General features: G+C 66.5%; 53 protein-coding genes (2 of these 53 only partly in view). 31 read left to right on the top strand and 22 right to left on the bottom strand.

The window, feature by feature from the left end:
• Both AC07PA_RS01770 and aptA read right to left on the bottom strand, forming a co-directional pair.
• Positions 1-588, bottom strand: partial view of a CoA-acylating methylmalonate-semialdehyde dehydrogenase gene (locus AC07PA_RS01770; RefSeq protein WP_007854764.1) — the beginning only. It extends 930 nt beyond the left edge of the window; 588 of the gene's 1518 nt are visible here — the first part of the coding sequence; its start codon is at positions 586-588; its stop codon lies off the left edge, out of view.
• 27 nt (positions 589-615) lie between these two features.
• Positions 616-1977, bottom strand: coding sequence for an omega-aminotransferase AptA (gene aptA / locus AC07PA_RS01775; RefSeq protein WP_007854765.1), 1362 nt, complete (start codon positions 1975-1977; stop codon positions 616-618).
• Between the two features lie 139 nt (positions 1978-2116).
• On the opposite strand from aptA, the gene AC07PA_RS01780 reads away from it, so the two are divergent.
• Entirely contained in the window at positions 2117-3046 is a 930-nt protein-coding gene (locus AC07PA_RS01780; protein ID WP_007854766.1) for a LysR family transcriptional regulator, read from the top strand.
• Positions 3047-3052: 6 nt separating this feature from the next.
• Here the strand turns inward: AC07PA_RS01780 and AC07PA_RS01785 are convergent, their stop codons facing one another.
• Genes AC07PA_RS01785 through araD form a run of 3 tightly spaced genes read right to left on the bottom strand, consistent with a single transcriptional unit; the run spans position 3053 to position 6554 of the window.
• Positions 3053-4027, bottom strand: a complete 975-nt coding sequence (locus AC07PA_RS01785) for a Bug family tripartite tricarboxylate transporter substrate binding protein (RefSeq protein ID WP_494603643.1) — start codon at positions 4025-4027, stop codon at positions 3053-3055.
• 51 nt (positions 4028-4078) lie between these two features.
• Positions 4079-4789 (bottom strand): ribonuclease activity regulator RraA, encoded by a 711-nt coding sequence (locus AC07PA_RS01790; RefSeq protein WP_494604126.1) that lies wholly within the window; start codon positions 4787-4789, stop codon positions 4079-4081.
• Positions 4790-4814: 25 nt separating this feature from the next.
• Positions 4815-6554, bottom strand: coding sequence for an L-arabinonate dehydratase (gene araD / locus AC07PA_RS01795; RefSeq protein ID WP_494603641.1), 1740 nt, complete (start codon positions 6552-6554; stop codon positions 4815-4817).
• A gap of 78 nt (positions 6555-6632) precedes the next feature.
• On the opposite strand from araD, the gene AC07PA_RS01800 reads away from it, so the two are divergent.
• Positions 6633-7322, top strand: coding sequence for a GntR family transcriptional regulator (locus tag AC07PA_RS01800; RefSeq protein WP_494603639.1), 690 nt, complete (start codon positions 6633-6635; stop codon positions 7320-7322).
• A 4-nt stretch (positions 7323-7326) separates the two neighbouring features.
• Here AC07PA_RS01800 and AC07PA_RS01805 read toward each other — a convergent pair whose 3' ends face one another.
• Positions 7327-8268, bottom strand: coding sequence for an AraC family transcriptional regulator (locus AC07PA_RS01805; RefSeq protein WP_494603637.1), 942 nt, complete (start codon positions 8266-8268; stop codon positions 7327-7329).
• Between the two features lie 128 nt (positions 8269-8396).
• Here AC07PA_RS01805 and AC07PA_RS01810 point away from each other — a divergent pair, with 128 nt between their 5' ends.
• Together AC07PA_RS01810 and AC07PA_RS01815 are read left to right on the top strand one after the other, a co-directional pair.
• On the top strand, positions 8397-8786 hold the full coding sequence (locus AC07PA_RS01810; RefSeq protein WP_494603635.1) for a nuclear transport factor 2 family protein: 390 nt from the start codon (positions 8397-8399) through the stop codon (positions 8784-8786).
• A gap of 85 nt (positions 8787-8871) precedes the next feature.
• On the top strand, positions 8872-9174 hold the full coding sequence (locus AC07PA_RS01815) for a flagellar basal body protein (protein ID WP_007854776.1): 303 nt from the start codon (positions 8872-8874) through the stop codon (positions 9172-9174).
• Positions 9175-9243: 69 nt separating this feature from the next.
• Here AC07PA_RS01815 and AC07PA_RS01820 read toward each other — a convergent pair whose 3' ends face one another.
• The 7 genes from AC07PA_RS01820 to rpmH all read right to left on the bottom strand — a co-directional run bounded on the left by AC07PA_RS01820 (position 9244) and on the right by rpmH (position 15206).
• A complete protein-coding gene (locus tag AC07PA_RS01820) occupies positions 9244-10188 on the bottom strand; it encodes a hypothetical protein (RefSeq protein WP_007854778.1) in 945 nt (314 codons plus the stop codon).
• 114 nt (positions 10189-10302) lie between these two features.
• Entirely contained in the window at positions 10303-10794 is a 492-nt protein-coding gene (locus AC07PA_RS01825) for a Crp/Fnr family transcriptional regulator (RefSeq protein ID WP_007854779.1), read from the bottom strand.
• 93 nt (positions 10795-10887) lie between these two features.
• Positions 10888-12315 (bottom strand): tRNA uridine-5-carboxymethylaminomethyl(34) synthesis GTPase MnmE, encoded by a 1428-nt coding sequence (mnmE, locus tag AC07PA_RS01830; RefSeq protein ID WP_494603633.1) that lies wholly within the window; start codon positions 12313-12315, stop codon positions 10888-10890.
• An 84-nt stretch (positions 12316-12399) separates the two neighbouring features.
• On the bottom strand, positions 12400-14118 hold the full coding sequence (gene yidC, locus AC07PA_RS01835; protein ID WP_494603631.1) for a membrane protein insertase YidC: 1719 nt from the start codon (positions 14116-14118) through the stop codon (positions 12400-12402).
• Positions 14115-14411, bottom strand: a complete 297-nt coding sequence (gene yidD / locus AC07PA_RS01840; RefSeq protein ID WP_007854782.1) for a membrane protein insertion efficiency factor YidD — start codon at positions 14409-14411, stop codon at positions 14115-14117. Before yidD ends, yidC begins: the two co-directional genes overlap by 4 nt.
• A complete protein-coding gene (locus AC07PA_RS01845; RefSeq protein WP_494603629.1) occupies positions 14408-15007 on the bottom strand; it encodes a ribonuclease P protein component in 600 nt (199 codons plus the stop codon). The genes yidD and AC07PA_RS01845 overlap by 4 nt, the downstream gene beginning before the upstream one ends.
• Before the next feature lie 64 nt (positions 15008-15071).
• Positions 15072-15206: a 50S ribosomal protein L34 gene (gene rpmH, locus AC07PA_RS01850; RefSeq protein WP_005798102.1), complete on the bottom strand. Its 135-nt coding sequence runs from the start codon at positions 15204-15206 to the stop codon at positions 15072-15074.
• A gap of 311 nt (positions 15207-15517) precedes the next feature.
• On the opposite strand from rpmH, the gene dnaA reads away from it, so the two are divergent.
• From dnaA to AC07PA_RS01910, 12 genes are all read left to right on the top strand, one after another.
• Complete coding sequence (dnaA, locus tag AC07PA_RS01855; RefSeq protein WP_145694080.1) at positions 15518-16996, top strand: chromosomal replication initiator protein DnaA; 1479 nt, start codon at positions 15518-15520, stop codon at positions 16994-16996.
• Between the two features lie 173 nt (positions 16997-17169).
• On the top strand, positions 17170-18288 hold the full coding sequence (dnaN, locus tag AC07PA_RS01860; protein ID WP_007854794.1) for a DNA polymerase III subunit beta: 1119 nt from the start codon (positions 17170-17172) through the stop codon (positions 18286-18288).
• Between the two features lie 161 nt (positions 18289-18449).
• Complete coding sequence (gyrB, locus tag AC07PA_RS01865; protein ID WP_494603626.1) at positions 18450-21056, top strand: DNA topoisomerase (ATP-hydrolyzing) subunit B; 2607 nt, start codon at positions 18450-18452, stop codon at positions 21054-21056.
• 142 nt (positions 21057-21198) lie between these two features.
• The gene (locus AC07PA_RS01870) at positions 21199-21696 is read left to right on the top strand and encodes a DUF4124 domain-containing protein (protein WP_494603624.1); all 498 of its coding nucleotides are present in this window, start codon (positions 21199-21201) and stop codon (positions 21694-21696) included.
• A 24-nt stretch (positions 21697-21720) separates the two neighbouring features.
• Positions 21721-22086 carry a nucleotide pyrophosphohydrolase gene (locus AC07PA_RS01875; protein ID WP_494603622.1) on the top strand — a complete coding sequence of 122 codons (366 nt, stop codon included), beginning with the start codon at positions 21721-21723 and terminating at the stop codon, positions 22084-22086.
• 233 nt (positions 22087-22319) lie between these two features.
• Positions 22320-24806, top strand: a complete 2487-nt coding sequence (locus AC07PA_RS01880) for a type I restriction-modification system subunit M (protein ID WP_494603620.1) — start codon at positions 22320-22322, stop codon at positions 24804-24806.
• Complete coding sequence (locus AC07PA_RS01885; protein ID WP_494603618.1) at positions 24799-26067, top strand: restriction endonuclease subunit S; 1269 nt, start codon at positions 24799-24801, stop codon at positions 26065-26067. Before AC07PA_RS01880 ends, AC07PA_RS01885 begins: the two co-directional genes overlap by 8 nt.
• 14 nt (positions 26068-26081) lie before the next feature.
• Positions 26082-29420 (top strand): type I restriction endonuclease subunit R, encoded by a 3339-nt coding sequence (locus AC07PA_RS01890; protein ID WP_494603616.1) that lies wholly within the window; start codon positions 26082-26084, stop codon positions 29418-29420.
• Positions 29417-30112, top strand: a complete 696-nt coding sequence (locus AC07PA_RS01895) for a M48 family metallopeptidase (protein WP_494603614.1) — start codon at positions 29417-29419, stop codon at positions 30110-30112. The genes AC07PA_RS01890 and AC07PA_RS01895 overlap by 4 nt, the downstream gene beginning before the upstream one ends.
• A 4-nt stretch (positions 30113-30116) precedes the next feature.
• Complete coding sequence (locus AC07PA_RS01900; RefSeq protein ID WP_494603612.1) at positions 30117-32111, top strand: AAA family ATPase; 1995 nt, start codon at positions 30117-30119, stop codon at positions 32109-32111.
• A complete protein-coding gene (locus AC07PA_RS01905) occupies positions 32108-33421 on the top strand; it encodes an McrC family protein (RefSeq protein WP_494603610.1) in 1314 nt (437 codons plus the stop codon). The genes AC07PA_RS01900 and AC07PA_RS01905 overlap by 4 nt, the downstream gene beginning before the upstream one ends.
• Before the next feature lie 3 nt (positions 33422-33424).
• Positions 33425-34528, top strand: a complete 1104-nt coding sequence (locus tag AC07PA_RS01910; RefSeq protein WP_494603608.1) for a suppressor of fused domain protein — start codon at positions 33425-33427, stop codon at positions 34526-34528.
• A 187-nt stretch (positions 34529-34715) separates the two neighbouring features.
• Here the strand turns inward: AC07PA_RS01910 and AC07PA_RS01915 are convergent, their stop codons facing one another.
• On the bottom strand, positions 34716-35213 hold the full coding sequence (locus tag AC07PA_RS01915; RefSeq protein ID WP_494603606.1) for a glycine zipper domain-containing protein: 498 nt from the start codon (positions 35211-35213) through the stop codon (positions 34716-34718).
• Positions 35214-35317: 104 nt separating this feature from the next.
• The gene (locus AC07PA_RS01920) at positions 35318-35704 is read right to left on the bottom strand and encodes a cupin domain-containing protein (protein WP_494603605.1); all 387 of its coding nucleotides are present in this window, start codon (positions 35702-35704) and stop codon (positions 35318-35320) included.
• A 92-nt stretch (positions 35705-35796) separates the two neighbouring features.
• On the opposite strand from AC07PA_RS01920, the gene AC07PA_RS01925 reads away from it, so the two are divergent.
• The 4 genes from AC07PA_RS01925 to AC07PA_RS01940 all read left to right on the top strand — a co-directional run bounded on the left by AC07PA_RS01925 (position 35797) and on the right by AC07PA_RS01940 (position 39617).
• A complete protein-coding gene (locus AC07PA_RS01925; protein ID WP_494603603.1) occupies positions 35797-36717 on the top strand; it encodes an AraC family transcriptional regulator in 921 nt (306 codons plus the stop codon).
• Positions 36718-36885: 168 nt separating this feature from the next.
• Complete coding sequence (locus AC07PA_RS01930) at positions 36886-37743, top strand: DUF2846 domain-containing protein (RefSeq protein ID WP_494655360.1); 858 nt, start codon at positions 36886-36888, stop codon at positions 37741-37743.
• A 134-nt stretch (positions 37744-37877) separates the two neighbouring features.
• Positions 37878-39005 (top strand): hypothetical protein, encoded by a 1128-nt coding sequence (locus AC07PA_RS01935; protein ID WP_494603599.1) that lies wholly within the window; start codon positions 37878-37880, stop codon positions 39003-39005.
• 174 nt (positions 39006-39179) lie between these two features.
• Positions 39180-39617 carry an OsmC family protein gene (locus tag AC07PA_RS01940; RefSeq protein WP_494603597.1) on the top strand — a complete coding sequence of 146 codons (438 nt, stop codon included), beginning with the start codon at positions 39180-39182 and terminating at the stop codon, positions 39615-39617.
• Positions 39618-39648: 31 nt separating this feature from the next.
• Here the strand turns inward: AC07PA_RS01940 and AC07PA_RS01945 are convergent, their stop codons facing one another.
• The 3 genes from AC07PA_RS01945 to AC07PA_RS01955 form a co-directional block, all read right to left on the bottom strand.
• Positions 39649-41286 carry an AMP-binding protein gene (locus tag AC07PA_RS01945; protein ID WP_494603595.1) on the bottom strand — a complete coding sequence of 546 codons (1638 nt, stop codon included), beginning with the start codon at positions 41284-41286 and terminating at the stop codon, positions 39649-39651.
• 79 nt (positions 41287-41365) lie between these two features.
• Positions 41366-42664 carry a serine hydrolase domain-containing protein gene (locus AC07PA_RS01950; protein WP_494603593.1) on the bottom strand — a complete coding sequence of 433 codons (1299 nt, stop codon included), beginning with the start codon at positions 42662-42664 and terminating at the stop codon, positions 41366-41368.
• A 76-nt stretch (positions 42665-42740) separates the two neighbouring features.
• Positions 42741-43223 carry a DUF2147 domain-containing protein gene (locus tag AC07PA_RS01955; protein ID WP_494603591.1) on the bottom strand — a complete coding sequence of 161 codons (483 nt, stop codon included), beginning with the start codon at positions 43221-43223 and terminating at the stop codon, positions 42741-42743.
• A 168-nt stretch (positions 43224-43391) separates the two neighbouring features.
• Here AC07PA_RS01955 and AC07PA_RS01960 point away from each other — a divergent pair, with 168 nt between their 5' ends.
• The 3 genes from AC07PA_RS01960 (at position 43392) to AC07PA_RS01970 (ending at position 46325) form a co-directional block, all read left to right on the top strand.
• Positions 43392-44159 carry a response regulator gene (locus AC07PA_RS01960; RefSeq protein WP_494603589.1) on the top strand — a complete coding sequence of 256 codons (768 nt, stop codon included), beginning with the start codon at positions 43392-43394 and terminating at the stop codon, positions 44157-44159.
• Positions 44156-45478: an ATP-binding protein gene (locus AC07PA_RS01965; RefSeq protein ID WP_494603587.1), complete on the top strand. Its 1323-nt coding sequence runs from the start codon at positions 44156-44158 to the stop codon at positions 45476-45478. The genes AC07PA_RS01960 and AC07PA_RS01965 overlap by 4 nt, the downstream gene beginning before the upstream one ends.
• Positions 45479-45539: 61 nt before the next feature.
• Positions 45540-46325, top strand: coding sequence for a DUF72 domain-containing protein (locus AC07PA_RS01970; protein WP_494603585.1), 786 nt, complete (start codon positions 45540-45542; stop codon positions 46323-46325).
• A 3-nt stretch (positions 46326-46328) separates the two neighbouring features.
• On the opposite strand, the gene AC07PA_RS01975 is transcribed toward AC07PA_RS01970, so the two are convergent.
• Positions 46329-46622, bottom strand: a complete 294-nt coding sequence (locus AC07PA_RS01975) for an acylphosphatase (protein ID WP_494603583.1) — start codon at positions 46620-46622, stop codon at positions 46329-46331.
• A gap of 57 nt (positions 46623-46679) precedes the next feature.
• Between AC07PA_RS01975 and AC07PA_RS01980 the strand changes: the two genes are divergently transcribed.
• From AC07PA_RS01980 to AC07PA_RS01990, 3 genes are all read left to right on the top strand, one after another.
• Positions 46680-46931 (top strand): ATP-binding protein, encoded by a 252-nt coding sequence (locus AC07PA_RS01980; protein WP_494603581.1) that lies wholly within the window; start codon positions 46680-46682, stop codon positions 46929-46931.
• Positions 46932-47061: 130 nt separating this feature from the next.
• Positions 47062-48159 (top strand): Fic family protein, encoded by a 1098-nt coding sequence (locus AC07PA_RS01985; protein ID WP_494603579.1) that lies wholly within the window; start codon positions 47062-47064, stop codon positions 48157-48159.
• Between the two features lie 362 nt (positions 48160-48521).
• Entirely contained in the window at positions 48522-49922 is a 1401-nt protein-coding gene (locus AC07PA_RS01990; RefSeq protein ID WP_494603575.1) for a homoserine dehydrogenase, read from the top strand.
• A 3-nt stretch (positions 49923-49925) separates the two neighbouring features.
• Here the strand turns inward: AC07PA_RS01990 and AC07PA_RS01995 are convergent, their stop codons facing one another.
• Positions 49926-50573 carry an FMN-binding negative transcriptional regulator gene (locus AC07PA_RS01995; protein ID WP_494603573.1) on the bottom strand — a complete coding sequence of 216 codons (648 nt, stop codon included), beginning with the start codon at positions 50571-50573 and terminating at the stop codon, positions 49926-49928.
• Positions 50574-50576: 3 nt separating this feature from the next.
• Positions 50577-51059, bottom strand: coding sequence for an OsmC family protein (locus AC07PA_RS02000; protein ID WP_145694104.1), 483 nt, complete (start codon positions 51057-51059; stop codon positions 50577-50579).
• Positions 51060-51136: 77 nt separating this feature from the next.
• Between AC07PA_RS02000 and pdxR the strand changes: the two genes are divergently transcribed.
• Positions 51137-52585 carry a MocR-like pyridoxine biosynthesis transcription factor PdxR gene (pdxR, locus tag AC07PA_RS02005; protein WP_494603571.1) on the top strand — a complete coding sequence of 483 codons (1449 nt, stop codon included), beginning with the start codon at positions 51137-51139 and terminating at the stop codon, positions 52583-52585.
• A 9-nt stretch (positions 52586-52594) separates the two neighbouring features.
• Here pdxR and AC07PA_RS02010 read toward each other — a convergent pair whose 3' ends face one another.
• Positions 52595-53629, bottom strand: a complete 1035-nt coding sequence (locus tag AC07PA_RS02010; protein ID WP_494603569.1) for an MBL fold metallo-hydrolase — start codon at positions 53627-53629, stop codon at positions 52595-52597.
• Positions 53630-53763: 134 nt separating this feature from the next.
• On the opposite strand from AC07PA_RS02010, the gene AC07PA_RS02015 reads away from it, so the two are divergent.
• From AC07PA_RS02015 to AC07PA_RS02030, 4 genes are all read left to right on the top strand, one after another.
• Positions 53764-54405, top strand: a complete 642-nt coding sequence (locus tag AC07PA_RS02015) for a TetR/AcrR family transcriptional regulator (RefSeq protein WP_494603568.1) — start codon at positions 53764-53766, stop codon at positions 54403-54405.
• Between the two features lie 25 nt (positions 54406-54430).
• Entirely contained in the window at positions 54431-55060 is a 630-nt protein-coding gene (locus AC07PA_RS02020) for an alpha/beta fold hydrolase (RefSeq protein WP_494603567.1), read from the top strand.
• A gap of 47 nt (positions 55061-55107) precedes the next feature.
• On the top strand, positions 55108-55677 hold the full coding sequence (locus tag AC07PA_RS02025) for a gamma carbonic anhydrase family protein (RefSeq protein ID WP_494603565.1): 570 nt from the start codon (positions 55108-55110) through the stop codon (positions 55675-55677).
• Positions 55678-55773: 96 nt separating this feature from the next.
• Positions 55774-56145 carry the 5' portion of a B12-binding domain-containing radical SAM protein gene (locus AC07PA_RS02030; RefSeq protein ID WP_494603564.1) on the top strand. The gene runs 1542 nt beyond the window's last position, so the window shows 372 of its 1914 coding nt (coding positions 1-372); the start codon lies at positions 55774-55776; the stop codon falls past the right edge of the window.

The raw sequence follows: 56145 nt of genomic DNA on the forward strand, positions 1-56145 counted from the left end.
CAGCGCCAGCTGGGCGATGAACAGGGTGCTCGTGGGATCGCGCTCGGAGGGCTTGAGCACGAAGGTGTTGCCGCAGGCGACGGCCATGGGCCACATCCACAGCGGCACCATGGCCGGGAAGTTGAAGGGCGTGATGCCCGCCGCCACGCCCAGTGCCTGGAACTCGCTCCACGAGTCGATGCCGGGGCCGACGTTGCGGCTGTGCTCGCCCTTGAGCAGCTCGGGCGCGTAGCTTGCGTACTCCACGTTCTCGATGCCGCGCTGCAGTTCGCCGTGCGCGTCGCTGAGCACCTTGCCGTGCTCGGCCGTGATCATCGCGGCGATCTTGTCGGCGTTCTCTTCGAGCAGCACCTTGAGCTTGCCCATGACGCGGGCGCGCTTGAGCGGCGGCGTGTTGCGCCAGGCCGGGAAGGCAGCCTCGGCCGAGGCGATGGCGCGCTCCACCGTGGCCTTGCTGGCCAGGGCGACGTTGGTGGTGGACTGACCCGTGGCCGGGTTGAAGACCGGCTGCGTGCGCTCGGTATCGGCAACGATCTGGCCGTCGATCAGGTGGCCGACGGTGGTGGTGACGCTCTTGTCGTGGTTCATGGCAAAGGAATGGCTAAAAAATGGAACTCAGGCGGTTTCCGCCAGGGCGTCGCCCAGCGCGTTCACGAGGCGGTCGATCTCGGCCTTCTCGCTGATGAAGGGCGGTGCCAGCTGGATGGTGTCGCCACCGTAGCGCACGTAGAAGCCCTTCTTCCAGCAGTTCATCGCGATCTCGTAGGGGCGGCGTGCCGGCTCGCCGGGCAGCGCGGCGATGGTGATGCCCGCGGCCAGGCCGTAGTTGCGGATATCGAGCACATGCTTGCTGCCCTGGAGGCTGTGCACGGCCTGCTCGAAGTGCGGGGTCAGCGCGTTCACGCGGCCGATGGCGTCTTCGCTCTGCAGCAGGTCCAGCGCGGCGATGCCGGCGGCGCAGGCCACGGGGTGGGCCGAGTAGGTGTAGCCGTGCGGGAACTCGAGCATGTACTCAGGGCCGCCCGCGGCCATGAAGGTGTCGTAGATGTCCTTGCTGGCCACCACGCCACCCAGGGGCTGCGCGCCGTTGGTGACCTGCTTGGCGAAGTTCAGGATGTCGGGCGTCACGCCGAAGGCCTCGGCACCGGTCCAGGCGCCGGCCCGGCCGAAGGCGGTGATCACCTCGTCGAAGATCAGCAAAATGTTGTTCTGCGTGCAGATCTCGCGCAGGCGCTGCAGGTAGCCCACGGGCGGGATCACCACGCCGGCAGAACCCGAGAAGGGCTCGACGATCACGGCCGCGATGTTCGAGGCATCGTGCAGTGCGATCACGTCCAGCAGGCGGTCGGCCAGTTCCTTGCCCGTGGGCGGCATGCCCTTGTGGAAGGAGCCGGCGGCCGGCTGGGTGTGGGGCAGGTGGTCGGCTTCGACGCCCTGGCCGAAGAGCTTGCGGTTGGCCGCGATGCCGCCCACCGAGATGCCGCCGAAGTTCACGCCGTGGTAGCCCTTTTCGCGACCGATCAGGCGCGTCTTGCTGGCCTGGCCCTTGGCGCGCCAGTAGGCGCGCGCCATCTTCAGCGAGGTGTCGGCCGCTTCCGAGCCCGAACCCGTGAAGAACACGTAGTCCAGGCCGTCCGGGGTGATGGCCTTGATGCGGTTGGCCAGCTCGAACGAGAGCGGGTGGCCGAACTGGAAGGCCGGCGCATAGTCGAGCTTGAGCGCCTGCTTGCCCACGGCCTCGGCGATCTCGCGGCGGCCATGGCCCAGGCCCGTGCACCACAGGCCCGACAGGCCGTCGAAGATCTTGCGGCCATCGGAGTCGGTGTAGTAGGCACCGCTGCCTTCCACAATCATGCGCGGAGCCGCCTTGAACTGACGGTTGGCGGTGTAGGGCATCCAGTGGGCGTCGAGCCAGGCGGCGTCCAGGCGGTCACCGCCAGCGTCGGAAGCGGGTTTTTCGATGTTGACGAAACTCATGGGAATCTCCAGTGCAAGGCAGCCGCGCAGGGCCGGGGAAAAGCAGGTTTCAGCGGATTGTTGTCCCCGGTGTTAATCTCTCAAATAGTGCAATATCAATGTTTACTTGCGCGTTTATGCAAGTAACAACCGGACCGCCATGAACACCAAGAACCGCGCCGTGCTCGGCCAGCTCAGCGACATGGACCTGCGCCTCTTGCAGGTGTTCAAGGCCGTGGCCGAGTGCGGCGGCATGTCGGCCGCGGAGCTGGAACTCAACATCGGCACCAGCACCGTGAGCCGCCACGTCAAGGACCTGGAGACTCGCCTGGGCCTGACGCTGTGCCGGCGCGGCCGGGCCGGCTTCGCCCTCACGCCCGAGGGCCAGCGCGTCTACGACGAGACGCTGCGCCTGCTGGCGTCGGTGGAGGGCTTTCGCAATGCGGTGGACGACATCCATGCGCGCATGGGCGGGCAGCTCGCGGTGGCCGTGTTCGACAAGACCGCCACCAACCCGGCCGCGCGCATCGGCCAAGCCATTGCCGCGTTTGCGCAGCAGGCGCCCGACGTGCACCTGCAGATGCATGTGGGCACCATCAACGCCATCGAGCGCGGGGTCATCGACGGCACCTTCCAGGTCGGCATCATCCCGGCGCACCGCGCCTCGCAAAGCCTGCTGTACACCGACCTGTTCACCGAGACCATGCTGCTGTACTGCGGCGCTGGCCACCCGCTGTTCGGCGTCGACGACACCTCGCTCGACTGGGAAGCGCTGCGCCACCAGCCCTTCGCGGGCCTCGGTTACCACTCGCCCAACATGGAGCTGAGCCACCAGGCACGCCTGTCGCGCACGGCCACGGGCTTCGACCAGGAGTCGATCGCCACGCTGATCCTCTCGGGCCGCTACCTGGGCTTTCTGCCCGACCACTATGCCGAGGTCTACGAGCGCCGTGGCCTGATGCAGGCCGTGCAGCCCGCGCTGCTGCGCTACAGCTGCCAGTTCGTGGGCCTGCTGCGGCGCTCGCCCGAACCCTCGCGCGCGGCCCAGGCCTTTCAGCAGTGCCTGGCACAGGCCCACGGCGTGGGTTGAGCCCCCTCAGTCCGGCTGGGCACCGGATTTCTTGACCAGCTCCGCCCAGCGCGGAATCTCGCGCGCCATGTGGGCGGCCAGCTCCTCGGGCGTGCTGGCCACGATGTCCATGCCCAGCTGGTCGTGCAGCTTGGCCTGCACGTCGGGCAGCCTGAGGGCCTTGGTGATCTCGGCGTTCAGGCGCTGCACCACGGCCCGGGGCGTGCCCTTGGGCGCATAGACCGCCTGCCAGGACGACATCTCGAAGCCCGGCACGCCTGCCTCGGCCATAGTGGGCAGCTCGGGCGCCAGGGTGATGCGCTTGGCCGTGGTCACCGCCAGCAGCTTCACGCGGCCGGCCTTGGCCAGGGGCAGGGCCGCCGTCATCTGGTCGAACATGAAGGCCACCTGGCCGGCCGCCACGTCGGTCAGCGCCGGGGGCGTGCCCTTGTAGGGGATATGCGTGAGCTTCACGCCGATCAGGTCGCCGAACAGCTCGCCCGCCAGGTGGGTGGAGGTGCCCGAACCTGAGGAGGCGAACATGCGCTTGCTCGGGTCTTTCTTGAGCAGCTCGACCAGCTCGGCCACCGAGTTCACGCCCAGCGCGGGGTTGATGATGAGCACATTGGGCAGGGTGGCCACCAGCGCCACGGGCTCGAAGTCGCGCACCGGCTGGTAGGCGAGGTTCTTGTACAGGCTGGCGTTGATGGCGTGGGTGCTGATGGTGCCGCCGAACAGGGTGTAGCCGTCGGGCGCGGCCTTGGCCACATAGGCCGCGCCGATGCCACCGGCCTGGCCCGGCTTGTTCTCCACCACCACGGACTGCTTGAGGGCCTCCTGCAGCTTGCTGGCCAGCACCCGGCCGATGGTGTCGGTCGAGCCCCCAGGCGTGAAGGGCACCACGTAGGTGATGGGCTTGGCGGCCGGCCAGTCCTGCGCGGCAGCCATCGGGGGCAAGGCAGCCAGCGCCAGCACGGTCGCGCAGTGGATGAGGAATCGCATGGTGTTTTGTCTCCGGGTGTCGTTATGGTGGAAGCAATGCGGTGAGGGGTGTCAACGCCCGTGGGCCTGCCGCCAGGCGGCAAACTCGCCGGGCGTGGCCGGGTCGGTGGGCGGGTACAGGCCCAGGATGGAACGGCCCTGCAGCACCTGCGCGGTCACGAAGTCCTCGAAGGCCGTCATCTCCGTGGCCTCGGCGGCGATCTCGTCGGCCAGGTGGGCGGGGATCACCACCACGCCTTCGCCATCGCCCACCAGCACGTCGCTCGGGAACACGGCCACGTCGGCGCAGCCGATGGGCACGTTGATGTCCAGCGCCTGGTGCAGGGTGAGGTTGGTGGGTGCCGAGGGCCGCTGGTGGTAGGCCGGCATGGACAGCGCCGCAATCTCGGGCGTGTCGCGAAAGCCGCCGTCCGTCACCAGGCCGGCCACGCCGCGCTGCATGAGGCGCGTGGCCAGGATGGAGCCGGCCGAGGCGGCGCGCGCGTCCTTGCGGCTGTCGATCACCAGCACAGCGCCCGGCGGGCATTCCTCCACGGCCTTGCGCTGGGGGTGGTCGCGGTCCTGGAACACGCTGATCGGGTTCAGGTCCTCGCGCGCCGGGATGTAGCGCAGCGTGAAAGCCTCGCCCACCATGTTGGCGCGGCCGCCGCGCAGGGGGTGCACGTCCTGCAGGAACTGGTTGCGCAGTCCGCGCTTGAACAGCGCAGTGCACAGGGTGGCAGTGCTGACGTGGGCCAGCAGTTCGCGGGTGGAGGGGTTCAGTGGCATGTCGGCGGCAGGTTGGTGGTCAGAAGATGTCGGGCTCGGGCACGGGCGCGCCGAAGCCGGTTTCGAGGAAGTCGAAGTCGCAGCCCTGGTCGGCCTGCAGGATGTGGCGGCTGAACATCCAGCCGTAGCCGCGCTGAAAGCGCGCGGGCGGCGGCGTCCACGCGGCACGGCGGCGCGCCAGCTCGGCGTCGTCCACCTCCATGTGGATGCGGCGCGCGGGCACGTCCACGGTGATCAGGTCGCCGGTGCGCACCAGCGCCAGGGGCCCGCCGATGTAGGCCTCGGGCGCGGCGTGCAGGATGCAGGCGCCGTAGCTGGTGCCGCTCATGCGCGCGTCGGACAGGCGCAGCATGTCGCGCACGCCCTGCTTCACGAGCTTGGCCGGTATGGGCAGCATGCCCCACTCGGGCATACCCGGCCCGCCCTGGGGGCCGGCGTTGCGCAGCACCAGGATGTGGCCGGGCGTCACGTCCAGGTCCGGATCGTCCACGGCGGCCTTCATGCTCGGGTAGTCGTCGAACACCAGCGCCGGGCCGGTGTGCTGCTGCAGGTGGGGCGCGCAGGCGCTGGGCTTGATCACCGCGCCATCGGGCGCCAGGTTGCCGCGCAGCACGGCCAGCGCGCCCTCGGCGTAGATGGGGTTGGACAGCGGACGGATCACGTCGTCGTTGAACACGGCCGCGCCCTCGATGTTCTCGCCCAGCGTGCGGCCGGTGACGGTCTGCGCGCCCAGGTGCAGCAGCCCGGGCATGCGCGACATCAGGCCCGGCAGGCCGCCGGCGTAGTAGAAGTCCTCCATCAGGTAGGTGTCGCCGCTGGGCCGCACATTGGCCAGCACCGGCACCACGCGGCTGGCGGCGTCGAAGTCGTCCAGCGTCACGGCGCAGTGCGCACCCGCACGGCGCGACATGGCCACCAGGTGCACGATGGCGTTGGTCGAGCAGCCCACCGCCATGGCGATGCGGATGCCGTTGAGGAAGGACTCGCGGCTGAGCAGCCGTGCGGGCGTGAGGTCGTTCCAGACCATGTCGACGATGCGCCGGCCGCTCTCGGCGCTCATGCGCACATGGTTGGCGTCGGGTGCGGGGATGGACGAGGCGCCGGGCAGGCTCATGCCGATGGCCTCGGCAATCGCCGTCATGGTGCTGGCCGTGCCCATGGTCATGCAGGTGCCGTGGCTGCGCGCGATGCCGGCCTCCACGCCCTGCCACTGCTCCTGGCTCAGGTTGCCGGCGCGCCGCTCGTCCCAGAGCTTCCAGGCATCCGAGCCCGAGCCCAGCACCTGGCCGTTGTAGTTGCCGCGCAGCATGGGGCCGGCGGGCACGAAGATGGCCGGCAGGCCCGCGCTCATGGCGCCCATCAGCAGGCCGGGCCCGGTCTTGTCGCAGCCGCCCATGAGCACTGCGCCGTCGACCGGGTGGCTGCGCAGCAACTCCTCGGTCTCCATGGCCAGCATGTTGCGGTAGAGCATGGTGGTGGGCTTGACGAAGGCCTCGGCCAGCGAGATGGCCGGCAACTCGATGGGAAAGCCCCCCGCCTGCAGCACGCCGCGCTTGACATCCTCCACCCGCTGGCGAAAGTGGCCATGGCAGGGGTTGATGTCCGACCAGGTGTTGACGATGGCGATGATGGGCTTGCCCACCCAGTCCTCGGGCGCATAGCCCATCTGCAGGATGCGCGAGCGGTGGCCGAAGGAGCGCAGGTCGTCGGGTGCGAACCAGCGCGCACTGCGCAGGGAATCAGGGGTGCGTCGTGTCATGTGGCGCATTAAAGCACTAGTATATTAGTGCGTCAACACAACACGGTGCGACAATCCGGGCGCCATGAACCCGACCCTATGAACGTGAGAGAAAAAGTCCGCCTCGACCGCTCGCGCCATGCGGCGCCCCAGGTCTTCGACCGGCTGCGCGAGGCCATCGTCTCGCTCGACCTGGCGCCCGGCACCGTGCTGGCGCGGGCCGAGCTGGCCGAGCAGTTCGGCATCAGCCAGACGCCCGTGCGCGACGCCCTGCTGCGCCTGGGCGAAGAGGGGCTGGTGGACATCTTTCCGCAGCACGCCACGGTGGTCAGCCGCATCGACATCGAGGCCGCGCGCCAGGCGCACTACCTGCGCCGCTCCCTCGAACTGGAGGTGGTGCGCACCCTGGCCCTGGCACCCGACGACACCGTGCTGGCCCGCCTGCGTGCCCAGATGGCGGCCATGGCCGCCGTGGTGGGCCCGGCCCACTACCGCGAGTTCGTCGAGGCCGACCAGGGCTTTCACCAGCGCATGTACGAGGCCGCCGGCGTGGCCGGCCTGTGGGACCTGGTGCGCCGCCGCTCCGGCCATGTGGACCGCCTGCGCCGCCTGCACCTGCCCACCGCCGGCAAGACCGAGGCCGTGCTGGCCGACCACCGGCGCATTGTGGACGCCATCGCGGCCGGCGACGCCCCGGCCGCGCAGGACGCGCTGCGCCAGCACCTGTCGGGCACGCTGAGCCAGGTCGACGAGATCTGCGCGCGCCACCCGGACTACGTGCAGGTCTGAATCCTCACCCTGCGTTGACCTCCGGGAGCGCCGCCACCTGCTGGCGGCGGAACTCGGCCGGGGTGCAGCCCGCCTCCCGCCGGAAGAACTTGCTGAAATGGGTCGCCTCGTCGAAGCCCAGGCGCTCGGCAATGCGTGCCACGGGCACGCCGGTGTGCAGCAGCAGGCGCTTGGCCTCCAGACAGAGGCGCGTGGCAATGAAGGCCTTGGCGCTCATGCCGACCGCGGCGCTGGTGGCACGCACCAGGCTCTTTTGCGTGCAGCTCAGCGGGCCGGCGTAATCCGCCACCTGGTGCCACTGGGCAAATCGCTGCTCCAGCAGTTGCCGAAATCGCTCGAAGCGCTGCAGCGCGCTGTGGTTCGCGGGCTCCCGCTGGCCGCGCTGGCCGTGGGCAATGGCCAGCCGCGCGAGCAGGGCATAGAGCTGGTAGCGCAGCAGCGCGTGCAGGTCCTGCGCCGGCGCAGTGGCCGCCGCGTCCGTGCGCATCAGCACCATCGCATCCGCCACCGTGCGGGCCTCGCCGTCGCCCAGCGCCAGGTGCACGGGAAACCGCTCCAGCCCGACCACCAGGCGCAGATCGCTGGCTGCCGCAGCGCCGGCCGCCAGCAGGAACTCCGGGCGCAGCAGCATGACCCAGCCTTCCCAGTCCTGCCCCGTCCCGAAGTGGTGGGCCTGGCCGGGCCGGATGGCCAGCAGCGACCCGGGCGCGCAGGGCACGGGCTCGAAGTCGATCACCTGCGTGCAGCTTCCGCGGGTGACCAGCACCAGCATGTGGAAGGCGTAGCGGTGGGTGCGCAGGACCTCGCCCTCCGGCCCGCGCTGGCGCAGGTCGGACATCGGGAAGACCTCCAGGTCCAGCCCGTAGGTCCCGGGCGGCCGGTAGTCGAAGCGTTCGATATCGGTGTTGGCGTCGGTGCCGGTGCGGCCGGTCTTCTGCGGGGCCATCGCTTTCCTTGGCAGGGGTAGTTGGCCCATTTTGTCCGATAAGTGTCTTTCTCTGGCTGCTGGCTGCCGTGCTTTGCTGCACCCCAAGTCCAATAATTGCCTGATCTTCAACACTTCCAGAGAGCCCCATGACCGCCATCGACATCGCCAGGAACTACATCCGTGCCGCCCAGACCGGCGACCAGGCCCTGCTGGCCGCCACCGTGTCGCCGTCCGTGGTCTGGCACCAGCCCGGCGCCAACCGCTTCTCGGGCACGCACCGGGGCCTGGCCGCCGTGGGGGCGATGATCGGGGGCATGATGGAGGTGTCCCAGGGCAGCTTTGCCATCACCGAGGCCAGCCACTACATGGAGAACGGCGACTGGGTCGCCGTCAGCATCCGCTTTGGCGGCGAGCGCGAGGGTGCCCGCCTGGACCAGGCGGGCGTGGACCTGCTGCGCATCGCGGACGGCCAGGTCGCCGAGGTGTTTCTCTTCTCCAGCGACCCGGCACAGGAAGACCGCTTCTGGGGCCAGTGACCCTGCCGGCAGGATGGGCGGTCTCGCCCAAAACCCGGCAGCGCCGGATAATCCAGCCATCCCCCTCCACCGCGAGCACTCCACCATGGCCTCCATTTCCTCGATCGGCGCCTCTGGCATGCAGGCAGCCCAGCTGCGCCTGGATGCCTCGGCCAACAACGTGGCCAACATGAACACGCCGCGCTACAAGAGCGAGGTGGTGGAGCAGCAGGCCGCACCGGGTGGAGCCGGCGTGACCGGCACCGTGCGCCGCAGCCAGGAAGAGGGCGTGGCACTGGAGAAGGAGGCCGTGGAGCAGATGTCGGCCACCTACGCCTTCAAGGCCAGCCTGCAGGTGGTGAAGACCCAGGACCAGATGATGGGCTCTTTGCTCGACGTCAAAGCCTGAGCACCCCAGCGGTGTGCCATGAAAAAGGCGGCCCCAGGGGCCGCCTTTGTTTTTAGCGCCCTGCGCGCTCTAGCGCAGCTCGCCGTACTGGGTGCTGCTCAGGTCCGGGCCGCGCTCTTCGGCGCCGGGCATTTCCGTGTCCTCGAAGCCCGTTGCATTGGCCGGTCGGGGGCGGATGGGGCCCGAGCGCACCGGGGCACCGCCCGGGCGTGCCGGGGTGACGGGTACGGGGTTGGTGCCTGCGGCATCGGCCAGGGCGCGCTTGAAGGCCGCCACTTCGTCGGCCTCGATGGGCTCGAAACGCGGCACCGGGCGGGTGGCTTCGTAGTCCACCGGCGTGGGCGAGCGCGGCGCAGCCGTTCCCGTCAGCGGAGCCGGGGCGGTGGCCACGGGCGCGGCGGCGCGCAGCGGTGCCGGGCGCGAGATCGGGGCGGACGGCGTGGCCGTGAGCGGGGCCGGGGCCGACACCGGAGGCAACGGGCGCCGCACGGCGGCGGCAGCGGCCGGGGCCTGCGTGCCCACGGGCAGGGCGGCACCCAGCGGGGCAATGCCCTTTTGCGGAATGCCCACCGCCACATGGTCATTGATGCGCCAGTAGACGGCGGTCACCAGGATGTCGTAGCGCGTCTTGGCGGTCTGGGCGATCAGCGCCTCGATCTCCGACAGGCGCACCGTCTCGCCGCCGTACTCGCGCGCCAGATCCATCATCACCAGGAACTGGCGGCCGCGCTGGTCCAGCGACAGCACCTTGAACTTGTAGCTGGCCGAGAGCACGCCAGCGCGCACCATGGCGTCGCGCACCACGGTGTACAGCAGCTCGCGGCGCTCCATGCGCTCGTTCTTGCGGTTGGCGGCGTGCTCGGGCGGCAGCGCGTCGACCAGGGGTTTGCCCTGGCGGCCGGCAGCCAGGGGCACCGTGGCATCGGCGTTGAGCAGGCCCGAAGGCTCCGATGCCGCATTGGGCCGGGGCTTGGGCGGTACCGGTTTGCGGCTGAACCAGCTGAACAGTGACATGGCTTGCTTTCCTCGGAGTACACCTGCAGTGGGTTGTCCGATTCGAGTGTACCGCGAGCCCTGCACCCCCAACGATGCCGCCGGTACCGAAAGCGGTGCCGGCCGACAGCGGTGTCAGGTCGCCGCAACGCGCCGGCGGCGATTGCCCAGGCGCTTGGCCAGCACCGAGCCAGCCGCCATGGCCAGGCCCAGGGCAATGGCGGGCTGCCGGTTGGTCAACTCGGTGAAACGGATGGCCGTCAGGCTCCACAGCTTGCAAGGCCCGGTGGCCTGCACCGTGGCGCTGCGCGACCGGTGCGAAAAGAACGCCCCTTCGCCGAGCACGGAGCCCGGGCCCACGATGGCCAGGCGCAAGCGCTCCTTCTCGTCCTGGAAGTGCACGCTCAGGCTGCCGCTTTCCACGAAGTACAGGGTGCGGTCGCTGGTACCCTGGGTGAACAGCACATGCCCCGTGGGCAGGATGCAGGGCAGCAGGTAGGAAGCGACGGTGTCCCACTGCGCAGGGGTCAGCGGGTTGGTCATGCTGTCGTCGGCGCTGGCCTGGGCGATGGCATCGATCAGGCCCTGCAGATCGGCTTTGGTGGCAGCGGGGGATAGAACGTTCATGGTTGTTCTTAAAGTAACCCTGTTACAGGTTGCGCACAAGCGCTGTTTACGTCCGTTTACAACAAAAGCGCCCAGCCAGGTGGCTCCCGCGGGCTACTTGCCGATGCAAAAGCTCGAAAAAATCACGCCCAGCAGGTCATCGGACGTGAACTCCCCCGTAATGGCCCCCAGCGCGTTCTGCGCCAGGCGCAATTCTTCGGCCAGGATGTCAAGGGCCGGGGCCCGCGCCTGTAACTGCATGTGCGCTTCATCGAGGTGCGCGGCCACTGCCTGCAGCGCCTGCACATGGCGGGCGCGGGCGATGTACACGCCCTCGGGCGCCGACTGCCAGCCGGCAACCTCCAGCAGCGTGCGGCGCAGGTCTTCCAGGCCCGTTCCCATGCGCGCCGACAGCTGCACCGAGCGGCCCGGGCCCTGCAGCCGGGCGGCCGCGGCCTGGTCCACGCAGTCGATCTTGTTCCAGACATCGATCACCGGCACCGACGCCGGCAGGCGCTGCGCCATGTCGGCAGCGATGGCCGCATCGCTCTCGGCATAGGCAGCCGTGTGCGCACGCGACAGGTCGTGCAAGAACAGCACCGCATCGGCCCCGGCGATCTCGTCCCAGGCGCGGGCAATGCCGATGCGCTCCACCTCGTCCTCGCTGTCGCGCAGGCCGGCGGTGTCGATCACGTGCAGCGGCACGCCCTCGATCTGGATGGTCTGCTGCACCTTGTCGCGCGTGGTGCCGGCAATCGGGGTCACGATGGCCAGCTCCGCCCCCGCCAGCGCGTTGAGCAGCGAGCTCTTGCCCGCGTTGGGCTGGCCGGCGATCACTACCTTGATGCCCTCGCGCAGCAGCGCGCCCTGCTGCGCGCGCTGGCGCACGCGCGCCAGGGTCTGCTGCAGCCGGTCGAGCTGGCCCTGGGCATCGGCCTGCTTCAAGAAGTCGATGTCCTCCTCGGGGAAGTCCAGCGTCGCCTCCACCAGCATGCGCAGGTGGATCAGCGCGTCGCGCAGCGCATGGATCTCGCTGGAGAAGGCGCCCGTGAGCGAGCGGCTCGCGCTGCGCGCCGCCGCCGAGGTGGAGGCGTCGATCAGGTCGGCGATCGCCTCGGCCTGCGCCAGGTCGATCTTGTCGTTGAGGAAGGCGCGCTCGGTGAACTCCCCGGGCTCGGCCACGCGCAGCCCGGCCAGCACGGCGGGGCCGCCCTCGGCCTGCGCAGCAGCTGCCGCCGCCTCCAGGCAGCGCGCCACCAAGAGCTGCAGCACCACCGGTCCGCCATGGGCCTGCAGCTCGAGCACGTCCTCGCCCGTATAGGAATGCGGCGCCGGAAAGTACAGCGCCAGCCCCTGGTCGATGGCCTGGCCGTCGGCATCGCGAAACGGCAGGTAGTGCGCCTCGCGCGGGCGCAGGTCGCGCCCGCACAGGGCCTGCACCAGCGGCGCGATGCCCTTGCCGGATACGCGCACGATGCCCACGGCGCCGCGCCCCGGGGCAGTGGCAATGGCAACGATGGGGTCGGCGTGGCGGGCGAGCATAGGGGGTGACTTTACAGGGCAGGGCGTTCAATGAAAAAAGGCCGCTTGCGCGGCCTTTCGGGGAATTCAGCGATCAGGCAATGATCACTTGAACTTGGGCAGGTTGAACTGCGGGGGCACGCCCATGCGGGTGTTGATGAGCCACTGCTGCGCGATCGACAGGATGTTGTTTGTCAGCCAGTACAGCACCAGGCCGGCCGGGAAGAAGAAGAACATCACGCTGAAGATCAGCGGCATGAACCACATCATCTTGGCCTGCAGCGGGTCTGGTGGCGCGGGGTTCAGCGCCGTCTGCAGCAGCGAGCTGACCGTCATCAGGAGCGGCAGGATGAAGAACGGGTCCGGTGCCGAGAGGTCGTGGATCCACAGGACCCAGGGCGCGTTGCGCATTTCCACGCTGGACAGCAGCACCCAGTACAGGGCGATGAACACCGGGATCTGGATCATGATGGGGAAGCAGCCACCCATGGGGTTGACCTTTTCCTCGCGGTAGATGCGCATCATCTCCTGCTGCATCTGCTGCGGCTTGTCCTTCAGGCGCTCGCGCATCTCCATGATCTTGGGGTTGATGGCCTTCATCTTGGCCATGCTCGCGTAGGCCTTGGCATTGAGCCAGTAGAAGGCGATCTTGAGCAGCAGCACCAGCGCCACGATGGCCCAGCCCCAGTTGCCCAGGATCTTGTGCAGCTGGTCCAGCAGCCAGTACAGCGGCTTGGACAGGATGGTCAGCCAGCCATAGTCCTTGACCAGCTCCAGGCCGGGGCTCAGGGCTTCCAGCGTCTTCTCGACCTGGGGGCCGGCGAACAGGCGCGCGTCCACGGTCTTGCTGGCGCCGGGGGCAATGGCGCCCAACTGGGTGATCATGCCCACCGAGTACAGGTTGGTGTCCACCTTGCGCATGAACAGGTTGCGCGGGATGTCGTTGCCCAGCAGCCAGGCCGTGGCGAAGTAGTGCTGCACCATGGCCACGTAGCCATTGGTGGAATCCTTCTGGATGTCGACCTTGCCGGCCTCGATGTCCTTGAACTCGACCTTCTGGTACTTCTTGGCCTCGGTGTAGACCGCAGGGCCGGTGAAGGTGGAGTAGAACGACGACTCGCCTGGTGGCTTGTTGCCGTCGCGCACCAGCTGCAGGTACAGCTCGGGCGACACGGGGGCCGTGCCGGTGTTCACCACTTCGTGCTTCACGGCGATGTCGTAGGCGCCGCGCTTGACGGTCCAGGTCTTCACCAGCTTCACGCCGCCCTGCTCGGGCGATTCGAAGCGGATGGACAGCTCGTCCTGCCCGTCCTTGAGCTCGCGCGGGCCGGCCACGGCCGTCATCAGCGTCTTGTGCGTGGGGAAGGCGCCGCCGATCAGGCCGGTCTGCGCCACGTACACGCGGTTCGCGCTCTCGTCCAGCAGCAGGAAGTTCTTGCCGCTCTTGTCGCCGATGTCGGCATGCTTGAGCAGTTCGGCATGCGTCAGCGAGCCGCCTTCGCTGTCGAAGGTGAGGCGGTAGACGTCGGTCGTCACCTGTACGCGCTCACGCGTGGCAGGCGCTGCCGTGGGAGCCGGCTGGCCAGGCACGGCCGCTGCGCCCTGGGCCGATGCGGTGGCAGGCGCCGACGCATTGGTGCTGGAAGGCACGCTCGCAGCGCCGGCCGACGCCGAGGCGGTGCCCGCAGGCGCAGGCGCTGCCACGGGGGCTGCGGTGGGGAAAAAGGTGGCCTTGTTGCCGTTGTGCAACTGCCACTTGTCCCACAGCAGAACCATGGAAAAGCCAAAAATCACCCACAGTATGGTGCGGCGAATGTCGTTCATGAAGACTTCTTTGGTGAGGATGTTGGAGTGGTGGACGACGCAGTGAAGCGCGAAAAAAGCCGCATGCTGCGCGGCAGCTCCTGCGGGACCGGGTCATGGCCCCCGTCACACCAGGGGTGGCAGCGTACCAGCCTGCGCACCGTGAGATAACTGCCAGCCGCCGCGCCATGCTGCTCCAGCGCCTGCAGCGAATAGACGGAGCAGGTCGGCTCGAAGCGGCAGGCCGAGCCCAGCCAGGGGCTCAGGAACAGGCGGTAGCCCTTGACCACCCCGATGAGCAGCGCACGCATCATGGCGCAACCGCCGACACCCGCGGCGCGCTGGGGCTTTTGTCGGTTCTGCTACCGCCCTGGCCCTTGCCGCCGCCTTTGCCCGCTTCGCCACCGGCGCCCGGGGCCTGGCCCGAGCGCTTGGCCGCGTAGCCGAACAGCTGCAGCAGCTCGGCCCGCACCGCCGCCTTGAGCTGGTCGGACGTGGCGCTGATGAACTGCTTGCGGTCGAAGGTGCTGCGCAGGCGCACCACGTGGGCGGCCTGGGGCAGGCGCGCCTCGAACGTGGCGCCCACCGTGTAGATCTGCCGCTTGATGGTGTTGCGCGTGACCGCACGGCGCGCCCAGCGCTTGGGCACCATGGCGCCCAGCCAGACGTCGTCGGAAACACCGAACAGGGCCTGCGGCGAGGTGCCGGGCCCTGGGGAGGATACCGTTGCAGCGGGCTGCGCGGCGGTTGCCGTGGCGGGTTCGCCGGGCGCAACGACAACGGCACCGCCAGTCGTGGCAGTGCCGTCGGCGCCCAGCACCAGGCGGTGCAGCGCAAAATGGGCGGTACGGGAAACGGTGCCCCCCGCCATGGCGGCCTGGAACTGCGGACGGGTTTTCAGCCGTTGCATGCAAGCGCCCCCGTTTGGTACCTGACGGTGCAAACCGGGGTGCAGGCCCAGGACCTTGCCGGCCTTAGACGGCCAGGCGCTTGCGGCCCTTGGCGCGGCGTGCGTTGATGACAGCGCGGCCGCCGCGGGTCTTCATGCGGACGAGGAAACCGTGGGTGCGGGCGCGGCGGGTCTTGGAGGGCTGGTAAGTACGTTTCATGGTGCTCTATTCCTTGAGGTTCAGTTCCGGACTGCTGCGCAGAAATAACGGCACGCCCGGTCAAATCGCCCTGAACACATTCAGGGAAACCCAAAATTATCGCAGGCTTGTGCCCCGCTGGCAATGCCCGCGGCAGGGAAGACCCTGTGGCGCGCTGGAATCAGGGGTTCAAAATGCCATTTCCGACCCCATCGCCAGGGGTCCGAGCCCATTGGAGAAACCGGCCTTTCAAATTGTGGATAACTCCTTGACAAGCTACAATGCCCGGCCCAGCACCGTTCCTCCTATCCACAAAAAGAATCACCCGATAAATGACCGAGGAACCCTCCAGCAGCTCCGCATCCAACCCCGGGGCCGACGCAGGCCAGGGCCTGTGGCAGGCCTGCCTAGAACAACTGGCGCAAGACCTGCCAGAGCAGCAGTTCAACACCTGGATCAAGCCCCTCGTGGCGCAGGTGACCGAAGACTTCTCCAAGGTGACGCTGTTCGTCGCCAACCGCTTCAAGCTCGACTGGATCCGGGCCCAGTACGCCAAGCGCATCTCGCTCCTGCTCGAAGACCTGTACGGCCAGCCCGTCACACTGGAGTTAGCACTCGCTCAGCGCGAAGCCGTTACCCGCACTTACGTGCGCCCCAACGCAGCGGGCACGCAAACCCCGGTTTCGCACAACGACCAGCAGGGCCAGGGGCAGGGCAGCAGCAACAACAACAGCAACTCCGGCAACGGCAACAGCGGCAGCAGCACCCCCGACGAATCGGCCGGCGCCTTCCGCAACCGCCTCAACGCCGGCCTCACCTTCGAGACCCTGGTCGAGGGCACGGCCAACCGCATGGCGCGCTCGGCCGCCATGCACGTGGCGGGCATGCCCGGCCACCTGTACAACCCGCTGTTCATCTACGGCGGCGTGGGCCTGGGCAAGACCCACCTGGTGCACGCTGTGGGCAACCGCCTGCTGGCCGACAAGACCGACGCCAAAGTTCTCTACATCCACGCCGAGCAATTCGTGTCGGATGTGGTTAAGGCCTACCAGCGCCGCACCTTCGATGAATTCAAGGAGCGCTACCACTCGCTGGACCTGCTGCTCATCGACGACGTGCAGTTCTTTGCCAACAAGGACCGCACGCAGGAAGAATTCTTCAACGCCTTCGAAGCCCTGCTGGCCAAGAAGAGCCACATCGTGATGACCAGCGACACCTACCCCAAGGGCCTGGCCAACATCCACGAGCGGCTGGTCTCGCGCTTCGACTCGGGCCTCACCGTGGCCATCGAGCCGCCCGAGCTCGAGATGCGCGTGGCCATCCTGATCAACAAGGCCCGCGTGGAAGGCACCGAGATGCCCGAGGAGGTCGCCTTCTTCGTGGCCAAGAACGTGCGCTCCAACGTGCGCGAGCTCGAAGGCGCGCTGCGCAAGATCCTCGCGTACTCGCGCTTCAACCAGAAGGAAATCTCCATCCAGCTGGCACGCGAGGCGCTGCGCGACCTGCTGTCCATCCAGAACCGCCAGATCTCGGTGGAAAACATCCAGAAGACCGTCGCCGACTACTACAAGATCAAGGTGGCCGACATGTACAGCAAGAAGCGCCCGGCCAGCATTGCCCGCCCGCGCCAGATCGCCATGTACCTGGCCAAGGAGCTCACGCAAAAGAGCCTGCCCGAGATCGGCGAGCTCTTCGGCGGGCGCGACCACACCACGGTGCTGCACGCGGTGCGCAAGATTTCGGGCGAGCGCCAGCAGCTGACCGAGCTGAACCAGCAGCTGCACGTGCTGGAACAGACGTTGAAGGGCTGAGCCACCGTGCGTTCCCTCCTGGCCTTTGATGTAAGAACTTGTTCGGCGCCACACTGCCAAATAGAACACGTCCTTACAAGGCAAAATGGGGGGTTTAGGGGCAGCAGGGGGGCACAACCCGTGCCGCTGCCCGCACCGTTCCAAAAAAGATCCACAAGCAAGGGGTTGATGACATGATCGTCCTGAAGGCAACACAAGACAAGGTACTCGCGGTTCTGCAATCGGTGGCTGGCATCGTGGAGCGCCGCCACACCTTGCCCATCCTGGCCAACGTACTGATCCGCAAGACCGGCAACGCGCTGCAGCTGACGACCAGCGACCTCGAGATCCAGATCCGCACCACCGCCGAGCTCGGTGGCGACACGGGCGACTTCACCACCACCGTGGGTGCGCGCAAGCTCATCGACATCCTGCGCACCATGCCCAGCGACCAGACGGTGAGCCTCGAATCCGCCCAGTCCAAGCTGATCCTGAAGGGCGGCAAGAGCCGCTTCACCCTGCAAAGCCTGCCTGCCGAGGACTTCCCGCTGGTGCAGGAGTCGGCCGCCTTCGGCCCCGTGTTCGCCGTGCCGCAAAAAACCCTCAAGGACCTGCTGGGCCAGGTGTCGTTTGCCATGGCGGTGCAGGACATTCGCTACTACCTCAACGGCATTTTGTTCGTGGCCGAGGGCAAGCAGCTGAGCCTGGTGGCCACCGACGGCCACCGCCTGGCCTTTGCCAGCGCCACGCTCGATGTGGAAGTGCCCAAGCAGGAAGTCATCCTGCCGCGCAAGACCGTGATCGAGCTGCAGCGCCTGCTGTCCGACGCCGGCGGCGAGAACCAGCCCCACATCGAGATGCAGTTCGCCAACAACCAGGCCAAGTTCACCTTTGGCGGCATGGAGTTCGTGACCAAGCTGGTCGAGGGCAAGTTCCCCGACTACAACCGCGTCATCCCCAAGAACCACAAGAACAGCATCACCCTGGGCCGCGCCCCGCTGCTGGCCAGCCTGCAGCGCACGGCCATCATGACCAGCGACAAGTTCAAGGGCGTGCGCCTGAACCTGGAGCCCGGCACCCTGCGCGTGGCGTCCAACAACGCCGAGCAGGAAGAGGCCGTGGACGAGCTCGACATCGACTACGGTGGCGACACCATCGAGATCGGCTTCAACGTGACCTACCTGATCGACGCCCTGGCCAACATGGGCCAGGACATGGTGAAGGTGGAGCTCTCGGACGGCAACAGCTCCGCGCTCTTGACCATCCCCGACAACGAAAGCTTCAAGTACGTGGTGATGCCGATGCGCATCTAGCCCTGCGCCGTGCCCTTGTCGCCTTGCGCGCCGGACACCCCGCACGAGCTATTGATTTGATAGCTGCTCGCCCCCATATGATGGGGACCAGAGCCCTATTTGAACCTTATTGACAGACACATCGGAGGCCCCCCGGGCCTCCACGGATCCCAAGGCCCACCATGACCGCTGACAACAACCTGCCCGAGCCAGAACCCACCGGCACTGGTGAGCCCGTTCCGCACAAGATCGACACCAACCAGGCCGGCGCCAGCGAAAGCTACGGCGAAGGCTCCATCACCATCCTCGAAGGCCTGGAGGCCGTGCGCAAGCGCCCCGGCATGTACATCGGCGACACGAGCGACGGCACCGGCCTGCACCACCTGGTGTTCGAGGTGGTGGACAACTCCATCGACGAGGCCCTGGCCGGCCACTGCGACGACATCGTCGTCACCATCCACTCCGACAACTCCATCAGCGTGACCGACAACGGCCGCGGCATCCCCACCGGGGTGAAGATGGATGACAAGCACGAGCCCAAGCGCAGCGCTGCCGAAATCGCGCTGACCGAGTTGCACGCCGGCGGCAAGTTCAACCAGAACAGCTACAAGGTATCGGGCGGCCTGCACGGCGTGGGCGTGAGCTGCGTGAACGCACTCTCCAAGTGGCTGCGCCTGACCGTGCGCCGCGAAGGCAAGGTGCACCAGATCGAGTTTGCGCGCGGCTTCGTGCAAGACCGCCTGCTCGACACCGTGGACGGCTTCGAAGTGAGCCCCATGAAGGTGACCGGCGAGACCGAAAAGCGCGGCACTGAAGTGCACTTCTTGCCCGATACCGAGATCTTCAAAGAGAACAACGACTACCACTACGAGATCCTGGCCAAGCGCCTGCGTGAGCTCTCCTTTTTGAACAACGGCGTGCGCATTCGTCTGAAGGACGAGCGCAGCGGCAAGGAAGACGACTTCTCGGGCGCCGGCGGCGTGCGCGGTTTCGTCGAGTTCATCAACAAGGGCAAGACGGTACTGCACCCCAACTCGTTCTACGCCGCAGGCGAGCGCCCGGCCGAAACCTACGGTGGCATCCCCGGCACGCACATCGGCGTGGAAGTGGCCATGCAGTGGAACAGCGCCTACAGCGAGCAGGTGCTGTGCTTCACCAACAACATCCCCCAGCGGGACGGCGGCACCCACCTGACCGGCCTGCGCGCCGCGATGACCCGCGTCATCAACAAGTACATCGAAGAAAACGAGTTCGCCAAGAAGGCCAAGGTCGAAGTCACCGGCGACGACATGCGCGAAGGCCTGTGCTGCGTGCTGAGCGTGAAGGTGCCCGAGCCCAAGTTCAGCAGCCAGACCAAGGACAAGCTGGTATCGAGCGAAGTGCGCGCCCCCGTGGAAGACATCGTGGGCAAGCTGCTGACCGACTACCTGCAGGAGCGCCCGGCCGACGCCAAGATCATCTGCGGCAAGATCGTGGAGGCCGCCCGCGCCCGCGAAGCCGCCCGCAAGGCCCGCGAAATGACCCGCCGCAAGGGCGTGCTCGACGGCATGGGCCTGCCCGGCAAGCTGGCCGACTGCCAGGAGAAAGACCCCGCCCTGTGCGAAATCTACATCGTCGAGGGTGACTCCGCCGGTGGCTCTGCCAAGCAAGGGCGCGACCGCAAGTTCCAGGCCATTTTGCCGCTGCGCGGCAAGATCCTGAACGTGGAAAAGGCCCGCTACGAAAAGCTGCTGACCAGCAACGAAATCCTGACGCTGATCACCGCCCTGGGCACCGGCATCGGCAAGGCCGGCGGCACCACCGGTGGCGATGACTTCGACGTGGCCAAGCTGCGCTACCACCGCATCATCATCATGACCGATGCGGACGTTGACGGCGCCCACATCCGCACCCTGCTGCTCACCTTCTTCTACCGCCAGATGCCCGAGCTGGTCGAGCGCGGCCACATCTACATTGCCCAGCCACCGCTGTACAAGGTGAAGGCCGGCAAGGAAGAGCTGTACCTGAAGGACGCACCGGCGCTCGACGGCTTCTTGCTGCGCATTGCGCTGAACCACGCCAGCGTGAGCACCGGCGGCGCCAACCCGCAGGTGCTGACCGGCGAGACCCTGGGCGAACTCGCGCGCAAGCACCAGGTGGCCGAGAGCGTGATTGCCCGCCTCAGCAACTTCATGGACGCCGAAGCCCTGCGCGCCGTGGCCGACGGTGTGAGCCTGAAGCTCGACACGGTGGCCGAGGCCGAAACCAGTGCCGTGGCCCTGCAGGCCAAGCTGCGCGAGCTGAACACCACCGGCGCCCCCGCCGAAGTGGCCGGCGAGTTCGACGCCCGCACTGACAAGCCCCTGCTGCGCATCAGCCGCCGCCACCACGGCAACATCAAGAGCAGCGTCATCACGCAGGACTTTGTGCACGGCGCCGACTACCAGGCCCTGGCCGAGGCGGCCGAAACCTTCCGCGGCCTGCTGGGCGAGGGCGCCAAGGCCCTGCGCGGCGAAGGCGAAAAGCAGAAGGAAGAAAAGGTCGGCGACTTCCGCCAGGCCATGAAGTGGCTCATCAGCGAAGCCGAACGCAGCACCAGCCGCCAGCGCTACAAGGGCCTGGGCGAGATGAACCCCGAGCAGCTGTGGGAAACCACCATGGACCCCAACGTGCGCCGCCTTCTGCGCGTGCAGATCGACGACGCCATCGAGGCCGACCGCGTGTTCACCATGCTCATGGGCGACGAGGTGGAGCCGCGCCGCGACTTCATCGAGACCAACGCGCTGCGTGCGGGCAACATCGACGTTTGATAGTTGGATAGTTAGCTATCCGATCAACACCCATCAAGCACCGCTTGAACCGAAGACGCCCGGCCCATGCCGGGCGTTGTTCTTTCTGGTGCTGTAATAGGCCCGTCTCGACCCTGACCTCCATCATTCGACTCACCACGCCATGCCCAAGCCACTCACCACCATCGCCGCTGCTGTTGCCGCACTGGCACTGACCGCCGCCGCCGCACCGTCTGCATGGGCGCAGACGTACAAGTGCACCCAGCCTGACGGCAAGACCGCCTTCCAGGACCAGCCCTGCCACATGAGCGGCGGCACCGGGGGCAGCGTCAACATCAAGGTCACCCCGCCCTCCAGCGACCCCCTTCCGCCCAGTGCCCCGCCAGCGCGGCAGCGCTCGCCTTACGCAGGCAGCACCGGCGCCGGCACGGGAAGTACGCAAACCGCCGACGCCCAGGCCACCCAACAGGCGCGCCAGCAGGCCGAGGCGTACAACCGCTCATCCCGCTGCAACTCCGCGCGCCGCAACCTGGGCACCCTCAAGACAGCGCGCCCCGTGTTCCAGTACGACAACAAGGGCGACAAGCAGTACCTGGACGACAGCAAGCGCCAATCGGAAATGGCCGCAGCACAGCGCGACGTGGCAGAGAACTGCCGCTAACGCGGAGAAAGACGATCACTGGGCATGCCCCAATCCCAACACCCCGCATCACTCCAGCAACTGGCCCTGCGCCTGCAGGATTTCGCGCAGCAGCGCGACTGGGGCCAGTTCCATTCGCCCAAGAACCTGGCCTCGGCCCTGATCGTGGAGGCCGGCGAGCTGCTGGAGCACTTTCAGTGGCTGACCGAGGAGCAGAGCCGCAACCTGTCTACGGACAAGAAGCAGGCCGTGGCGCAGGAGATGGCGGATGTGCTGCTGTACCTGGTGCAGATGGCCACGGCGTTGGATGTCGATCTGATCGAGGTGGCGAATGCGAAGATGGAGATCAATGGGAGGAAGTATCCGGTGGAGGAAGCGCGGGGAAGCAATCGCAAGTACGACGAGGTGTAGTCAACCGCCTCGTGTGCCGCTGTCAGCGTCGACGCCCACAAAGCCAATCTTTCGATCCAAATACGGGCACAGCTTGTGACAGGGTAAAGCGATCACATCACTGCATGACACTGGCTAGCCGAAATTTCTGCTTGAAGGAAGCAAGCTGGTCCCGTTCCCTCATTTGAAGGTCGCGGGATCTATTTGTCACTTGGACGTGCGGGCTTGTCGAAGCAATAAGTGAAAATGCAGAGATGCCTTTAACCCTGCCACAACTAGAACGTCACCTCTTCAAAGCTGCAGATATCCTCCGAGGAAAGATGGATGCATCGGAGTTCAAAGAATACATCTTCGGGATGCTGTTCCTCAAGCGCTGCTCCGACGTGTTCGACCAGCACCGCGAGAAGATCATCAAAGAAGAACTGGCGGCTGGCTTAAGCCAGGCCGAAGCCATCGAGAGCGCCAATCAGAAAGATTGGTACATGGAAGAAGGCTCGTTCTGGGTACCACCCCAGTCACGCTACGAGTACCTACTCAACGACGCGCACCAGAACATTGGCGACTTCCTGAACAAGGCCTTGGCTGGCCTGGAAACCGGTAACACCAGTCTCTATGACGTGCTGGAGCACATCAACTTCACGAAGAAGGTCGGACAGAGCAAGATTCCAGACATCAAGTTGCGTTCGCTGATCAACCACTTTGGCTTGCACCGCTTGCGCAACGAAGACTTTGAGTTCCCGGATCTGCTTGGTGCCGCCTACGAGTTCTTGATCGGCGACTTTGCCGACTCTGCTGGCAAGAAAGGCGGCGAGTTCTACACGCCGCGCTCGGTGGTACGAATGATGGTGCGGCTAATAAAGCCCGAGCTGAAACATCACATCTACGACCCTTGTTGCGGCTCCGGTGGCATGCTGATCTGCGCCAAGGAATACATCGACGAGGCAGGACAGGAAGGACGCAAAGCGAACCTTTACGGTCAAGAAGACAGCGGCACAGTTTGGTCCATTGCCAAAATGAACATGCTGCTGCATGGCATCAGCACGGCCGACCTGCACAACGAAGACACCTTGGCCAAACCACAGCACGTCAAGGGCGGGGAATTGCGACGCTTTGATCGGATCTTGGCAAACCCGCCCTTTTCACAACCTTGGGGCACGCCCGACAAAGACCAGAGTGGCCAGTCCGCGTGGGCTCCGGAGTTCCGCGCGGAGCGCTTCAACTACGGCGAGGTGCCTCTGGGAGCCAAGAAGGCCGATCTAATGTTCTTGCAGCACATGGTCGCAGTGCTGGCCGACGGTGGGCAGATCGCCACTGTCATGCCGCATGGGGTTTTATTCCGAGGCGGCGAAGAGCGAACGATCCGTGCCGGAATGATCGAGGACGATCTGTTGGAAGCCGTCATCGGTGTAGCCCCATTTCTGTTCTATGGCACGGGCATCCCAGCGTGCATCCTGGTGCTGCGCCAGCGCGTGCAGAACGGCGCTGAGCGAGTCAGCGGCAAGCCGAAGGAGCGCCAGGGCAAGGTGCTGTTCATCAACGCTGACCGCGAGTTCTTGCAAGGGCGGGCGCAGAACTTCCTGATGCCCGAGCACATCGAGAAGATCGTCACCACCTTTGAGGCTTACAAAGAGGAGCCGGGCTTCTCGGCCATCGTAGACACCGCAACGCTTAAGGCCAACGGCTACAACCTCAACATCCGCCGTTATGCCGACAACGCGCCACCGCCCGAGCCGCATGACGTGCGCGCCCATTTGCTGGGTGGCGTCCCCAAGGCCGAGGTGTCGGACCTGGCGAAGAAGGCCCTGTTCAACGCCCACGGCCTGAACCCGACGGACTTCTTTGTCGAGCGGGACGACACATATTACGACTTCAAGCCCAGCTTCACCGCGAAGACCGAGCTCAAACCTGCCATCGAGTCCAATGCGGGGCTGCAGGCTAAGGAAGCCGCCATCCGCGCCGCCTTCGAGGCGTGGTGGACAGCCCATGGCCAGCGCATCACCGATCTGGCGGGGGCGCAAAGCTTTGTAGCATTGCGCAATGAGCTGCTGGCCAGCTTCAACGGTTCACTGGAGCAGATTGGCCTGCTCGATCCCTTCCAGGTTCGCGGCATCGTGGCCGGCTTTTGGAACCAGACCAAGTACGACTTCCTCACCCTGATGGCCCGTGGCTCGCATGGCGTGGTTGATGCCTGGCGCACCAGCATCGTCACTGCATTGGAAGACAAGATCTCCAAGGAGAGCCCGCTGGAGCACAAGCTGGTCAAGTTCCTGATGGGCAGTTTCGTGACAGAGCTGGAGGAGCTGGACGGTAAAAAGCTGGAGTTGGAAGGTCAGATCAAGGCCGCTACGCCAGAAAAGAGCGAGGAAGGCGAAGAAGCCGTCGGCGACGAAGATGCGAACGAGGAAAACGCCGTTGATGAAAAGCAGGTCAAGGCTTGGAAGAAAGAGCTAGCCGCACTGAAGAAGGTAATCAAAGCCAAAAGCGACAGTTTGACTCTGGAGCTGAACAAATCAGTGACAAGTTTGGACGCCGATGCAGCGAGTGAGCTCCTGCTGAACATCCTGCACGCCGACATGAAGCAGATTGTGGAGCGCTACGTCACCGGCCAGCGTCAACATATCGTGGCCGCCTTCGAAAATTGGTGGGACAAGTACAAGATAACGCTGACCGATATCGAGCATGATCGCGATGCTGCGGCCAACCAGCTCCAAAAATTTCTAAAGGGGCTTCACTATGTCTGAACTGGACGAGTTTGGATTTAGCAAGGACTTTAAAAAACACAACCTTGGCGAAATCTCTCATATTGAAATGGGGCAGTCACCTGATTCTCGATTTGTCTTCGAAGATCCCTACGTTGGCCACCCTTTTCTCCAGGGTAATGCCGAATTCGGCGTGGTTTCACCTTCTCCAAAATTCGGCTGTATCCGACCGGCAAAGTTGGTTAAAGCGAGCGATGTCCTTATCTCAGTACGGGCACCTGTTGGGGCCGTAAATATCGCAGATCGCGACTATTGCATTGGTCGTGGTCTTGCCGGGATTCGGCTTCATGGCATCGAGCCGAACCTAGCTGCACAATTCATCCAACATCAGTCAGCAGAACTCAGGCGCGTTGCCCAAGGCACAACCTTTGAGGCGATTAGCAAAACCGATTTGCAAACACTTCCGTTGCGACTTCCTCCGGTTGCTGAACTGCCTATTATTGCAAAGCTGCTGAGTACCCTCGACACGACAATCTATCAGACTGAGGCCATCGTCGGGAAGCTGAAGCAGGTAAAAAAGGGGCTGCTGAAGGACCTGCTGACGCGGGGCGTGGATGCCAATGGCGGGCTGCGCTCAAGTCAGGTTGTGGCGCCGGAACTCTATCAAGAGTCGCCGTTGGGCTGGATTCCACGCGAGTGGAAGTTTGGGCCCTTTGGCAGCTTGTGCTCTTCGAGTGCTTTTGGGCCACGTTTCCCTTCGGATGCTTATGACGAGAACGGGCCTCTAGCGACCTTGCGCACAACCGATATGGATGACGAAGGTGAGATTTCACTAGCGACTATGCCTCGGGCTGCAATTCATCCATCGACCTTCTCAGAGCATTTACTGCAGAGAGGCGACCTCGTTATCTCTCGAAGTGGAACATGCGGCGTCACGGGTGTTTTTTTAGGGCACGAACTTCCAGTAGTACCTGGCGCCTTTCTGATTAGGTTCCGCTTAGCGGACCTGAGAATCAACCAGTTTTTCAGGCGCTACTTCAATTCTTCTCTCGGTAGGCCACGACTTGAAAAGCTATCTGAGGGCGGGGTTCAGAAGAACATAAAGGGAACCGATGTATTGGGCTTGGTAGTACCAATCCTGCCGCCTGACGAAGCAGAGTTAATTGCTGACCGCGTTTTGGCTGTTGAGAATAGCATCCAGTTAAATGCGATTCAACTCCAAAAATTAAGGCAATCGAAGGCTGGCCTCATGGACGACCTCCTGACTGGCCGCGTCCGTGTCACGCCATTGATGACGCCATAAAAAAGGGCCAGACTATGGGATGGGAACTCAAAGACGTCGAAAAGCCGTTTGTCGAGCAACTGGAAAGCCTCGGGTGGACGCACGTCACGGGCAGCATCGACGAGCCCGCTGCCACCGGCCGCGCGAACTTCACCGAGGTGATCCAGGAAGGTGTGCTGCGCGCCAAGCTGGCAGAGATTAACCTGCGCGAGGTGCATGGGGCAGCCGTGCCCTGGCTGGACGAGGGACGCCTCTCCGAAGCGGTGGCGGCGATCACGCGTATTGCGCGACCCAAGCTAATCGAAGCCAACCAGGCTGCAACGGAGTCGCTGCTGCTTGGCCTCACGGTCGATGGCCTGCCGGGCTGGGATGGTGGGCGTGGCCAGACCATCCGCTTCATCGACTGGGACACTCCCGAGAACAACAGCTTCACAGTCGTCAACCAGTACCGCGTGGATTGCCCGCCGGGCTACAACAGCGGCAAGGCCTTCATCGTGCCGGACCTGGTGCTGCTGGTGAACGGCATTCCGCTCGTGGTGGTGGAGTGCAAGAGCCCCTCCGTCCCGGAGCCGCTGAGTGAGGCCATCGACCAGTTGCGCCGGTACAGCAACCAGCGGCATGCCAACTATGAAGTGGAAGACAACGAGGGCAACGAGCCGCTGTTCTTCACCAACCAGCTGCTGATTGCGTCCAGCTTCGACGAAGCGCGGGTGGGCACCATCGGCGGCCTGTTCGAGCACTTTGCCAGTTGGAAGACCGTGACCCCAGCCCGCGAAGAAGACGTTGCCGCCAGCCTGGGGGTGACCGCACTGTCCGAGCAGCAGCGGATGGTGGCGGGCATGCTCAACAAGGCGAACCTGCTGGACATCGTGCGCCACTTCACCCTGTTCATGCAGGCCGGCGGGCAAACCATCAAGGTGGCGTGTCGCTACCAGCAGTTCCGCGCAGTGAACAAGGCAATTGAGCGCCTGCAAAGCGGGCAGACCCGCCTGCAAGACGGCGAGTACGACCGGCGCGGTGGCGTGATCTGGCACACCCAGGGCTCGGGCAAGTCGCTGACCATGGTGTTCCTGGTGCGCAAGTTGCGCACGAACGCAGCCTTGCGCCGGTTCAAGGTGGTGGTGGTGACGGACCGCAAAGACCTGCAGGACCAGCTCAGCGCCACGGCGACCTTGACCGGTGAGGTCGTGGAAGTGGCTACGTCAACGGTGGCCGTGCAGAAGCTTGCGCGCCGCAAGGGACCTGGGCTGCTGTTCGCCACAATCCAGAAGTACCGTGACCCGGATACCGCCGGTGAACCGGGCTTGACCGAGGACGACATTCCGGACGGCTGGCAAGAGGGGCCGATAGGCGTGCGAGAGCCTACGGCGGCCTATGTTGTCGCCAAGCCTGCCGCGAAGACCTTCGCGGTGTTGAACGAGGACGAGACCATCCTAGTGCTCGTCGATGAGGCGCACCGCACCCAGGCGGGTGACCTGCACGCCAACCTGCTGGCCGGTCTGCCCAACTGCGCGCGCATCGGGTTCACCGGTACGCCCATCATCATGGGTGACAAGAAGCGCACCCACGAGGTCTTCGGCGAATTCATCGACCGCTACACGATCAAAGAGGCCGAGGAAGACGGCGCGACCGTGCCCGTGCTGTACGAGGGGCGCACGGCGCAAGGTGCGGTCAAGGACGGCGCCACCCTGGACGAGCTGTTTGAGGACCTGTTCCGTGATCGCAGTGCAGAGGAACTGGAGGCGATCAAGCAGAAGCACGCCACCAAGGGCCCGATCTTCGACGCCCCGCGGCTGATCGCCGACAAGGCGCGCGACATGCTGCGTCACTATGTGACCAACATCCTGCCAAACGGCTACAAGGCGCAGGTGGTGGCCTACAGCCGCTTGGCGGCGGTGCGTTATGTAGCTGCGTTTGAAAACGCACGCGCCGAACTGCTGGCCGAAGCCGACGCGCTGCCACTGGAAGACAAGGCGCTGGACGACGAGGCGCTGGGCCAGCGGCCGCCCAAGGAGCAGGCCATCGTGCAGGCCTGGCGCTACCGCGACACCCTGAAGAATATCGAGTTCGCGGCGGTGATCTCGGGCAGCAACAACGACGATCCGGCCTGGAAGCAATGGACGGACGCTGCGTCCAACGAGACGCGGATCAAGCGCTTCAAGAAGCCGCTGTTCCACACCAAGCCAGAGAAGACCGATTCGCTGGCTTTCCTGGTCGTGAAGTCGATGCTGTTGACCGGCTTCGATGCGCCGATTGAAGGCGTGATGTACCTCGACCGCCCGATCCGCGAGGCGGAGTTGCTACAGGCCATTGCCCGCGTGAACCGCACGGGGTTCGGCAAGCGCTGCGGCATCGTGGTGGACTACTACGGCGTCGCACAGCACCTGAAGGAAGCCCTGGCGGCCTACGCCGACGAGGACATTCAGGGCGCACTGCAAAGCCTGAAAGACGAGGTGCCGGCGCTGCGCGATCGGTATCTGCGCGTGGTGGACTTGTTCCGCAGCCGCAGCATCGAGTCACTTGATGACGTGGAGACCTGCGTTGAAGTGCTGGCGGACGAGCGGCTGCGCGCGGAATTCACCGTCAAGCTCAAGCAGTTCCTCGGTTCGCTGGACATGGTGTTACCGCGCCCGGAGGGCCTACCCTTCTCCAAAGACGCCAAGACCCTCTCATACATCTACGCCCGAGCCCGCAACCGCTACAAGGACACGCCGGTTCTGGGCAAGGACGTAGGCGCCAAGGTCCGAAAGCTGATCGACGACCATGTGATTTCTCTGGGTGTCGATCCCAAGATTCCGCCGATTGCGCTGACCGACGCGGAGTTCGATTCGCATCTGTCTCGCCAGGCGAACGACCGCGCCAAGGCGTCCGAGATGGAACACGCCATCCGCTCGCACATCCGCAAGCATCTGGATGAGGACCCGGTGCTGTTCCGCAAACTCAGCGAACGACTGAACGAGATCCTGAAGACGCTGGCGGACCAGTGGGATGACCTGATTGCAGCGTTGCAGAAGATTATTAGCGACATGCGCGCAGGCGACTCCAGCGATGACGCTGGCCTGCCTGACATGTCTGAACACTACGTGCCGTTCCTGCGCATGCTACTGGAGGCCGTGGTGGGCACCGAGCGCCCATTTGACGAGCAGTTGCTGAAGATTCGCGACCTGACGGTGGAGCTGGTCGACATGATTGCCGGCGAACTGACCGACACCTTCTGGGAGCCACACAAGCGCCCGGCACAAGACGCATTGGGGGCGCGCATCTTCAGAACGCTGCGCACATCCCGCCTGATTGCACCCAGTGATGCGTCAGCCCTGAAAGATCGCCTGCTCGAACTGGCCCGCGCCAACCATGAGAGGTTGACCAAGGCATGAGCGTGCTGACCGTAGACGATCTCTCCTTCGAGCTGAAACCGAGCACTCGGCGCAGAACGCTGCAGATCACAGTCGATCGTAGCGGTGAGTTGGTGCTATCGGCTCCTCCCGATGTCGAGGAGAAATGTCTGCGCGAATTCGTTCTGGAAAAGCGCTTCTGGATCTACACCAAGCTGGCCGAGAAGGATCGCCTGCAGAAGGCCGTGCCGACCAAGAGCTATGTCGATGGCGAGGGCTTTCTATACCTGGGTCGAAGCTACCGGCTGCGCTTGGTGGATGAGCAGGACGCCGCTTTGAAGCTGCTCAACGGGCGTTTCATGTTGCGCCGCGACTTGGTCGATACCGCCCGGAGCCATTTGATTCAGTGGTACGGCGCCCGGGCCAAGGTATGGCTTTGGGACAAGGTGCAGGACTACGTGGCGCGCATGGAGGTCCAGCCCGTCGGCCTGAAAGTGCAGGACCTAGGCTACCGCTGGGGCTCATGCGGCAAAGGCGACTGGCTGTACTTCCACTGGAAGACCATCCTGCTGCCGCCACGCATTGCCGAGTACGTGGTCGTGCATGAACTGGCACATCTGCATCAACCGCATCACACGCCGGATTTCTGGCAGAGAGTCGAGCGAGCACTGCCTGACTTCGAACGGCGAAAGATCTGGTTGGCCGAGCACGGCATGGACGTTGAAGGAATTTGAAACGATGGCACAGAACTACTTCAGCAACGACCATTTCAAGCTGTTGAACAAATGGAAAGGGACGGTCTACGACAAGACCAACCCGGAGCAACAGCGCGTCTATGAGGAGCTGGGCCAAGCCTACGACGTCACCAAGCATTGGGCCGAGGCGCTGCAACAGCAACTGTTCAAGGACGGAAAGACCAAGACCGTCCGGAAGCCGACCGACCAGTGGCAGAAGAAGTTCACCCACTACAACTGGGCTCGGATTTACCCGGCACAGAACGCACCAGATGGCCTGGCCTACACCGTTGGCATCGACGCCGAGCTTGGGTTCGTCGTCAAGATCGACCTCGTGGATATCAAGGTCAACGACCCGGCGCTGCGGAAGAAGTACGAGCAGATCCGAGGACCATTGACATCCTCGCCCATCGTGGCCATCAAGTCAGCTGCCGAAGGGCTCGCACTGGACTTCACCGCGCTGGTCGACTGGAGCGTCGAATCGATCAAGAACTTCAAACTGACCTACGACGACGTCGCCGACCAGCTGGGGCTTTCGGCAGGGCAAGACCAGGCGTCACTGCTGCACCATTTCAAGGGGCACGAGGACTTCGTTGAACGGCAGCCGCTGTGGACCAGCACCACGACTGAGCTGTTCGGCCGACTTGCTCGTGCAGTGAACGAAATGGGGCTGGACTGGTGGTTCACCCGGGCCACCAACAGCCAGCTGCGCTTCGGACGCAAGGAAAAGGGTGTCGTGAAAGGCGGCCCAGTCGGATGGCTGTTCTTGCGCAAGGATGGAATCCGGGTCAGTTGGTCCGCATTCGCCGGACTGGATGAGCTTGAGCCGACCGATCTGACGAGCGAGCTTGTTCAGCTCTTCGAGGCCGCCGACAAGGACGAAGGCAGTTGGCCATCCAAGCTCGGGGCGCGCTCTGGACGCAACGGCTACTGGCCCGACGACTACGACATTGAGGACGAGCCCAAGAGCGACAAGCCGCCCAAAAATGTCATCTACTACGGCCCACCCGGCACCGGCAAGACGTTCGATTTGCAGGCCCTGCTCGTGTCTGACTACACCGATGCAGAGTATGGCGAGCGCTACGAGTTCGTCACCTTCCACCAGTCCTATGGGTATGAAGAGTTCGTGGAGGGCCTGCGCCCCGTCATAACCAAGCGGGGCAAGAAACATGCGGCGGACAGCGAGGCAGTCTCCGCCTCGAATGGGGAGGTGCGCTACGAGATCAAACCAGGCGCCTTCTTGAGGCTGTGTGACCGGGCGCGGAAGAACCCGTCGCGGCAGTACGCGATGGTGATCGATGAGATCAATCGCGGGAACATCAGCAAGATTTTCGGCGAGCTCATCACACTCGTGGAAGTCGACAAACGCGAGGGCGCGAAGTATCCCGTCGCCGTGACGTTGCCGTATTCCGCAGAGAGTTTCAGCGTGCCGTCGAACGTTGACGTCATCGGGACGATGAATACGGCCGACCGCTCGTTGGCACTGGTCGATACCGCGCTTCGCCGCCGCTTCGAGTTCATCGAGTCGATGCCCAAGCCCTCGGTTCTGGCTGGCACCATCGTCTCTCACAACGGCGTGGACATCAACATCGAGCAGATGCTGACCATGCTGAACAAGCGGATCGAGGCCCTGTACGACCGCGACCACACGGTGGGACATGCCTACTTCACACGCATCAAAGACCTGAAGGATGCCGATCGCTTCAATGAGTTGAGGACCGTGTTCAGGAACAAAATCATCCCGCTCTTGGAGGAGTATTTCTTCGATGGCTGGCAGAAGATTCGACTGGTTCTGGGCGATAACCAGAAGGCCAAGCAGGACCACCAATTCGTGCATGAAATCGGCCGCGAGGAGGACCTGCTGGCTCTGTTCGGCCGCGAGCACGAGCTGGATCAGTACGCGATTCGTTCTCGCTACCAGTTGAACGCAGCCGCGCTCGATCAGCCGGATGCCTACGTCGGCATCTATGCGCCCAAACCTGCCGTGACAGCCGGATGAATTCCCTGACGATCTTTGAGTTCGACAAGGTCGTCGAAGCAAAGGCCGGAGCGGTCGGACTTGCTGTGCCCAGACGTGTCTTCGCCTGGCTGGACATGCAGTCCCTGCGAAATGATGACGATGCCCCTGGTTGGCTCAAGCCGACCCACCTGAGCGGCCAGCGGGCCATTCAGGTCACAAGCTATGTGGGCGTCATTCGCGCCCCATGCGGATTTCAGATCGAGGTACTGCCAAAGACTGGGAGGAATACGTCACCTGACGAAGCACGCGCGCTCCTCATCGAGATGTTGAAGTGCCTGGCCGGGTTTCGGCACATCAAGACAGCCAGCGCGGACTTGGTCGCTGAGCGCATGCCCCTCCTGGAGGTCTTCATCCAGCAGTTCCTGTTGGCCGTCGGTTCGCTCGTCAAACGCGGACTGCGCAGTGACTATGTCGCGCGACAGGACAACCTCTTTGCACTTCGTGGGCGGTTGTTGGTGGCACGGCAGATCTCCCAGAATCTGGTCAGGCGTGACCGGTTCTTTACCGAGCATGAAGAGTTTTCGCAGGACCGTGCAGAGAACCGCCTGATTCACACGGCGCTTCGCCATGTTCTGACCCTGTGCCGATCACAGCAGAGCCAGCGTATCGCGCGCGAACTCAGCTTTGTCTTTTCAGGTGTTCCGCCGTCAGTCGATGTTGTCCAAGACATTCAGCGAATCAGGCTGGATCGAGGAATGGGCTACTACGAGTCCGCACTGGACTGGGCCAAGCTGATCCTGCAGGGACTCAGCCCCATCTCTGGGATGGGAAAGCATCATGCCCCGTCGCTGCTGTTTCCCATGGAGGCGGTGTTCGAGGCCTATGTCGAGAAGCACTTGGCAAGGCAGTTACGCGCTGACTTTGTCTTGAAGGCGCAGGCAAGCAGCCAGCACCTCGTTGCGCATGTCGATCAGCGATGGTTCCGCTTGAAGCCCGACCTGCTGGTCAAGCAGAAGCAAACCACGCGTTTGGTCCTGGATACGAAGTGGAAGCTGCTGGATGCGGCGAAGAAGAACGGGCGAGAGAAGTACCAACTCAGCCAGACTGACTTCTATCAACTGTACGCCTATGGTCACCACTACCTGGACGGCAACGGGGATATCGTATTGATCTACCCAAAGACGGACGCCTTCACAGAACCGTTGCCCGTCTTTGACTTTCCGACGGCCGTCAGGATGCGCCTGTGGGTACTGCCCTTCTGCTTAAAAAATCGTCTACTTCTTCTTTCCACTGACTCGGGATTGGATAGTTTTTTCTTCCAAACACAACGCGGCCCTTCGTTTGCCTGAGACGTGCCAGTGACTACCGACGATGCTGACGACGCCTCCCCCGGCTGGGACGCCATCTCCGCCCGCCTAGACCAGCTCTACCCCGGCCAGGAGCCCAAGCACTACGGCACGATCATCAACTACATGCTGGGCGGGCCGGACCCGTTGGACGGCATCAGCGCCTGGCGGCGCACCGACCCAGTGCCGCACTGGCACTTTGTCACCTATGGGTTCAGCGAGTTGTATGCCAAGGAGTCCGATGACCCGGAGGTGAGCGGCTATGGCTTCGAGCTGACGTTTCGGCTGGCGATAGCGCCCGACGCCGCGGCCGATGCCGAGCCCCCGGTATGGGCGATTAACTTTCTGCAGAACCTGGCGCGCTATGTATTCCAGAGCGGTAATCGGTTCAAGGACGGCGATTGGATGACCGCCAACGGCCCCATTGCGCTGGGGCAGGCCACGCAGATCTGCTCCATGGGCTTTGCAACCGACCCGGAGCTGGCCGAGCCGCTGGCGACGCCCCACGGGTCCGTGGCCTTTTTGCAGGTGGTGGGCCTGACGCTGGACGAGGAGCGCGCGGCCAAGCAGTGGCGCACGCGCCATTTGCTTGATGCGCTGCTGCCGCACATGCCGCTGTGGATCACGGACCTGGACCGTGCCTCGCTGCTGGCCCACCCGGCGGTCAAGCAGCAGGTGGACGAGGGCTTGCGGCGGGATGGCTCGTCGAGCGGATTCTTGTTCACCGATGTGCTGGGCCTCAAGCAGGTAAAGCGCCTGCTGCGCAAGCCGCTGACACAGGTGAACCTGGGTGCCCGCCAGGTGGAGGAGCTGGTGGCCCTGCTGCCGCTGCGCCTGCCGTTTGGCCGCACGCTGCGCGTGGCGGGGCACGAATGGCAGTTGCTGCTGGAGCCTGCGGGTGCCGATGGCCAGAACGCGGTGGAATGGCAAGGCGAAGGGGAGGGCGGCGTGGTGCTGCGCCTGACCGACGCCACGGTGCAGCAGTTTGCCCAAACATTGCAGCCGCGCGAGGGCCGGTATGTGTTGCCGCTGCTGCCCGAGGTGGAGTGGCGGGTAGAGAAGACGACCATCAAGGATTCGACGGGCAAGGTCGTCGATGTGATCGGCTGATCAATCAGCCTTTCAGTTCATAGCACGCTGTGGCCGACGGCTGCGTGGCTGGCAGCCAATCGACCCCAGGCGCGGATACCCCAAACGGGTTTGCATTCGACCGTGTGACTAGGCGGGACGCCGCAGACAGTGCTGTAGCACGGCAAGGCGCCCCAACGACGTCAGGCGGTCGAGGGAACAGCCGTGCCTACTCTTGCTTGGTTTGCTTCCAAATGCGATCGGCGCGTTCCCACGCCGCCTTGGCTGCGGGCTCAGCGTCCTTCCAATCCAGGCGGCTGGTCTCACGGTCCGACTCCCAGCGCGTCTGCAGATGGCCGCGTGCCTCGTCCCAGTCGCCACGGCCGTCGATCACGCTCTGGTAGCCGTGTCGATAGGCGGGCGCGTAGTCTTCGTAGGTATATGCGTCGGAGTAGTAGGGCTGGCGGCCATGGGCGTCGCGCCAGTAGGCGTCTTCGGCCGTGGGGTTGACGGCTTCTGCCGCGCCCTTGCCGGCCAGGCCACCGACGACGGCGCCGACCACGGCACCCACTGCGGTGCCGATGGGGCCGCCGACGGAGCCAACGGCCGCGCCGGTGACCGCACCACCCGCCGCGCCGATGCCGGTGCCGACGGGGTGGGCGCCGGGTGCGCCGGTGATGGGATCGGGGTTGAGGTCGTGGTTGATGGTGGTGGTGTCTCGGGCCATGGTGTGCTCCTTATCGTGTTGGGGGTGGAACTCCATGGTCCATGGGCCAGCGCTGGCGCGGCGTAGGCAAACGGCCCAATGCCGTGCCAGAGGGCAGGGCCTGCCTACAACACCCTGCGCGGCGCTGCCGTGGCAGCATCGCCGCTGTTGGGCGTGCCGGTCGATTCGATGAGCAAAATATGCGCTTCGGCGCTGGCGCGCGGCCGGTGCTCCACGCCTTTGGGCACCACGTAGAGCTGGCCGGGGTGCAGGGTGACCATGGCGCCGCCGGGCAGGTCGATCTCTACCGTGCCCTGCAGCACTAGGAAGAAGTCGTCGGTGTCGGGGTGGCTGTGCCACTGGTACTCGCCCTCGATCTTGGCGACCATGATGTCGTGGCCGTTGAACTCGGCCACGGTGCGCGGGGCCCAGTGGTCGGTGAACTGGGTGAGCTTGTGGGCCAGGTCGATGGCGGGGACGGGGGTGGGGATGCTGCTGGTGGTGTCGGGCATGGGGGTGGCTTTGGTTGCAATACCGCGTGGATGGGCGGGTTGGTGCCTGCAGTGTCGCCACTGGGCGCGGAGCGGTCTTGTACATTTGTTGCATGCATGCCGGGGACCCCAGTTCCTCCTCCTCTTCGTCTCCCTCATCGCCCAGCCAGCGCGACTGGGCCGAGATGCGGCCGCTGGCCTCGGGCGGGGTTACGCTGCTCAACGCGCATTTCACGCAGCACCGGTTCGAGCGGCACAGCCACGAAACGTATTCGATAGGCGTCACGCGCTCGGGCGTGCAGACCTTTGCGTGCCGGGGCGCGCGCCACGCCAGCCTGGCGGGCGATGTGATCCTGTTCAACCCCGATGAGCCGCACGACGGCAGCCGGGGCACGGAGGCGGGGTTTGGCTACTCCATGCTGTATGTGGATGCCGCGCTGGTGCATGCGTGGATGGGCGACCGCGATGCTGCGGGTGACAGCCGCAGCCACGGCCTGGCCACCCGCTACTTCAAGGCGCCGCTGGTGCACGATCCGCAGGGCGCGCTGCTGCTGCAGCAGGCCGTGGCGGCGGTGGCCGAGCGGCAGGAGTCGCTGCACGGCGAGGAGCGCACGGCCGCGGCCATGGTGGCGCTGCTGGGCCGGCATGGCGAGCTGCGGCGGCCCTGGGCGACGGCCGGCCTGGACGCAGGCCGCCAGCGCATGGCCCTGGTGCGCGAGTACCTGGATGCGCACTTTGCCGACGATGTGACGGTGCAGGCCCTGGCCACGCAAGCCGGCCTGTCGCGCGCGCACCTGACGCGCGCCTTCACCGCCACCTACGGCATGGCGCCGCACGCCTACCTGAACATGGTGCGCATCCGCCACGCCCAGGCCGCCCTGCGGCAGGGCGGCGCGGTGGCCGATGTGGCGGCGGCCTGCGGCTTTGCCGACCAGAGCCACCTGACGCGGCGCTTCAAGGGCCAGGTGGGCATGGCGCCGGGGCGGTGGCTGGCGCAAATTGGCCCTGCCCGAAGGGCCCCGTCAATCGCCTAGAGGGGGGATGTTGCGCCCGCCGCACAGCCCATAGGTACACGCACCTAAGTTGCTGCGCCCCGCTGTAAGCAGTTGCAACCCGATGCTAGAGTGCGCGGGCGGGTATGCCCGCCTGCGTGGGGAGCGCAGTACCACCCAACACCGAGTCCAACATCCATCATGCGTTTCTTGACGACGAAATACCTGTGCGCGCTGGTTCTGGGCGCCGCTGCACTGGCCCTGGTGGGCTGCACCGCGCCCCGGGCCACGCCGGACGCCGACCAGAAGGCCAAGCAGTTCACGCCGAGGGCCGAAACGGCTTCGCTCTACATCTACCGCAGCGAGATGACCGGCGCATCGGCCCCGATGACGGTCAGCGTCAACAACCAGTCGCTGGGCAAGACCAACGCCCGCACCTACTACCAGCTGGACGTGGCGCCGGGTAGCTACACCGTGGTTTCGTCGGCCGACAACACCTCCTCGGTCACCGTCGAGGTCGAGGCCGGCAAGAGCTACTACGTGTGGCAGAAGGTCACGATGAGCATGGGCTCGGGGTCGGCGCGCGCCCAGGTGTCGCTGGTGACCGAGGCCCAGGGCCAAAAGGGCGTGTTGGCCAGCAAGCTGCTGACCACCAAGGTGCGCCCCAGCGCGTTTGGCGTCGCCCCGGCAGCTGGCAGCCCGCCAGAGGCGCCGGCAGCCGCACCGGTGGCACGCCGGGCAGCAGCAGGGCCAAGTCCTGCGTCACCCACGGCAACCGCCGCGATGTCGATGCCGCATTTCGTGCCCGACGCCAAGCCAGTGGGCCGCGTCGCCAAGCCAGCAGCAGCACCAGCAGCCCCCGCCGCGCAAAGCGTGCCCACCGCCGCGTCCGTGTCCGTGGCGAGCCCTGCCCAGCCCGCACCCGTGGCAACGGCTGCCGCCGCAGCGCCCACGCCCACCAGCACGAAGGAGTCGCGCCTGCAATGGCTCAAGCAGATGCGCGATGCCAACCTGATCACCTCGGGTGAGTACGAGACCAAGCGCCAGCAGGTGCTGAGCGCGCCCTGATCGGTCTACCGATCAACCGATCTTTCAAGCCAGTGTTTCCGCCGAGCAGGAGGACCCCCAGGGGTTCGGCTGCCTGCGCGCGGACTTCAGCAACCCCGATACCGAGATCAATACCCATGCGTTTGACAAGATTCTTGAGTGCCCTCGCCCTGGGCACCACCGTGCTGGCCCTTGTGGGTTGCGGCACCATCACCCCGCAAGCCCTTGACGGCAAGCAGCTGGAGAGCCTGAAGAACCAAACCCTGGCCTCGACCGCCCGGGAGAAATCTGACTTTGCCATGCTTACACCTGGCTCAGCCATGGTGGGCGGACTGATCGGTGGGCTGATCATGATCAGTGCGGGCAACAAGCTTGTTGCAGATCACAACCTGCAAGATCCGGCCGTGCCCATCTCCCTCGGTCTGGCAAGGGTGCTGGAGAACCACCAGGGCACGCGCCTTGTAGCTCCCGCATTAGCAACGGACGTCGTCGAGGCCCCGCAAATCGCAGCCGCTGGCAAGGGCAAGGCCAAGTTCGTACTCGATGTCAAAACAACCAATTGGAGTGCCTCCTACTTTCCGACGGTTTGGGGGCGGTACCGGGTCAACTATTGGGGGATAGCGCGGCTGATCAATGTAGACACCCAAGCCGTCGTCGCGCAAGGGTATTGCCGTCGCACGCCTGAGGCCAACAGCAAGGCGCCCACTTATGACGAGCTCTGGGCTGACCAGGCAGCGGTCGCGAAAAGGGAGCTGGAACTGATTGCGCAGGAGTGCGTGCAGATGCTCGCAACGCAGATGTTCCCCGGGGCCGCCATAGCAGCGCACGCCATGGCGCCCGCTGTCGCAACGCCCGTATCCCCCGCGGCACAAACCACGTCAATAACCCTGTCTGCGGTCCCTACCGCAGCGCCAGCACCCGTACCGGCGCCTGTCGCCGTGGCAGTGCCTGCTGCGGCAGCCCCGGCGCCCGTGACGGCCAGCCCAGCGGCACCCGCGGCGCCGGCAGGCGCCACGGTGTCGATGCCGTTCGTGCCCGACTCCAAGCCCATGGGCCGTGCCGCTCCGGCAGCCCCTGCCGCGCAAAGCGTGCCCGCCACCGCCACCGTGGCCGTGGTGAGCCCTGCCCAGCCCGCGCCTGCAGCAACGGCTGCCGCCGCAGCGCCCGCATCTGCCAGCAAGAAGGAATCGCGCCTGCAGTGGCTCAAGCAGATGCGCGACGCCAACCTGATCACCTCGGGTGAGTACGAAACCAAGCGCCAGCAGGTGCTGAGCGCGCCTTGATCGGGCTGGGCAGATTCGCCACCCACCATCCTCAAAGGGCCCGCAAGGGCCTTTTCTCATTGCGCGCTGGTGAGTACCTGTAGGACATTGCGCACCCGCTTTGCCCGCCGCATCCGACCGGCCGATTGACCCGGGCATGGTCCGATAGACCCTTTGCATTTACAGGAGCCAACCATGTCTGAAAAGAAAGCCAGTGTTCATTGGGAAGGTGCCGGCAAGACCGGCCAGGGCCAGGTGAGCACCGAGACCGGTGCGCTCGACAAGCACCCCTACGGTTTTGGCAGCCGCTTCAGCGATGACCGCAAGGGCACCAACCCCGAGGAGATCGTGGGGGCGGCGCATGCCTCGTGCTTCACCATGGCGTTTGCCTTTGCGGCCGAAAAGGCGGGCATCGCCACCGAGGTAATCGACACCACGGCGGCAGTGCGGCTGACCAAGGAGGGCGAGGGCTTTGTCATCGACCGCATCGCCCTCACGCTCAAGGCCAAGGCACCGGGCCTGGACGACGCGGCCTTCCAGAAGCTGGCGGCCGACGCCAAGGCCAACTGCCCGCTGTCGAAGGCGCTGGCCGCGGTGCCGGAGATCACGCTGACGGCCACCCTGGTGCAGTGACCGACCGGCGCGGCGGCCGGGCGCGGGGGCTTCACGCCAGCTCGCGCAGCTCCCGCCGCAAAATCTTGCCCACGCTGGACTTGGGCAGTGCATCGACAAACACGATCTGCCGGGGCACCTTGTAGGGGGTGAGCTCCCGGCGGCAGTGCTCGGCAATGTCCTGGGCGCTCACGCGCACCTCGGCCATGCGCACCACGTACAGGCGCAGGGCCTCGCCGGTCTTGTCGTCGGGCACGCCGATGCAGGCGCATTCGAGCACGCCGGGGAAGGCGGTCGCCACGGCCTCGACCTCGTTGGGAAAGACGTTGAAGCCTGAGACGAGGACCATGTCCTTCTTGCGGTCCACGATCTTGAGAAAGCCGCGCTCGTCCATTTGCCCCACGTCCCCTGTGCGAAAGTACCCGTCTGCCGTGAAGGCGGCGGCATTGGCCTCGGGCTTTTGCCAGTAGCCGGACATGACCTGCGGGCCCTTCACGCAGACCTCGCCCGCCGCGCCCACGGGCACCGGGTGGTCGTTGTCGTCGCGCAGTTGCACGTCGGTCGACGGCAGGGGCAGGCCGGTGGTGCCGGTGAATGCGCCGACGTAGGCAGGGTTGAAGGTGACGACGGGGCTGGTCTCGCTGAGCCCGTAGCCTTCGCGGATGAACTGGCCCGTGAGGGCCTGCCACCGGGCGGAGACCGAGGCGATGATGGCGGAGCCCCCGCCCCCCGCCAGACGCAGGTTGGAAAAATCGATCTCCTGCGTGCGCGGGTGCGCGGCCAGGCCTGCGTACAGGGTGTTGACGCCCATGAACACGCTGGGGCGCGCGGCCTTCATCACGCCGATCAGGGCGTCCAGGTCGCGCGGGTTGGGCACCAGCCAGTTGTGCGCGCCCACCGAGAAGTAGGTGACCAGGTTCACCATCAGCGCGAAGATGTGGTACAGCGGTATGGCGGTGACGATGGCCTCCTGCCCGGGGCGCAGGGTGTCGGGCATGAAGGCCTTGAACTGCTCCACATTGGCCACCAGGTTGCGGTGCGTGAGCATGGCCCCTTTGGACAGGCCCGTGGTGCCGCCGGTGTACTGCAGAAAGAGCAGGTCGTCCCCCGCCAGCCGCAGTGGCTTGAAGGACAGGCCCGCGCCCTGTGCCAGGGCCTTGGCCAGCGCCGTGGTGGGCAGCGCCAGGCCAGCATCCACGGGCGGGCCGGGCAGCGCCGCCGGGCCACCATCGCCAGGCTCCACGGTGATGACTCTGTGCAGGTCCACCCGGCCCTGGATGGCCGCCAGCGTGGCGGCGGCGCCGGCATAGATGACGAGGATCCTGGCGCCGGCATCGTGCAGCTGGTGCTCCAGCTCGCGCGGGGTGTACAGGGGGTTCACGTTGACCTGCACCCCCCCGGCCCGGGCAATGCCCAGCAGCACGATGGGGAAGGCCAGGAGGTTGGGGCACATCACGGCGATGCGGTCACCCTTGCGCACCTGCAGCACGTTCTGCAGGTAGGCCGCGAACGCGCGGGAGAGGTGGTCCACGTCGGCATAGGTCAGCGTCTGCCCCAGGCAGGTGAATGCCGGGTGGTGGGCGTAGCGCTGCATGGCCACGTCGAGCAGGTGCACGAGGGAGCGGTGCGCGTCGGCGTCGATGTGGGCGGGGATGGTGCCGTAGCTGGCCAGCCAGGGTTGGGGGTGCATGGGTGAAGGTCTCCTTGTGCGGTGTCTTCTTGTGGGCAAGCGCAGCCCCGGCCCTGCGGGTCTGCGCAGGGGTCAGCGCTCAGCGCAGTGCGCCCGCCAGTGCGGCGAAGGCCAGGCGGTCGTAGTTGTGGGTGAAGGCGGTGTTGGGGATGGGGTGCGACGAGAGCTTGACCACCACCAGCTGTGCGGCCGGGTTGATGTGGATGTGCTGGCCCATGAGGCCCTTGGCCTCGTAGCTGCCGTCCACGTCGTGCGGCAGCCACCAGTGGTTGTGGTACGAGTAGCCGTTGCGCATGGTCTGGCCGGAGGCCTTGAACTTCTCGGGGTCGGCGCCCTTGCGCAGTTCGGCCACGGTGGCGGGGGAGACGACCTGCTTGTGGTTGTAGTAGCCGTTCTGGCGCAGCATTTCGCCCAGGCGGCCCAGGTCGCGCAGCGTGGCGCTGATGCCCACGCTGGTGGACTGCGCGCCCGTGGGGTCGGCCCACACGTAGCCGTCCTGCTCGGCACCCAGCGGGGCCCAGATGCGTTCGGACAGCAGGGTGGAAAAGCGCTTGCCGGTCACACGCTGCAGGATCCAGCCGATGACCTCGGTGTCCACCGACTTGTAATAAAAGCCCTTGCCGTGCTCGCCTTCCTTCTGCACCGTGGGCAGGTAGTCGAGCATGGCCTTGGCACCGGGATAGTTGGCGGGCGCGGGCACCAGGCCGGCGGCGATGAGGTACTGGAAGATGCCCGATTGGGGGTTGGCAAAGTCCTCGGCGTAGTTCACGCCGGTGGTCATGTCCAGCGTCTGCTGCACGGTGGCGTCGGCCCAGGCGCTGCCCGCCAGCTCGGGCAGGTAGCGGGTGACGGGGGCGGCGGGGTCGATCAGGCCCTCGCGGATCAGCTCGGTGGCCAGCAGGCCGGTGAGCGACTTGCTCATGGACCACAGCACATGCGGCACATGCGGCTGGTTGCCGACGTAGTGGCGCTCGTACACCACGCGGCCCTGGTGGATGACCAGCAGGCCATCGGTGTAGGTGGCCTTCTGCCACTCGGCCAGCGTGGTGCGGGCGCCCTTGTCGTCGAGGAAGGCCAGGCCGTCGAGCTCGCGCGGCGCAGCCTGCAGTTCGCTCGCGGGGCCCGGGCCGCGCGCAATGTTGGCGGTGGGCCCCAGCTCGCGCAGGTGGTGCAGGGCCCAGCGGGCGTTGGGGTACTTGAGGATGGTGCCCAGCCGCACCTGCTTGTCGGGCGCGGGCGGAAAGCCCTGCATGAGCTTGAGCGCCACCGGGTCCGTGGCGTCGGGCGGCGGCAATGCAGGCTGCGCATGGCTGGCGTGGGCCAGGGCGAGAAGGGCCGTGGCGACGGCAAGCGACAGGGCGCGGCGGGGAAGGGGCATGGTGGAGTTCTCCTGAAAAAAGGGGAAGGGACAGGGGGGATGGGAGGATGGGAAAAAGGCGCAGCTCAGGCAGTGCTCATGGCGGGGCCCCTGCGGCAGCGGGCGCGGGCCGGCGCCAGACCTGGGTCTTGCCGAACAGCGCGATGCCCACGTAGGCGTGCACCCGCAGCTGGTCGGGCCCGGCGGGGGTGAGGGTGGCGCTGTAGGTCTTGGCGTTCTCGCGGTTGTAGATTTCGCCCTGGTGCTCGTTGGCGCCGCTTTCCTTGAAGCCCGAGAGGATGGTCATGCCCAGCGCGGGGCGCTTGTCGGCGAACTCGCCGGCCTGGCCGGGGCCTGCCATGGAGCGGTTGGCCATGACCCGCACCACCTTGCCGCACAGGGTGGGGCTGCCGGCGGTGCAGGGGGCGATCTCCACTTCGAGGTTGCCGCTTTCGGTGACCCAGCGGCCCAGCGGAGCCCGGGGTTCGGCGCCGGCCTGCTGGGCGCCGGCGGGCAGCGCGGCGGACAGCAGGGCAAGCGCGGCCAGCAGGGGGCGGGCGATGGCAGACTGCGGTGTCATGGAAAGCGTCCTCGTGAAGTTCAGGAAGACTGCATTGGAGCCAGCGCAGGTATCGGGCATTTGTCCTGCGGGGGCCTTTTGGTGTGCAGGCATGTCGGTACCGCGCGCAGACAAGTTGGGATACAAACCCCCTGCGGATGCCCCCGCATTGCCCGGAGAATCGGCCCCATGCAGCAACAGCACCAGCAGCCCGAAGACCACGTACTGATCGTCGACGACGACGCCGGCATCCGCGAGCTGGCGGCCCAGTACCTGCGCAAGCAGGGCCTGCAGGTGAGCGTGGCGGCCGACGGGCGGCAGATGCGCGCGGTGCTGGCGGGCACGCGCATCGACCTCTTGGTGCTGGACCTGATGCTGCCCGGCACCGACGGCATCACCCTGTGCCGCGAGCTGCGCGGCCCGGGGGCGCCGGTGCTGCCCATCATCATGCTCACGGCGCGCAGCGACGAGGCCGACCGCATCCTGGGCCTGGAGCTGGGCGCCGACGACTACGTGACCAAGCCCTTTGCCGCACGCGAGCTGCTGGCGCGCATCCACGCGGTGCTGCGGCGCACGCGCATGCTGCCGCCCAACCTGGCGGCGGCCGAGCCGGTGCGCGAGCTGGCCTTTGGCGACTGGCGGCTGGACACCACGGCACGCCACCTGCTCGATGCCAGCGGCGCGGTGGTGGCGCTGTCGGGCGCCGAGTACCGGCTGCTGCGCGCGCTGCTGGACCACCCGCAGCGCGTGCTCACGCGCGACCAGCTGCTGCAGCTGACGCAGGGGCGCGACGCCGAGGTGTTCGACCGCTCCATCGACCTGCTGGTGAGCCGCGTGCGCCAGCGCCTGGGCGACGGGGTGCGTGGCTCGCGCTACATCAAGACGGTGCGCAACGAGGGCTATGTGTTCTGCGCCGCGGTGCAGGCCGTACCGACGAACGCAGGGCCCGGGGCATGACGCGCTGGTGGCCGGGCTCGCTGTTCGGGCGCATCCTGCTGGTGCTGGCCCTGGGCCTGGCGCTGGCGCATGCGCTGACCTTCATGCTGGCGGTGACCGAGCGCAGCATGAGCATGCGCAGCGCCATGGTGGGCTACCTGGCGAGCGACGTGGCCAGCTCGGTGGCGGTGCTGGAGCGCCTGCCCGCCGATGAGCGTGGCCAGTGGCTCACGCGCCTGGCGCGGCGCAACTACCGCTTCGTGCTGGCCGAGCCGCTGCCGGTGCCCGCCAGCCCATCGGCCCTGGCGGTGATGGTGTCGGGCGCCGTGGCCGCCGCGCTGCCGCCCGGGCGCGCGGTGCAGGTGGTGGACCCCGGCGTGCCGGGCACCGAGCTGCGGCTGCAGCTGCGCCTGGCCGACGGCACGCCGCTGGCGGTGGACATGGACGAGCCCCGGCTGCAGGTGTCGCCCTGGGTGCTGGCGGCCCTGGCGCTGCAGCTGGTGGTGCTGGTGGGCCTGTGCGCCTGGGCCGTGCGCGCGGCCACGCGCCCGCTGAACACCCTGGCCGACGCCGCCGACGCGCTGGGCCCCGCGCAGCCGGCCAACCCCATGGCCGAGGACGGCCCGCGCGAGGTGGTGCGCGCCGCCGCGGCCTTCAACCGCATGCAGCAGCGCATACAGGCGCACCTGCAGGAGCGCATGCAGATCCTGGCGGCGGTGTCGCACGACCTGCAGACCCCCATCACGCGCCTGCGGCTGCGCGCCGACCTGCTCGACGACGCGCCGCTGCGCGAGCGGCTGCACGCCGACCTGGCGGAGATGCAGTCGCTGGTGGAGGAGGGCATTGCCTACGCGCGCTCGCCCCAGGCCGTGCGCGAGCCGCTGCAGCGCGTGGACCTGCGCGCGCTGGTGGAGAGCCTGGCCATGGACTATGCCGACGCGGGCATGCCGGTGCGCGTGCTGCACGCAGCCGATGGCATCTGCGACACACGCCCGCAGGCGCTGCGCCGGCTGCTGTGCAACCTGGTGGACAACGCACTCAAGTTCGCGGGCAGCGCCGAGCTGGCCGTGGAGGTGGGTGACAAGGGTGCACAGGGAGCGGAGGGCGCATGGCGCGTGCGCGTGCTGGACCGCGGCCCGGGCATACCGCAGGCCGATCTGGCCGCCGTGCTGCAGCCCTATGTGCGCCTGGAGGACTCGCGCAACCGCGGCACGGGCGGCACGGGCCTGGGCCTGGCCATTGCGAACGAGCTGGCGCAGGCGCTGGGCGGGTGCCTGGTGCTGGCGCCGCGCGAGGATGGCGGCGAGGGGCTGGAAGCGCGGGTGGAGCTGCCGGGGTAGCGCTGGGGGACAGCGCTGGTACAGTGCCCCTTCCGTGGATTGACTCGTGACAGGGAACGCCATGAAAGACAGCAGCAACAGCAAGCAGCAGCAGCAGCACATCCGCATCGGCATCGGCGGCTGGACCTTCGAGCCCTGGCGCGACAACTTCTACCCGGCCGGCCTGTCGCATGCCAAGGAGCTGCACTACGCCAGCCGCCAGCTCACGGCCATCGAGGTCAACGGCACCTACTACAGCACCTTCAAGCCGCCGACCTTTGCCAAGTGGCATGGCGACACGCCCGATGGCTTCATGTTCTCGCTCAAGGCCAACCGCTTTGCGACCAACCGGCGCGTGCTGGCCGATGCGGGCGACTCGATCGCGCGCTTTGTCGACAGCGGCATCGCCGAGCTCAAGGACAAGCTCGGCCCCATCGTCTGGCAGTTCATGCCCACCAAGCAGTTCGAGCCGGGGGATTTCGAGGCCTTTCTCGCCCTGCTGCCCAAAGCGGTGGACGGGCGCGCGCTGCGCCATGTGCTGGACGTGCGGCACGAGAGCTTTGCCACGCCAGCCTTCATCGAGCTGGCGCGCCGCTATGGCTGTGTGCCGGTGCACACCGATTCCGAGAAATTCCCGGCCATCGCCGACGCACAGGCCGACTTCGCCTACCTGCGGCTGATGCGCAGCCAGGCCGATGTGCCCACGGGCTACACGCCCGAGGCGATCGCGCAGTGGGCCCAGGGCGTGCGCAGCTGGACCGGCGGCGAGCGCCCGCGCGATGTGTTCGTGTACTTCATCAACGGCGCGAAGGAGCGGGCGCCTGCGGGGGCAATGGAGCTACTCAAGCAGCTCGGCCTGCGCGCCTGAAACCTATACCGTCTCGCGCTGCGTGAAGCCCTGCGGCGCTTCGCCGCCATCGGGCACATTGCCCACCACCACGCGGTCCACCCGCGCCTGCGCGGGCCCCTGCTGCGCCCAATCGACGAGGGCCTGCACCGCCTGAGGGCTGCCCCAGGCGCAGGCCTCCACCCGGCCGTCGCTGCGGTTGCGCACCCAGCCCTGCACGCCCAGGCGCTCGGCGGCCTGGACCATGGACCAGCGGTAGCCCACGCCCTGCACATGGCCGGTGATCAACAGGTGGCGGGTGATGGTTTCTTCATTCATGGGGGCACTGTACCGCGTGGCTTGTGGGTCCGGTGTTCCAGGCGCACACTGCCCCGCATGACTGCACGCAAGGCCCTGCCCGCCATCGACACCGACCGCTGCACTGGCTGCGGCTGGTGCATAGCCGTGTGCCCCCCGCATGTGCTGTCGCTGCAGGTGCAGGGGCCACAGCCCTGGGGACCCAAGCGCTCCACGCTGCACGACGAGGCGGGCTGCACGGGCTGCGCGCTGTGTGCGGTGCGCTGCCCGTTCGATGCGATACGCATGGTGCGCACCGACCCTGGACCACTACCACAATCGGCGCAGTGAACCGCGAAAAAATTACCGCAACGAGATGCGCAAAACAGGTCGCATTTCCTGAAGAAAGCCTTTTCAAGTCATAGACTTGGCGATGCTTTTGAAGTCGCAATATTTTTCGCAGTACACCCTCCCTTCACAGATGCAACCCCTGCTGCCAGCAACGCGCCGATTGGCGCCCTTGCTGGAGCAGGCGCATGGCCTGGTCCGCGGGGCCGACCGGCTGTCGGGCCTGTGCCAGCCTGGGGCCCTGGGTGGGCTGCGCGGATTGCTGCGGGCGATGAACGCGTACTACGCCCAAAAGTTCGAGGGTCTGAAAATGCAGCCGCCGGAGATCGAACAGGCCCTGCGCGGCGAGCCGGCTGCCGATCCGGAAAAGGCCGGGCGCCAGCGGCTGGCGCTGGCGCACATGGCCACCGAGGCCCAGCTGGAAATGCGGTGGCCCGCGTGGGATGCCAAAACGGTGTGGTCGCCCCAGATGGTGTGCGACATCCACCAGGATGTGTATGCGCGCCTGCCCGAAGCGGACCGGGCCTTGAAAGGGGGCGCCACGCTGCGGCCCGGTGCGCTGCAAACCGGGCCTGCAAAAGTACGAGCGTTGCTGGAGCAGTGGGGAAATGTCTACGGCAGCGTTCGCCAGGTCGACATGCAGGTGCTGGCAATGGCCGCATCGCACCAGCGCCTGGTATGCATGCAGCCGTTCCGCGAGGGCAGTGGCCGCGTGGCCGGGCTGCACACCCATCTGGTGCTGGGGCATCTGGGCCTGACCAATGGCCTGTGGTCGCCGCTGCGCGGCTTCGCGCGCAGCCAGGATGCCTACCGCGCCCACCTGGCTGCGGCCACCGATCCCAGGGGCCTGGAGGCGTGGATCGGCTATGTGCTGGCCCAGTGCGGGGAGCAGGTGCAGTTGATGACCGGCCTGCTCGCACCGCAGGACATGCAGGACCGCATCGCGGCCTGCCTGGGCTTCGAGGAGCATGTGGTGAAACAAGGGGTGCGCACCGAGTCCTTGCGCGCATTGCACTACCTGTTCGTGACGCAGGGGGCCCTGGAGCGCCGGGACTTCAAGGCGATGCTCGGGCTGGGCGACCGCATGGCCACCACGCAGATCGGCGCACTGCTGCAGCGCGGCCTGCTGGAGACCGATTCGCCGCACGGCAAGCTGCGTTTTGGCGTGCCGCAGCACGCGCTGCGCTTCTACTTCCCGAAGCTGTGGCCCGAGGCGGAACGCGAGGCGTAGCCGCATTGCGCAGCGCCTGCGCCACACCGCCCCTTGACGCCCCCCACGCCCGATCCGCTACACTGGCAGCCATGTCGTACACCTCCATCCACACCGCACGTGCTGCCGCTGCCCCCATGGGCGCCTGCATGATGCTGCCTGCGTTCACGCGGGCGATGGGTGCACGAATGATTACCACCATTACCCCCGCGGCCACCTGAGCACGCGCAGGTGGCCGTTTCGGCAGCCACCTGGTGATCGCTCTCTCCCTCCTTCCCGGAATGAACGAATGAAACCCAGCTCTGGCAGCTGGGTTTTTGTTTTGTTTGTTCGTTTGTTTTTTGGCTGCCCGGCAGCCAGCAACCCGGAGAAGGAAGCTCTTTATGTACCGCGATCCCGTCCAGTCCCTTCAGCCTGCACAGCACAACAGCATTGCCACGACCATGGCCATGCCTGCTGCCACCCGCCCCCTGCGCGTGGGCATGATCGGCATTGGCACCGTGGGCGCGGGCACCTTTCGCGTGCTGGCGCGCAACCAGGCCACCATTGCCGGGCGCGCGGGGCGCGGCATCGAGGTGGTGGTGGTAGCGGCGCGCAACCTGGCGCGCGCGGCCGGCGTGGTGGGCACCGGCGTGGCTTTGACCAACGACCCGATGCAGGTCGCCACCCACCCCGAGGTGGACGTGGTGGTGGAGGCCGCGGGCGGCACCGGCCCGGCGCGCGAATGGCTGCTAGCGGCCATGGCGGCCGGCAAGCATGTGGTGACGGCCAACAAGGCGCTGCTGGCGGTGCATGGCAACGAGCTGTTCGCCGCGGCGCGCCAGCACGGCGTGGCGCTGGCCTACGAGGGCGCGGTGGCCGTCAGCATCCCCATCATCAAGGCGCTGCGCGAGGGCCTCACGGCCAACCGCATCGAGTGGGTGGCGGGCATCATCAACGGCACCACCAATTTCATCCTGAGCAAGATGCGCGACGAGGGCCTGGGCTTTGCGCAGGCGCTTGAGCAGGCCCAGGCCCTGGGCTATGCCGAGGCCGACCCGGCCTTCGATATCGAGGGCGTGGACGCCGCGCACAAGATCACGCTGCTGGCGGCCAACGCCTTCGGCATGCCGGTGCGCTTTGCCGATGCGCAGGTGGAGGGCATCACCGCGCTGCAGGGGCTGGACGTGGCCTGTGCGGAGCAGTTGGGCTACCGCATCAAGCTGCTCGGTGTGGCGCGAAAACGGGGTGACGGCGGTGTGGAGCTGCGCGTGCAGCCTGCACTGGTGCCGGCCACGCACCTGCTGGCGCACGTCAACGGCTCGATGAACGGCATCCTGGTCAAGGGCGATGCGGCCGGCGTGACCATGTACTACGGCGCGGGCGCGGGCTCGGAGCAGACGGCATCGGCCGTGATCGCCGACCTGGTGGACGTGGCGCGGCTCGATGGCACAAACGCGGCCCAGCGCGTACCGCACCTGGGCTTCCACGCCCATGCGGTAGATGAACACCTGGCCGTGCTGCCGCGCGCCGCCGTGCACACGCGCCACTACCTGCGCGTGCCCGTGCATGCGCCGCAGGACATCGAGGCCGTGGGCGCCTGGCTGGCCGCCCAGCAGGTGCCGATGGCGCAGCTGGCGCTGGCGGCCGACAAGGCCCTGCCGCCCGGCAGCGGTGCCCAGGTGCTGGTGCTGACCGATGCGGTCGCCCAGGCCACGGTGGACCTGGCCGTGCATGCGCTCGCGTCGCACCGGGCCGTGGCCGGGCCGGTGACCACGCTGCGCGTGGAAATGCTGGACGCCTGAACCTCAGGCCTGCGTGCCTGGCGACCCTTGCCGCACCAGCGCGGCCATCTCCAGCGCAGCGGGCGTGTTCTCGGCCGTGAGGCCGGCGACCACGCCGGCGCGGTCGGTGTCGGTGCGGTTCTGGCTGACCTTCCACACGCCCTCCCAGCGTTCCACCGCAAGCTCGATGCCGACGATGGCGCGCATCATCTGCTCGATGTAGGCGGGCGGGGCGTCGTCCAGGCGCCAGGGCTCGGCGCGGTGCGCTTCATGCGCCTCGCTCAGCGTGTGCAGGATGGCGCGCAGCGTGGCCGGGTCGTCCTTCAGGGCGGTGAGCTGGCCATGGGCATGCACCGTGGCGTAGTTCCAGGTCGGCACCTGCTTGCCGTCGATGGCCTTGGAGGGGTACCAGGTGGGCGAGATATAGGCCTGCGGGCCGTGGAAGATGGCCACGGCCGTCTGCGGCAGCAGCGGCCACACGCTGTTGGCGCGCGCCACGTGGCCCACCAGCGTGCCGTGCTCGCCGCGCGTGGGGTCCAGGTACAGCGGCACATGGTTGGCGTGCAGGGCGCCTTCGTGCGTGATGACCAGCGTGGCCAGGGGCTGGGCCCGCACCAGGCCTTGCAGCACGGCGGCATCGGCCACGCGGAACTGGCGGTTGGCATTGGCCATGGCTCAGCCCCCTTCGCTCAGTTGCAGCACGGGCGCACAGTCGATCTGCGTCTTGACCGAGTTGGCCAAAAAGCACGATGCATGGGCCTTGTGGTGCAGGTCATCGAGCTGTTCGGCACTGGGCGCATGCGCAGGGTCGAAGCGCGTGACCGGCTTGAGCTGCACATGGGTCACGACGAGCTGGCCCGCTTCGTTCCTGGCCATGGTGCCCACGGCGGCATCGCTGTAGCTGTCCAGGCGAAAGCCCGCGCGGCTCGCGAAATCCATGAACCACAGCATGTGGCAGCTGGAGAGCGCGGCGACGTAGGCCTCCTCGGGATCGACCGCGGCCGCGTCGGAGTAGGGCAGGGGCACGACATGAGGCGAAGACGATGCGGCCACGCTGGCACCGCCGTCGAACTGCCAGGTGTGGGCGCGGTGGTAGCGCTTGTCGAGGAAATCATCGCTGCCGCGTTGCCAGGTGATGGTGGCGAAATGCTCTGCCATGGTGAATGACTTTCGTGGGGTTACCTACAATGGTTCCTCAGTCTATTGCGATACCGCTTCATCGAAGGGGCCAATTCGTGCCAAGCGCCAGAGCCAATTCCACCGCAGCCAGCACCCTGCGCCAGCAGGTCTATGAGCGCCTGCGCGGCGCCATCGAGCAGGGCAGCCTGCGCGCGGGCACGCGGCTGCCGCCCTCGCGCGAGCATGCCGCGGCGCTGGGTGTCTCGCGCAACACGGTGCTGTGGGCCGTGCAGCGCCTGCAGGCCGAGGGCTATGTGGAGGCGCGCGTGGGCGACGGCACCTATGTCTCGCAGGCGGCCGCGGGCGCTGCCACCCGCAGCCAGCAACTGGTGGCGCCGCCGCGCGGCCTGTCGCGGCGCGGGCAACTGATCGCCGACACGGCCGCGCGCTGGAACCCGCCAGTGGCGGTGGCCAGGGCCTTCCGCATGGGGGCACCCGAGGTGGACACGTTTCCGTACGCGGTGTGGGACCGCCTGGCGCGCCAGGCCGGCCCCGGCCAGCGCGCGGCGCGCGCCCAGTACCTGGACCCGGCCGGCGACCCGCAGCTGCGCGAAGCGGTGGCGCAGTGGCTGTGGGCCTCGCGCGGCATCCGCTGCGACGCAGGCCAGGTGGTGGTGTGCTCTGGCTCGCAGCAGGCCATCGACCTGATCGCGCGGTTGCTGCTGGACGCGGGCGACGAGGTGCTGGTGGAAGACCCGGGCTACCCCGGCATTCGCGCGGCCCTGCTGGCCCACGGCGTGCTGGCCCGCCCCATGGCCATGGACGGCGAGGGCGCCTGCATCGCCGAGGCCACGCAGCGCTGGCCCGGCGCGCACATGGCGGTGGTGACGCCCACGCACCAGTACCCGACGGGTGTGCGCATGGGCCTGGCGCGGCGCCAGGCGCTGCTGCAGTGGGCGCGCACGCACGATGCCTGGGTGGTGGAGGACGACTACGACGGCGAGTTCCAGTACGGCGCGCAGCGCGTGCCGGCGCTGTGCAGCCTGCCGGGGTCGGAGCGGGTGCTGTACGTAGGCACCTTTTCCAAGACCCTGCACCCGGGGCTGCGCCTGGGCTTCATCGTCGCGCCGCCGGCGCTGGTGCAGCCCTTTGCCATGGCGCGTGCCATCACCGACCGGCATGCGCCCGGCGATGCGCAGGCGGTGCTCGCGCAGTTCATTGCCGAAGGCCACCTGCTGCGCCACCTGCGCCAGATGCGCGAGCTGTACCAGGCGCGCCAGCAGGCCCTGCGCGATGCGCTGGCCGATGCCAGCGACGGCGCCCTGCAGCTGGCGGCCAGCGACCGCGGCATGCACCTGCTGTGCGAGCGCGCGCCGGGCAGCGACGACGAAACCCTGTGCCGCCAGGTCCAGGCGGCAGGGGTGATGCTGGCGCCGCTGTCGCGCTATGTGATCGCGTCGGAGCGGCGCGGCTGGCTGTTCGGCTATGCGGGCTTCGACATCGCCGAGATCACGGCGGCGGCGCGGGTTGTGGGCCAGCTGGCCCGGCGCCTGCCGCGCACCTGACCACTCAACTCACTGCGCGCTTTTCCACCAGCTTTGCGACAGGGCGGGGTTGCGGATGTCCAGGCGCTCGCCCATCACCGGCGCCACCAGGGGCACGTTGGCGGCAGCGGCCAGCTGGGTGATGCGATCAAAAGGCTCGTGCCAAGGGTGCAGGGCCAGGTCGAAGGTGCCGTTGTGGATGGGCATCATGTGGTGGCCGCGCACGTCGCGGTGGGCCTGCAGGCTTTCCTCGGGCTGCATGTGCACGTCGGGCCACTGGGCGTCGTAGGCGCCGGTCTCGACCATGGTCAGGTCGAAGGGGCCGTAGCGCTCGCCGATGGCCTTGAAGCCGTCGAAGTAGCCGGTGTCGCCGCTGAAGAAGATGCGCGTGTCGCCGGCCATGATGACCCACGAGGCCCACAGCGTGCGGTTGCCGTCGGACAGCGTGCGGCCCGAGAAGTGCTGGGCCGGGGTGGCGACGAATTTCACGCCGCCCACGCTGGTGCCCTGCCACCAGTCGAACTGCTGCACCTTGGCGGCCGGCACGCCCCAGCCGATGAGGCGGTCGCCCACGCCCAGGGGGGTGAGGAAATGCTCGACCTTGGGCGCGAGCTTCTGGATGGCGTCGAAGTCCAGGTGGTCGTAGTGGTCGTGCGAGAGCACCACGCCGGTGATGGGAGGCAGCTCGTCGATGGTGAGCGGCGGCGCGTGGAAGCGCTTGGGCCCGGCGAACTGGAAGGGCGAGGCGCGCTCGGAGAACACCGGGTCGGTGAGCCAGAACTTGCCGTCGAGCTTGATCAGCATGGTCGAATGGCCCAGGCGCCACAGGCTCTGGTCGGGCGCGGCCAGCACATCGGCCTGGGTCAGCGGCTTGACCTCGATGGGCTTGCTGGGCACGGTATTGGCGGGCTTGTCGGTGGCAAATTTCCAGAAGATGGCCACGGTCTTGAAGAAGCCGGGCGCCTGGCGCGGCGCAACGTTGCGGAACTTGCCGTCCTGGTACTGGGGCGACGCCTCGTACGAACCCGAGGGCGGGGTGGCACAGGAAATGATGCTGTAGGCCATGGCGGTGATTGCGGTGAGGATGAGGAGGATTCGGGGCACGCGGCGGAACATGGGGACTGCCTTTTCTGAAAAGTGCACTGCACAGTGTAGTGTTGTTTTTAAAAAAGTAAACTACCCGGTGTAAAATTTCTCCTATGCACCCGATAGCCCCCTCCGCTGCCCCCACCCGCCTGACCGACCGCAAGCGCGAGGCCATCGTGCAGGCCGCGATTGCCGAGTTCCGCGAGAACGGCTTTGCCGGCACCAGCATGGACCGCGTGGCGGCGGCGGCCGATGTCTCCAAGCGCACGGTGTACAACCACTTCCCGAGCAAGGACGAGCTGTTCGAGGCCATCCTGGCCCAGATGTGGGAGCGCAGCCATGCGCAGGCCGAGATCCGCTACGACGCGGACGGCCCGCTGCGCGCGCAGCTGCTGGCGGTGCTGGAGCAAAAGATGCAGATGCTGGACGACGCGAGCTTCATCGACCTGTCGCGCGTGGCCATGGCCGAGCTGATGCACACGCCCGAGCGCGCCCGCGCGCTGGTGGACCGCCTGTCCGAAAAGGAAGAGGGCCTGCCGCAGTGGCTGCGCGCCGCCCAGCAGCATGGCCGTCTGCGCGCCGGGGTGGACCCGCAGTACGCCGCCCACCAGCTGCACGGGCTGGTCAAGTCCTTCGCCTTCTGGCCCCAGCTGGCCATGGGCCAGCCGCCGCTGGCCCCCGCGCTGCGCCAGCAGGTGCTGGAGGATGCGGTGGACATGTTCCTGGGCTTCTACGCCGTCGCGGCACCAGCCTGACGCTTGCGGCGTATGCTGCCGGCCCATGGCACAGCAGCATGCACAACACCCCTCCCAGATCCTCTTTCTCCCGGGCGTCGGAGGCGACCCGCAGTTCTGGCAGCCCGTGTCCGGCCTGCTGGATCACCCGGCCGCCCGCCGGCTGCTGGGCTGGCCCGGCTTCGGCCCGGTGCCGAACGACCCCGTCGTGCGCGGGATGGCGGACCTGGTGGCGCGCGTGGTGGATGCCATCGACCAGCCCACCGCGTTGGTCGCCCAGTCGATGGGCGGCATCGTGGCCGTCCAGGCCGCGCTGCGGCGCCCCGGGCTGGTCACGCACCTGGTCCTCACCGCCACCTCGGGCGGCGTCGACATGGCCGCCCATGGCGCGCAGGACTGGCGGCCGGCCTTCGCCCAGGCCCACCCCACGGTGCCGCCCTGGTTCGCCGACTACCGCGAGGACCTGAGCGGCGCCCTGGCCACCTTGGCGGCGCCCACGCTGCTGCTGTGGGGCGATGCCGACCCCATCAGCCCCGTGGGCGTGGGTCGGCGCCTGCTGGCGCTGCTGCCCCGGAGCCGGCTGCACGTGGTACCCGGTGGGGCGCACGATCTCGCGAACCGGCATGCGGCGCAGGTGGCTCCGCTGATCGCAGCCCACCTGGGTGGCGGCGCCTGACTTTGCACTACGCTCGGCGCTTTGCACTCCCGAGCCCCACGAACCCCATGCCCACCGCTCCCTACCTCGACACTGCGCCCGTGCTCGGCACCGGCGTCTTCCTCCACGACTCGGCCCAGGTGATCGGCGACGTCACCCTGGGCAAGGACGCCTCCGTGTGGTGCAACGCCGTGCTGCGCGGCGATGTGAACCGCATCGTGGTGGGGGAGGCCAGCAATGTGCAGGACCTGACCATGGGCCATGTCTCGCACCGCAATGCCAGCAAGCCCGAGGGCTCGCCGCTCATCATCGGCAGCCATGTGACCATCGGCCACGCGGTGATCCTGCACGGCTGCCGCATTGGAAATGAGTGCCTGATCGGCATGGGCTCGATCGTCATGGACGACGCCGTGATCGGCGACCGCGTGATGCTGGGCGCGGGCAGCCTGGTGTCCCCCGGCAAGGTGCTGGAAAGTGGCTACCTCTACATCGGCCGGCCCGCCGTGCGCCAGCGTGCGCTGACCGACCAGGAAATCGCCTACCTGCGCTATTCGGCCGAGCACTATGTGCGCGTGAAGAACAACTACCTGGCCGGCACGCCAGACGTGGCGGTGGAGCCGCCGGCCCAGCCGATGTAAGGCCGACGCGCCCACCGGGTAAGGGCCTGGCGGGATAATCGGGCACTTCCACGATTCCCCACAAGGCGGCACTGCATCGCCCTGGCCGCCCCCACCATGTCCGCCCCACCGCTCCGCGTCCTGTCCGTCATCCCGCCGATGACGCAGCTGAACACGCCCTACCCGTCGACCGCCTACCTCACGGGCTTCCTGCGCTCGCGCGGCATCACGGCGGTGCAGGAGGACCTGGCACTGGCCCTGGTGCTGCAGCTGCTCTCGCCCGAGGGCCTGCGCGCCGTGGCGGCCAAGGTGGATGCGCTGCCCGCCAAGAAGCACAGCCCTGCCGTGCAGGCCTTCGCGGCGCAGCGCGACCGCTACCTGGCCACCATCGCGCCCACCATCGCCTTTTTGCAGGGGCGCGACACCACGCTGGCGCACCGCATCGTGGGCCGCAACTTCCTGCCCGAGGGGCCGCGCTTTGCCACGCTC

This window comes from Acidovorax sp. GW821-FHT09B03, assembly GCF_059418305.1.

Excerpts from the sequence above, each read along its gene's own strand:
- aptA (WP_007854765.1), bottom strand. The coding sequence starts at position 1,977 with ATGAGTTTCGTCAACATCGAAAAACCCGCTTCCGACGCTGGCGGTGAC.
- AC07PA_RS01780 (WP_007854766.1), top strand. The coding sequence starts at position 2,117 with ATGAACACCAAGAACCGCGCCGTGCTCGGCCAGCTCAGCGACATGGAC.
- AC07PA_RS01785 (WP_494603643.1), bottom strand. The coding sequence starts at position 4,027 with ATGCGATTCCTCATCCACTGCGCGACCGTGCTGGCGCTGGCTGCCTTG.
- araD (WP_494603641.1), bottom strand. The coding sequence starts at position 6,554 with ATGACACGACGCACCCCTGATTCCCTGCGCAGTGCGCGCTGGTTCGCA.
- AC07PA_RS01800 (WP_494603639.1), top strand. The coding sequence starts at position 6,633 with ATGAACGTGAGAGAAAAAGTCCGCCTCGACCGCTCGCGCCATGCGGCG.
- AC07PA_RS01805 (WP_494603637.1), bottom strand. The coding sequence starts at position 8,268 with ATGGCCCCGCAGAAGACCGGCCGCACCGGCACCGACGCCAACACCGAT.
- AC07PA_RS01810 (WP_494603635.1), top strand. The coding sequence starts at position 8,397 with ATGACCGCCATCGACATCGCCAGGAACTACATCCGTGCCGCCCAGACC.
- AC07PA_RS01815 (WP_007854776.1), top strand. The coding sequence starts at position 8,872 with ATGGCCTCCATTTCCTCGATCGGCGCCTCTGGCATGCAGGCAGCCCAG.
- AC07PA_RS01820 (WP_007854778.1), bottom strand. The coding sequence starts at position 10,188 with ATGTCACTGTTCAGCTGGTTCAGCCGCAAACCGGTACCGCCCAAGCCC.
- AC07PA_RS01825 (WP_007854779.1), bottom strand. The coding sequence starts at position 10,794 with ATGAACGTTCTATCCCCCGCTGCCACCAAAGCCGATCTGCAGGGCCTG.
- mnmE (WP_494603633.1), bottom strand. The coding sequence starts at position 12,315 with ATGCTCGCCCGCCACGCCGACCCCATCGTTGCCATTGCCACTGCCCCG.
- yidC (WP_494603631.1), bottom strand. The coding sequence starts at position 14,118 with ATGAACGACATTCGCCGCACCATACTGTGGGTGATTTTTGGCTTTTCC.
- yidD (WP_007854782.1), bottom strand. The coding sequence starts at position 14,411 with ATGATGCGTGCGCTGCTCATCGGGGTGGTCAAGGGCTACCGCCTGTTC.
- AC07PA_RS01845 (WP_494603629.1), bottom strand. The coding sequence starts at position 15,007 with ATGCAACGGCTGAAAACCCGTCCGCAGTTCCAGGCCGCCATGGCGGGG.
- rpmH (WP_005798102.1), bottom strand. The coding sequence starts at position 15,206 with ATGAAACGTACTTACCAGCCCTCCAAGACCCGCCGCGCCCGCACCCAC.
- dnaA (WP_145694080.1), top strand. The coding sequence starts at position 15,518 with ATGACCGAGGAACCCTCCAGCAGCTCCGCATCCAACCCCGGGGCCGAC.
- dnaN (WP_007854794.1), top strand. The coding sequence starts at position 17,170 with ATGATCGTCCTGAAGGCAACACAAGACAAGGTACTCGCGGTTCTGCAA.
- gyrB (WP_494603626.1), top strand. The coding sequence starts at position 18,450 with ATGACCGCTGACAACAACCTGCCCGAGCCAGAACCCACCGGCACTGGT.
- AC07PA_RS01870 (WP_494603624.1), top strand. The coding sequence starts at position 21,199 with ATGCCCAAGCCACTCACCACCATCGCCGCTGCTGTTGCCGCACTGGCA.
- AC07PA_RS01875 (WP_494603622.1), top strand. The coding sequence starts at position 21,721 with ATGCCCCAATCCCAACACCCCGCATCACTCCAGCAACTGGCCCTGCGC.
- AC07PA_RS01880 (WP_494603620.1), top strand. The coding sequence starts at position 22,320 with ATGCCTTTAACCCTGCCACAACTAGAACGTCACCTCTTCAAAGCTGCA.
- AC07PA_RS01885 (WP_494603618.1), top strand. The coding sequence starts at position 24,799 with ATGTCTGAACTGGACGAGTTTGGATTTAGCAAGGACTTTAAAAAACAC.
- AC07PA_RS01890 (WP_494603616.1), top strand. The coding sequence starts at position 26,082 with ATGGGATGGGAACTCAAAGACGTCGAAAAGCCGTTTGTCGAGCAACTG.
- AC07PA_RS01895 (WP_494603614.1), top strand. The coding sequence starts at position 29,417 with ATGAGCGTGCTGACCGTAGACGATCTCTCCTTCGAGCTGAAACCGAGC.
- AC07PA_RS01900 (WP_494603612.1), top strand. The coding sequence starts at position 30,117 with ATGGCACAGAACTACTTCAGCAACGACCATTTCAAGCTGTTGAACAAA.
- AC07PA_RS01905 (WP_494603610.1), top strand. The coding sequence starts at position 32,108 with ATGAATTCCCTGACGATCTTTGAGTTCGACAAGGTCGTCGAAGCAAAG.
- AC07PA_RS01915 (WP_494603606.1), bottom strand. The coding sequence starts at position 35,213 with ATGGCCCGAGACACCACCACCATCAACCACGACCTCAACCCCGATCCC.
- AC07PA_RS01920 (WP_494603605.1), bottom strand. The coding sequence starts at position 35,704 with ATGCCCGACACCACCAGCAGCATCCCCACCCCCGTCCCCGCCATCGAC.
- AC07PA_RS01925 (WP_494603603.1), top strand. The coding sequence starts at position 35,797 with ATGCATGCCGGGGACCCCAGTTCCTCCTCCTCTTCGTCTCCCTCATCG.
- AC07PA_RS01940 (WP_494603597.1), top strand. The coding sequence starts at position 39,180 with ATGTCTGAAAAGAAAGCCAGTGTTCATTGGGAAGGTGCCGGCAAGACC.
- AC07PA_RS01945 (WP_494603595.1), bottom strand. The coding sequence starts at position 41,286 with ATGCACCCCCAACCCTGGCTGGCCAGCTACGGCACCATCCCCGCCCAC.
- AC07PA_RS01950 (WP_494603593.1), bottom strand. The coding sequence starts at position 42,664 with ATGCCCCTTCCCCGCCGCGCCCTGTCGCTTGCCGTCGCCACGGCCCTT.
- AC07PA_RS01955 (WP_494603591.1), bottom strand. The coding sequence starts at position 43,223 with ATGACACCGCAGTCTGCCATCGCCCGCCCCCTGCTGGCCGCGCTTGCC.
- AC07PA_RS01960 (WP_494603589.1), top strand. The coding sequence starts at position 43,392 with ATGCAGCAACAGCACCAGCAGCCCGAAGACCACGTACTGATCGTCGAC.
- AC07PA_RS01965 (WP_494603587.1), top strand. The coding sequence starts at position 44,156 with ATGACGCGCTGGTGGCCGGGCTCGCTGTTCGGGCGCATCCTGCTGGTG.
- AC07PA_RS01970 (WP_494603585.1), top strand. The coding sequence starts at position 45,540 with ATGAAAGACAGCAGCAACAGCAAGCAGCAGCAGCAGCACATCCGCATC.
- AC07PA_RS01975 (WP_494603583.1), bottom strand. The coding sequence starts at position 46,622 with ATGAATGAAGAAACCATCACCCGCCACCTGTTGATCACCGGCCATGTG.
- AC07PA_RS01980 (WP_494603581.1), top strand. The coding sequence starts at position 46,680 with ATGACTGCACGCAAGGCCCTGCCCGCCATCGACACCGACCGCTGCACT.
- AC07PA_RS01985 (WP_494603579.1), top strand. The coding sequence starts at position 47,062 with ATGCAACCCCTGCTGCCAGCAACGCGCCGATTGGCGCCCTTGCTGGAG.
- AC07PA_RS01990 (WP_494603575.1), top strand. The coding sequence starts at position 48,522 with ATGTACCGCGATCCCGTCCAGTCCCTTCAGCCTGCACAGCACAACAGC.
- AC07PA_RS01995 (WP_494603573.1), bottom strand. The coding sequence starts at position 50,573 with ATGGCCAATGCCAACCGCCAGTTCCGCGTGGCCGATGCCGCCGTGCTG.
- AC07PA_RS02000 (WP_145694104.1), bottom strand. The coding sequence starts at position 51,059 with ATGGCAGAGCATTTCGCCACCATCACCTGGCAACGCGGCAGCGATGAT.
- AC07PA_RS02010 (WP_494603569.1), bottom strand. The coding sequence starts at position 53,629 with ATGGCCTACAGCATCATTTCCTGTGCCACCCCGCCCTCGGGTTCGTAC.
- AC07PA_RS02015 (WP_494603568.1), top strand. The coding sequence starts at position 53,764 with ATGCACCCGATAGCCCCCTCCGCTGCCCCCACCCGCCTGACCGACCGC.
- AC07PA_RS02020 (WP_494603567.1), top strand. The coding sequence starts at position 54,431 with ATGGCACAGCAGCATGCACAACACCCCTCCCAGATCCTCTTTCTCCCG.
- AC07PA_RS02025 (WP_494603565.1), top strand. The coding sequence starts at position 55,108 with ATGCCCACCGCTCCCTACCTCGACACTGCGCCCGTGCTCGGCACCGGC.